The sequence below is a fragment of the Streptomyces sp. NPDC020747 genome (assembly GCF_044334695.1).
Lineage (GTDB): Bacteria > Actinomycetota > Actinomycetes > Streptomycetales > Streptomycetaceae > Streptomyces.
In genome coordinates, this window is record NZ_JBIRTJ010000006.1 from 357606 (window position 1) to 411534 (window position 53929).

Annotated in this window: 59 protein-coding genes and 1 pseudogene (2 of these 60 only partly in view); 24 read left to right on the forward strand and 36 right to left on the reverse strand. The window is 69.4% G+C overall.

The genetic code is table 11. The features are described from left to right. Nucleotides 1–599: the 5' end (the start) of a D-inositol-3-phosphate glycosyltransferase gene (gene mshA / locus ACH4YP_RS18905; RefSeq protein WP_361058391.1), read on the reverse strand. It extends 739 nt beyond the left edge of the window; the window shows 599 of its 1338 coding nt (coding positions 1–599); the start codon lies at nucleotides 597–599; its stop codon lies beyond the left edge, outside the window. Between the two features lie 337 nt (nucleotides 600–936). On the opposite strand from mshA, the gene ACH4YP_RS18910 reads away from it, so the two are divergent. From ACH4YP_RS18910 to ACH4YP_RS18920, 3 genes are all read left to right on the forward strand, one after another. Beyond that, entirely contained in the window at nucleotides 937–1746 is an 810-nt protein-coding gene (locus tag ACH4YP_RS18910; protein WP_361058393.1) for a class I SAM-dependent methyltransferase, read from the forward strand. A gap of 348 nt (nucleotides 1747–2094) precedes the next feature. Continuing rightward, complete coding sequence (locus tag ACH4YP_RS18915; RefSeq protein ID WP_361058395.1) at nucleotides 2095–3180, forward strand: NlpC/P60 family protein; 1086 nt, start codon at nucleotides 2095–2097, stop codon at nucleotides 3178–3180. 385 nt (nucleotides 3181–3565) lie between these two features. Then, entirely contained in the window at nucleotides 3566–5029 is a 1464-nt protein-coding gene (locus ACH4YP_RS18920) for a fused response regulator/phosphatase (protein ID WP_361058397.1), read from the forward strand. Nucleotides 5030–5169: 140 nt separating this feature from the next. On the opposite strand, the gene ACH4YP_RS18925 is transcribed toward ACH4YP_RS18920, so the two are convergent. The 3 genes from ACH4YP_RS18925 to ACH4YP_RS18935 form a co-directional block, all read right to left on the reverse strand. Further along, nucleotides 5170–5508, reverse strand: a complete 339-nt coding sequence (locus tag ACH4YP_RS18925) for a DUF2516 family protein (RefSeq protein WP_361058399.1) — start codon at nucleotides 5506–5508, stop codon at nucleotides 5170–5172. Between the two features lie 137 nt (nucleotides 5509–5645). After that, nucleotides 5646–6236, reverse strand: coding sequence for a hypothetical protein (locus ACH4YP_RS18930; RefSeq protein WP_361058401.1), 591 nt, complete (start codon nucleotides 6234–6236; stop codon nucleotides 5646–5648). Between the two features lie 143 nt (nucleotides 6237–6379). Then, complete coding sequence (locus ACH4YP_RS18935) at nucleotides 6380–7000, reverse strand: helix-turn-helix domain-containing protein (protein ID WP_398491274.1); 621 nt, start codon at nucleotides 6998–7000, stop codon at nucleotides 6380–6382. 218 nt (nucleotides 7001–7218) lie between these two features. Between ACH4YP_RS18935 and ACH4YP_RS18940 the strand changes: the two genes are divergently transcribed. From ACH4YP_RS18940 to ACH4YP_RS18950, 3 genes are all read left to right on the forward strand, one after another. Continuing rightward, on the forward strand, nucleotides 7219–7719 hold the full coding sequence (locus ACH4YP_RS18940; RefSeq protein WP_398491276.1) for an NUDIX domain-containing protein: 501 nt from the start codon (nucleotides 7219–7221) through the stop codon (nucleotides 7717–7719). A 223-nt stretch (nucleotides 7720–7942) separates the two neighbouring features. After that, a complete protein-coding gene (locus ACH4YP_RS18945; RefSeq protein WP_361058455.1) occupies nucleotides 7943–8635 on the forward strand; it encodes a hypothetical protein in 693 nt (230 codons plus the stop codon). A gap of 248 nt (nucleotides 8636–8883) precedes the next feature. Then, the gene (locus ACH4YP_RS18950; protein WP_361058407.1) at nucleotides 8884–9582 is read left to right on the forward strand and encodes a Clp protease N-terminal domain-containing protein; all 699 of its coding nucleotides are present in this window, start codon (nucleotides 8884–8886) and stop codon (nucleotides 9580–9582) included. Between the two features lie 182 nt (nucleotides 9583–9764). Here the strand turns inward: ACH4YP_RS18950 and ACH4YP_RS18955 are convergent, their stop codons facing one another. Further along, the gene (locus ACH4YP_RS18955; RefSeq protein WP_398491278.1) at nucleotides 9765–10526 is read right to left on the reverse strand and encodes a hypothetical protein; all 762 of its coding nucleotides are present in this window, start codon (nucleotides 10524–10526) and stop codon (nucleotides 9765–9767) included. A gap of 181 nt (nucleotides 10527–10707) precedes the next feature. On the opposite strand from ACH4YP_RS18955, the gene ACH4YP_RS18960 reads away from it, so the two are divergent. Beyond that, nucleotides 10708–11319 carry a hypothetical protein gene (locus ACH4YP_RS18960; protein WP_398491280.1) on the forward strand — a complete coding sequence of 204 codons (612 nt, stop codon included), beginning with the start codon at nucleotides 10708–10710 and terminating at the stop codon, nucleotides 11317–11319. A gap of 527 nt (nucleotides 11320–11846) precedes the next feature. Here ACH4YP_RS18960 and ACH4YP_RS18965 read toward each other — a convergent pair. The 4 genes and pseudogenes from ACH4YP_RS18965 to ACH4YP_RS18980 form a co-directional block, all read right to left on the reverse strand. Then, nucleotides 11847–12053 (reverse strand): hypothetical protein, encoded by a 207-nt coding sequence (locus ACH4YP_RS18965; protein ID WP_361058413.1) that lies wholly within the window; start codon nucleotides 12051–12053, stop codon nucleotides 11847–11849. A gap of 62 nt (nucleotides 12054–12115) precedes the next feature. After that, nucleotides 12116–12340 (reverse strand): annotated as a pseudogene (locus tag ACH4YP_RS18970) (hypothetical protein); the annotation flags it as partial. 554 nt (nucleotides 12341–12894) lie between these two features. Beyond that, the gene (gene gap, locus ACH4YP_RS18975; protein ID WP_398491282.1) at nucleotides 12895–13893 is read right to left on the reverse strand and encodes a type I glyceraldehyde-3-phosphate dehydrogenase; all 999 of its coding nucleotides are present in this window, start codon (nucleotides 13891–13893) and stop codon (nucleotides 12895–12897) included. Nucleotides 13894–14048: 155 nt separating this feature from the next. Then, nucleotides 14049–15005: a helix-turn-helix domain-containing protein gene (locus ACH4YP_RS18980; RefSeq protein ID WP_361058417.1), complete on the reverse strand. Its 957-nt coding sequence runs from the start codon at nucleotides 15003–15005 to the stop codon at nucleotides 14049–14051. A 183-nt stretch (nucleotides 15006–15188) separates the two neighbouring features. On the opposite strand from ACH4YP_RS18980, the gene ACH4YP_RS18985 reads away from it, so the two are divergent. The 3 genes from ACH4YP_RS18985 to ACH4YP_RS18995 all read left to right on the forward strand — a co-directional run bounded on the left by ACH4YP_RS18985 (nucleotide 15189) and on the right by ACH4YP_RS18995 (nucleotide 17329). Further along, the gene (locus ACH4YP_RS18985) at nucleotides 15189–15719 is read left to right on the forward strand and encodes an AAA family ATPase (RefSeq protein WP_398491284.1); all 531 of its coding nucleotides are present in this window, start codon (nucleotides 15189–15191) and stop codon (nucleotides 15717–15719) included. Between the two features lie 279 nt (nucleotides 15720–15998). Further along, on the forward strand, nucleotides 15999–16871 hold the full coding sequence (locus ACH4YP_RS18990) for a GNAT family N-acetyltransferase (protein WP_398491285.1): 873 nt from the start codon (nucleotides 15999–16001) through the stop codon (nucleotides 16869–16871). 41 nt (nucleotides 16872–16912) lie between these two features. After that, nucleotides 16913–17329: a VOC family protein gene (locus ACH4YP_RS18995; RefSeq protein ID WP_361058423.1), complete on the forward strand. Its 417-nt coding sequence runs from the start codon at nucleotides 16913–16915 to the stop codon at nucleotides 17327–17329. Nucleotides 17330–17412: 83 nt separating this feature from the next. Here ACH4YP_RS18995 and ACH4YP_RS19000 read toward each other — a convergent pair whose 3' ends face one another. Next, the gene (locus ACH4YP_RS19000) at nucleotides 17413–17808 is read right to left on the reverse strand and encodes a hypothetical protein (RefSeq protein ID WP_361058425.1); all 396 of its coding nucleotides are present in this window, start codon (nucleotides 17806–17808) and stop codon (nucleotides 17413–17415) included. Between the two features lie 634 nt (nucleotides 17809–18442). Between ACH4YP_RS19000 and ACH4YP_RS19005 the strand changes: the two genes are divergently transcribed. Continuing rightward, a complete protein-coding gene (locus ACH4YP_RS19005) occupies nucleotides 18443–19300 on the forward strand; it encodes a nitroreductase/quinone reductase family protein (RefSeq protein ID WP_398491288.1) in 858 nt (285 codons plus the stop codon). Nucleotides 19301–19512: 212 nt separating this feature from the next. Here the strand turns inward: ACH4YP_RS19005 and ACH4YP_RS19010 are convergent, their stop codons facing one another. The 6 genes from ACH4YP_RS19010 to ACH4YP_RS19035 form a co-directional block, all read right to left on the reverse strand. Then, nucleotides 19513–21630 (reverse strand): HelD family protein, encoded by a 2118-nt coding sequence (locus tag ACH4YP_RS19010; protein ID WP_398491290.1) that lies wholly within the window; start codon nucleotides 21628–21630, stop codon nucleotides 19513–19515. Nucleotides 21631–21711: 81 nt separating this feature from the next. Further along, nucleotides 21712–22293, reverse strand: a complete 582-nt coding sequence (locus tag ACH4YP_RS19015; protein ID WP_398491291.1) for a TetR/AcrR family transcriptional regulator — start codon at nucleotides 22291–22293, stop codon at nucleotides 21712–21714. A 177-nt stretch (nucleotides 22294–22470) separates the two neighbouring features. Beyond that, complete coding sequence (locus tag ACH4YP_RS19020) at nucleotides 22471–22989, reverse strand: hypothetical protein (RefSeq protein WP_398491292.1); 519 nt, start codon at nucleotides 22987–22989, stop codon at nucleotides 22471–22473. Between the two features lie 33 nt (nucleotides 22990–23022). Further along, a complete protein-coding gene (locus ACH4YP_RS19025) occupies nucleotides 23023–23748 on the reverse strand; it encodes an HAD family hydrolase (protein ID WP_361058433.1) in 726 nt (241 codons plus the stop codon). Beyond that, entirely contained in the window at nucleotides 23738–24898 is a 1161-nt protein-coding gene (locus ACH4YP_RS19030) for a phosphotransferase (RefSeq protein ID WP_398491294.1), read from the reverse strand. Before ACH4YP_RS19030 ends, ACH4YP_RS19025 begins: the two co-directional genes overlap by 11 nt. A 113-nt stretch (nucleotides 24899–25011) precedes the next feature. Next, nucleotides 25012–25854, reverse strand: coding sequence for a winged helix-turn-helix domain-containing protein (locus ACH4YP_RS19035; protein ID WP_398491296.1), 843 nt, complete (start codon nucleotides 25852–25854; stop codon nucleotides 25012–25014). A 212-nt stretch (nucleotides 25855–26066) separates the two neighbouring features. Here ACH4YP_RS19035 and ACH4YP_RS19040 point away from each other — a divergent pair, with 212 nt between their 5' ends. After that, nucleotides 26067–26249 carry a hypothetical protein gene (locus ACH4YP_RS19040; RefSeq protein ID WP_359933932.1) on the forward strand — a complete coding sequence of 61 codons (183 nt, stop codon included), beginning with the start codon at nucleotides 26067–26069 and terminating at the stop codon, nucleotides 26247–26249. 11 nt (nucleotides 26250–26260) lie between these two features. Here ACH4YP_RS19040 and ACH4YP_RS19045 read toward each other — a convergent pair whose 3' ends face one another. The 4 genes from ACH4YP_RS19045 to ACH4YP_RS19060 form a co-directional block, all read right to left on the reverse strand. Beyond that, nucleotides 26261–26965, reverse strand: coding sequence for an HAD-IA family hydrolase (locus ACH4YP_RS19045; RefSeq protein ID WP_361058459.1), 705 nt, complete (start codon nucleotides 26963–26965; stop codon nucleotides 26261–26263). A gap of 143 nt (nucleotides 26966–27108) precedes the next feature. Continuing rightward, nucleotides 27109–27960, reverse strand: coding sequence for a winged helix-turn-helix domain-containing protein (locus ACH4YP_RS19050; RefSeq protein WP_361058439.1), 852 nt, complete (start codon nucleotides 27958–27960; stop codon nucleotides 27109–27111). 159 nt (nucleotides 27961–28119) lie between these two features. Beyond that, nucleotides 28120–28920: an HAD family hydrolase gene (locus ACH4YP_RS19055; protein ID WP_398491298.1), complete on the reverse strand. Its 801-nt coding sequence runs from the start codon at nucleotides 28918–28920 to the stop codon at nucleotides 28120–28122. Next, on the reverse strand, nucleotides 28869–29750 hold the full coding sequence (locus tag ACH4YP_RS19060) for a GntR family transcriptional regulator (protein WP_398491300.1): 882 nt from the start codon (nucleotides 29748–29750) through the stop codon (nucleotides 28869–28871). Before ACH4YP_RS19060 ends, ACH4YP_RS19055 begins: the two co-directional genes overlap by 52 nt. Nucleotides 29751–29926: 176 nt before the next feature. Between ACH4YP_RS19060 and ACH4YP_RS19065 the strand changes: the two genes are divergently transcribed. After that, nucleotides 29927–30115, forward strand: a complete 189-nt coding sequence (locus tag ACH4YP_RS19065; protein ID WP_361058443.1) for a hypothetical protein — start codon at nucleotides 29927–29929, stop codon at nucleotides 30113–30115. 79 nt (nucleotides 30116–30194) lie between these two features. Here ACH4YP_RS19065 and ACH4YP_RS19070 read toward each other — a convergent pair whose 3' ends face one another. After that, entirely contained in the window at nucleotides 30195–31103 is a 909-nt protein-coding gene (locus ACH4YP_RS19070) for a winged helix-turn-helix domain-containing protein (RefSeq protein ID WP_361058445.1), read from the reverse strand. 204 nt (nucleotides 31104–31307) lie between these two features. Here ACH4YP_RS19070 and ACH4YP_RS19075 point away from each other — a divergent pair, with 204 nt between their 5' ends. Further along, entirely contained in the window at nucleotides 31308–31493 is a 186-nt protein-coding gene (locus ACH4YP_RS19075; protein WP_361058447.1) for a hypothetical protein, read from the forward strand. A 240-nt stretch (nucleotides 31494–31733) separates the two neighbouring features. Here the strand turns inward: ACH4YP_RS19075 and ACH4YP_RS19080 are convergent, their stop codons facing one another. Then, entirely contained in the window at nucleotides 31734–32990 is a 1257-nt protein-coding gene (locus ACH4YP_RS19080; RefSeq protein ID WP_398491303.1) for a GNAT family N-acetyltransferase, read from the reverse strand. A gap of 400 nt (nucleotides 32991–33390) precedes the next feature. After that, entirely contained in the window at nucleotides 33391–34083 is a 693-nt protein-coding gene (locus ACH4YP_RS19085) for an AmfC protein (protein ID WP_398491305.1), read from the reverse strand. Nucleotides 34084–34266: 183 nt separating this feature from the next. Between ACH4YP_RS19085 and dtd the strand changes: the two genes are divergently transcribed. Continuing rightward, nucleotides 34267–34692: a D-aminoacyl-tRNA deacylase gene (gene dtd, locus ACH4YP_RS19090; RefSeq protein ID WP_398491307.1), complete on the forward strand. Its 426-nt coding sequence runs from the start codon at nucleotides 34267–34269 to the stop codon at nucleotides 34690–34692. A 7-nt stretch (nucleotides 34693–34699) separates the two neighbouring features. Here dtd and ACH4YP_RS19095 read toward each other — a convergent pair whose 3' ends face one another. The 3 genes from ACH4YP_RS19095 to ACH4YP_RS19105 all read right to left on the reverse strand — a co-directional run bounded on the left by ACH4YP_RS19095 (nucleotide 34700) and on the right by ACH4YP_RS19105 (nucleotide 36819). After that, nucleotides 34700–35674 (reverse strand): folate-binding protein, encoded by a 975-nt coding sequence (locus ACH4YP_RS19095; RefSeq protein ID WP_361072843.1) that lies wholly within the window; start codon nucleotides 35672–35674, stop codon nucleotides 34700–34702. An 86-nt stretch (nucleotides 35675–35760) separates the two neighbouring features. Continuing rightward, nucleotides 35761–36216: a Fur family transcriptional regulator gene (locus tag ACH4YP_RS19100; protein WP_398491309.1), complete on the reverse strand. Its 456-nt coding sequence runs from the start codon at nucleotides 36214–36216 to the stop codon at nucleotides 35761–35763. 27 nt (nucleotides 36217–36243) lie between these two features. Next, nucleotides 36244–36819 carry an FABP family protein gene (locus tag ACH4YP_RS19105; RefSeq protein WP_361072837.1) on the reverse strand — a complete coding sequence of 192 codons (576 nt, stop codon included), beginning with the start codon at nucleotides 36817–36819 and terminating at the stop codon, nucleotides 36244–36246. A 233-nt stretch (nucleotides 36820–37052) separates the two neighbouring features. On the opposite strand from ACH4YP_RS19105, the gene ACH4YP_RS19110 reads away from it, so the two are divergent. Then, complete coding sequence (locus tag ACH4YP_RS19110) at nucleotides 37053–37415, forward strand: DsrE family protein (RefSeq protein ID WP_361072834.1); 363 nt, start codon at nucleotides 37053–37055, stop codon at nucleotides 37413–37415. A gap of 44 nt (nucleotides 37416–37459) precedes the next feature. On the opposite strand, the gene ACH4YP_RS19115 is transcribed toward ACH4YP_RS19110, so the two are convergent. The 8 genes from ACH4YP_RS19115 to ACH4YP_RS19150 all read right to left on the reverse strand — a co-directional run bounded on the left by ACH4YP_RS19115 (nucleotide 37460) and on the right by ACH4YP_RS19150 (nucleotide 43199). Then, nucleotides 37460–37720 carry a DUF3099 domain-containing protein gene (locus tag ACH4YP_RS19115; RefSeq protein ID WP_361072831.1) on the reverse strand — a complete coding sequence of 87 codons (261 nt, stop codon included), beginning with the start codon at nucleotides 37718–37720 and terminating at the stop codon, nucleotides 37460–37462. Nucleotides 37721–37876: 156 nt separating this feature from the next. After that, a complete protein-coding gene (locus ACH4YP_RS19120; RefSeq protein WP_055617549.1) occupies nucleotides 37877–38164 on the reverse strand; it encodes a DUF1416 domain-containing protein in 288 nt (95 codons plus the stop codon). Between the two features lie 44 nt (nucleotides 38165–38208). Next, the gene (locus ACH4YP_RS19125) at nucleotides 38209–39048 is read right to left on the reverse strand and encodes a sulfurtransferase (RefSeq protein ID WP_361072828.1); all 840 of its coding nucleotides are present in this window, start codon (nucleotides 39046–39048) and stop codon (nucleotides 38209–38211) included. Between the two features lie 157 nt (nucleotides 39049–39205). Further along, a complete protein-coding gene (locus ACH4YP_RS19130; RefSeq protein ID WP_350310325.1) occupies nucleotides 39206–39286 on the reverse strand; it encodes a putative leader peptide in 81 nt (26 codons plus the stop codon). Between the two features lie 236 nt (nucleotides 39287–39522). Beyond that, nucleotides 39523–40290, reverse strand: a complete 768-nt coding sequence (locus tag ACH4YP_RS19135) for a DUF2993 domain-containing protein (RefSeq protein WP_398491313.1) — start codon at nucleotides 40288–40290, stop codon at nucleotides 39523–39525. 332 nt (nucleotides 40291–40622) lie between these two features. Beyond that, nucleotides 40623–41927 (reverse strand): hypothetical protein, encoded by a 1305-nt coding sequence (locus tag ACH4YP_RS19140; RefSeq protein WP_398491315.1) that lies wholly within the window; start codon nucleotides 41925–41927, stop codon nucleotides 40623–40625. 7 nt (nucleotides 41928–41934) lie between these two features. Beyond that, complete coding sequence (locus tag ACH4YP_RS19145) at nucleotides 41935–42189, reverse strand: MoaD/ThiS family protein (protein WP_143639489.1); 255 nt, start codon at nucleotides 42187–42189, stop codon at nucleotides 41935–41937. Nucleotides 42190–42305: 116 nt separating this feature from the next. Next, nucleotides 42306–43199 carry an alpha/beta hydrolase gene (locus ACH4YP_RS19150; RefSeq protein ID WP_398491317.1) on the reverse strand — a complete coding sequence of 298 codons (894 nt, stop codon included), beginning with the start codon at nucleotides 43197–43199 and terminating at the stop codon, nucleotides 42306–42308. 277 nt (nucleotides 43200–43476) lie between these two features. On the opposite strand from ACH4YP_RS19150, the gene ACH4YP_RS19155 reads away from it, so the two are divergent. The 6 genes from ACH4YP_RS19155 to ACH4YP_RS19180 all read left to right on the forward strand — a co-directional run bounded on the left by ACH4YP_RS19155 (nucleotide 43477) and on the right by ACH4YP_RS19180 (nucleotide 49347). Further along, nucleotides 43477–44307 (forward strand): response regulator transcription factor, encoded by an 831-nt coding sequence (locus ACH4YP_RS19155; RefSeq protein ID WP_361064441.1) that lies wholly within the window; start codon nucleotides 43477–43479, stop codon nucleotides 44305–44307. A 23-nt stretch (nucleotides 44308–44330) separates the two neighbouring features. Continuing rightward, nucleotides 44331–45353, forward strand: a complete 1023-nt coding sequence (locus ACH4YP_RS19160) for a LacI family DNA-binding transcriptional regulator (protein WP_361064438.1) — start codon at nucleotides 44331–44333, stop codon at nucleotides 45351–45353. 288 nt (nucleotides 45354–45641) lie between these two features. Then, nucleotides 45642–46775: a S1C family serine protease gene (locus tag ACH4YP_RS19165; protein ID WP_398491320.1), complete on the forward strand. Its 1134-nt coding sequence runs from the start codon at nucleotides 45642–45644 to the stop codon at nucleotides 46773–46775. 69 nt (nucleotides 46776–46844) lie between these two features. Then, on the forward strand, nucleotides 46845–47030 hold the full coding sequence (locus ACH4YP_RS19170; protein WP_361064432.1) for a hypothetical protein: 186 nt from the start codon (nucleotides 46845–46847) through the stop codon (nucleotides 47028–47030). Nucleotides 47031–47161: 131 nt separating this feature from the next. After that, nucleotides 47162–47893 carry a response regulator transcription factor gene (locus tag ACH4YP_RS19175; RefSeq protein ID WP_361064430.1) on the forward strand — a complete coding sequence of 244 codons (732 nt, stop codon included), beginning with the start codon at nucleotides 47162–47164 and terminating at the stop codon, nucleotides 47891–47893. Beyond that, nucleotides 47890–49347, forward strand: a complete 1458-nt coding sequence (locus tag ACH4YP_RS19180) for a HAMP domain-containing sensor histidine kinase (protein ID WP_361064427.1) — start codon at nucleotides 47890–47892, stop codon at nucleotides 49345–49347. The genes ACH4YP_RS19175 and ACH4YP_RS19180 overlap by 4 nt, the downstream gene beginning before the upstream one ends. Before the next feature lie 27 nt (nucleotides 49348–49374). Here ACH4YP_RS19180 and ACH4YP_RS19185 read toward each other — a convergent pair whose 3' ends face one another. After that, the gene (locus tag ACH4YP_RS19185) at nucleotides 49375–50490 is read right to left on the reverse strand and encodes a CU044_5270 family protein (protein WP_398491322.1); all 1116 of its coding nucleotides are present in this window, start codon (nucleotides 50488–50490) and stop codon (nucleotides 49375–49377) included. Beyond that, the gene (locus ACH4YP_RS19190) at nucleotides 50487–51179 is read right to left on the reverse strand and encodes an RNA polymerase sigma factor (protein ID WP_361064421.1); all 693 of its coding nucleotides are present in this window, start codon (nucleotides 51177–51179) and stop codon (nucleotides 50487–50489) included. Before ACH4YP_RS19190 ends, ACH4YP_RS19185 begins: the two co-directional genes overlap by 4 nt. A 380-nt stretch (nucleotides 51180–51559) precedes the next feature. Here ACH4YP_RS19190 and ACH4YP_RS19195 point away from each other — a divergent pair, with 380 nt between their 5' ends. Together ACH4YP_RS19195 and ACH4YP_RS19200 are read left to right on the forward strand one after the other, a co-directional pair. Further along, nucleotides 51560–52717 carry a methyltransferase gene (locus tag ACH4YP_RS19195; protein WP_398491324.1) on the forward strand — a complete coding sequence of 386 codons (1158 nt, stop codon included), beginning with the start codon at nucleotides 51560–51562 and terminating at the stop codon, nucleotides 52715–52717. Between the two features lie 588 nt (nucleotides 52718–53305). Continuing rightward, nucleotides 53306–53929, forward strand: the 5' portion of a protein-coding gene (locus tag ACH4YP_RS19200; RefSeq protein ID WP_361064418.1) for an endo alpha-1,4 polygalactosaminidase. The gene runs 207 nt beyond the window's last position; the window shows 624 of its 831 coding nt (coding positions 1–624); it begins with the start codon at nucleotides 53306–53308; its stop codon lies off the right edge, out of view.

Sequence of the window (53929 nt, forward strand, 5' to 3'; positions counted from 1 at the left end):
TCGGAGGTGTTGGCGATGAGGCGGTCGGCGGCGCGCACGATCTGCGTCTCGCCGATGACCCGGGCGGCGGGTTCGGGGGTGTCGCCGTCGGCCAGGGCGGCGTTCTTGACCTTCGCCATGGTGTGCATCGCGTGCACCAGGGGTGCGCCCCAGCGCTCGGCGGCCAGCCAGCCGACATGGCCGGAGAGCCAGTAGTGCGAGTGCACCAGGTCGTAGTACCCGGGCCGGTGACCCGCCCAGGCCTGCATCACCCCGTGCGTGAAGGCACAGAGCTGCGCGGGCAGATCCTCCTTGGCGAGCCCCTCGTACGGGCCCGCGTCCACATGCCGTACGAGGACTCCGGGCGCGAGTTCCACCTTGGGCGGCAGGGCCCCGGTCGTCGCGCGCGTGAAGATCTCGACCTCGATGTTGATCGCGGCGAGGCGCTGGGCCAGCTCCACGATGTAGACGTTCATGCCGCCCGCGTCGCCGGTGCCCGGCTGGTGCAGCGGTGAGGTGTGCACGGAGAGCATCGCGACGCGGCGGGGCCGGCGGTGCAGCCTGAGCCTCGAAGGGGCTGCCGGGGAGCGGAGCCCGAGCCTGCTCACGTACTGGCTCACGTGGCGTTCCTCCTTGCTGCGGACTTGCTCTGACCGTGCTGCGGGCATGCCTGACGGAGGACGTGAAGCGCCCTCCAGCTCCTTGAACGCCGGGGCACTCTGCTCCATTTCCTCTTTGCCCAATCATTACTGGGGGTCGCTCAACCGTTCGATGGCGTGGTGCGTGGGGGACCCCTCTCGGGGGCTCCGCCCCGAACCCCCGCGCCCCAGGTTTTAGGGGCGCGGGGAACTGCGCAGTCTTCTAGGGGCGCGGGGAACTGCGCGACCGGCCACGACCGACCCGCACACACAACCCGCCCCGCCGCCGGAGGCACCCGCACCGCATACCCTTGCCTCCATGGCAGCCCGCGCAGCGACCCCCGTCGGGACGGTGACGCGCGGCACCACCAACCCCAACCGTCTCCGCCGCATGGACCGCTGGATCGCGACGACCCACGGCGCCGAACTCCGCGGGCCGGACGCCCCCGTGGCCGTGGACCTCGGCTACGGCGCGGCCCCCTGGACCGCGGTGGAGCTCCTCCACCGTCTCCGCACCGCCGCTCCCCGCACCCGTGTGGTCGGCGTGGAGATCGATCCGGCCCGGGTCGCGGCCGCGAAGCCGTACGAACGCGAGGGGCTGGCCTTCCGGCACGGCGGCTTCGAGATCCCCCTGCCGGAGCGGCCGTCACTGATCCGCGCGGCGAACGTGCTGCGGCAGTACGAGGAGGCCGAGGTCGCCGAGGTCTGGGCACGGCTGTGCGCCCGCCTCGCTCCGGCGGGCGCCGGCTCTCGGGGCGGGCTCCTCGTCGAGGGCACGTGCGACGAGATCGGCCGCCGGCACGTGTGGGTCGCGCTCGGCCCCGAGGGCCCGCGGACCGTCACGTTCGCCACCCGCCTCGGATCGTTGGACCGCCCGTCCGACCTGGCCGAACGCCTCCCCAAGGCCCTCATCCACCGCAATGTCCCGGGCGAACCGGTGCACGCCTTCCTCCGCGATTTCGACCGCGCCTGGGCGGCCGCGGCGCCGTACGCCTCGTACGGCGCCCGACAGCGCTGGATCAGGGCCGTACGCGATCTGACGGCGGACTGGCCGGTCACGGACGGGGTGAAGCGCTGGCGGCAGGGCGAAGTGACCGTGCGCTGGGAGGCGTTGGCGCCTCGCTCATAGGCCGGCCGAGCCGGCGGAAATGTGCCGACGGAGCCCGCGGGCATGAGCCGACCGGGCCCACGCACAGGAGGTCGGCGGAGCCCGCGGACACGAGTCGGCCGGGCCCGCGGACATGAGGTCGGCTGAGCCGTGACGCGGTGGGAAACGGCGGGAACGATCTCGGTGAGTCGTTCGTCACAATGGCGGGGAGCGCGCGGGAGATCATCGCCGAGTGGGCAGTGAGTGGTGGGGAACGGGGGGTGCGGAGGAGGGAGTTCCTGCCCGCCTCTGTCACATTGCGCGCCGACATGGCACGATCCCCGAGGCCTTCGTAAGTTACTGACGGTAAATCAACTTGGGGGTTGGTCCATGGGATCCGGCAAGCGGAGCCTGACCACTACGGCCATGGCCCTGGCCTGCGCGGCAACCATCCTGTCCGCGCCGGGAGTTGCCTTCGCGGCTCCGCCCCCGTCCCCCACACCGACCTCGACTCCGCTGCCGAGTTCAACGGCCGTGAGCACCAAGGACCTTGAGGCGATCCGCAAGAAGCTGGACACGCTGTACCACGACGCGGCGGTCGCCACGGACGCGTACAACCTCGCGGAGGAGCGGGCCGAGGAGCAGTCGACGCAGATCGTCGGGCTGGCCCGTTCCATCGTCGAGGGGCAGGCGCGGCTGGACGACCTGAAGGACCGCGCGGGTGCCGCGGCCCGTGCCCAGTACCGCGGCGGCGGCCTGCCGGACGAGGCCCGGCTGATGCTCAGCGACGATCCGGAGCAGTTCCTGGACGGCGCGGGCCGGATCCGCGAGGGCGCACAGGCGACCAAGGGCCTGCTCGCCGAAATGAAGCGCACCCAGGAGGACTTGGAGCAGTACACACGCGACGCGGCGGCCCAGTGGAAGAAGCTGGATGCCAACCGCGAGGCGAAGGAGAAGGCCAAGAAGAAGGTCAAGAAGCAGATCGCCGCCGCCGAGAAGCTCGAGTCGCAGTTGGAGAAGGACGAGAAGAAGCGCCTGGCGAAGCTGGAGCAGCAGGCCGCGTACAAGGCGCAGTCGGCCTGGCTGGGCTCCGGAGTCCTCGACGAGATCAGCGGCAAGGCGTCGACCCAGGGCGAGAAGGCCGTGGAGTACGCGACGAAGCAGCTCGGCAAGCCGTACGAATGGGGCGCCGAGGGCCCCAACACCTTCGACTGCTCGGGCCTGACCTCGCAGGCGTGGGCGGCCGCCGGGCAGGGCATCCCGCGCACGTCCCAGGAGCAGTGGAAGCAGCTCGACCGCATCGCCGTCGAGTCCATGCGCCCCGGCGACCTGATCATCTACAACTCCGACGCCAGCCATGTCGCCCTCTACATAGGCGACGGCGCGATCATCCACGCACCCCGCCCGGGGCGCACGGTGACGATCGCGGGAGCGGGATCGATGCCGATACTCGGAGTCGTACGCCCCGAACAGTGACGCCGCCTGTCCACCGGGACCGGACTTCCGGCCGGACCGGACTTCCAGCTGGGGACGCTCACCCGTCCACCGGGGTTGTACGTCCCGATAAGTGACACTTAGCCGCTTTGGAGCCGTTGGTGGCGCCGGTGGCGTGACGTGTCGCACGTGATGCGCGGCACGTTCCGGGCCGCCCGGCAACCACCGGGGCGTGATGTACGTCATCCCGAACAAGAGCGCATCCTGCCCAATTGCGGTACAGGATGCGGCATATGACGGTGGCCGTTTTGGATATGCCCGGGCCTCCGCCATTCCTTTGTGGCGGCGGCTGACGCTATGGTCCCCGTCGGTGGACCGAGACCCCTCGGTCCGCCATGCCCTCGGGGGGAGGGAAGGAACCCAGACGATGCCCGTACCCGTACCGCGGCAGAGAGCGATCCCCGCCGTGGAAGGTGGTCAGGCTCGCGCCGCGTCATCCACAGGCGGACCGGCTCGGGCCGTGCCCGCACCCGGCGCCCTGCCCAGCCAGGCGCCGCCCTCGACGAGCCGCGACACCGGCGGCGACAACCGCGACGACCCCGGCCACGGGAGCGACGCCCACCACGGCGGCTTCCACAACGGCGGTGCCCACCACGGCACGGCCCCGCTGACGCTGCTCGTGATCGAGGACGACCCGGCCGGCTCGCTGAACGTGCCCACCCTCCTGGACTCGGCCGGCAAGCCGATACGTGTCCGTACCGCCCGCAACCTCACCGAGGCCGAGCGGCTGCTGACCGACGACGTCCAGTGCATCCTGCTCGACCTCGCGCTGACGACCGGCGGCCGGACGGCCGCCGACGTCGGGCCGGAGGACGAGCTGGCCACGCTCAAACACGTACTGCGGCTCGCGCCGCGGCACGCCGTCCTCGCGCTCACCGCGTCCGAGGACGCCGAGCACGGCGCCGAGGCGGTGCGCGTCGGCGCCCAGGACTACCTCTTCCGCGACGAGCTGGACAGCCGGCTGCTGAGCCGCGCGATCCGCTACGCGGTGGAGCGAAAGCGTTCCGACACGGCCGAGCGACGGCTCACCGAGTCCAAGCTGCGCGCGCAGGAGAACGCGCGCCTTGAGCGCGGCCTGCTGCCCACGCCCCTCCTCGAAGGCTCCTCGCTGCGGTTCGCCGCGCGCTACCGGCCCGGCCGCTCGCGCGCGCTGCTCGGCGGCGACTTCTACGACACGGTCCGCACCCCCGACGGCACCGTGCACGCCATGATCGGCGACGTCTGCGGTCACGGCCCCGACGAGGCGGCGCTCGGCGTGGAGCTGCGCATCGCCTGGCGCGCGCTGACGCTGGCGGGCCTGTGCGGCGACGAGCTGCTCTCCACGCTCCAGCAGGTCCTGGAGCACGAGCGCGACAACGACGAGATCTTCGCGACGCTCTGCACGGTGGACATCGCGCCGGACGGCCGCCGCGCGGGCCTGTGCCTGGCCGGTCACCCGGCCCCACTGATCTCGCGCCCCGCCCGTTCGCGGGCCGTCGTCGGCGCGGACGGCGCCGGGGACCCGGCCCCTCCCGTCGCCGAGCTGCTGCCGTACGAGAACGGCGGCCCGGCGCTGGGGCTGCTGCCGAACGCCCGCTGGCCGCGCCGGCAGGTGGAGCTGGGCGGCGAGTGGAGTCTGATGCTCTACACGGACGGCCTGATCGAGGGCCGGACCGGCGAGGGCCGGGAGCGGCTCGGCCAGGACGGGATGGTGGACATGGTCCGCCGCCAGTTGGCGCAGGGGCTGCGGGGCGAGGAGCTGCTGCGGGCCGCCGTGAACGAGGTGCGGGACCTCAATGGCGGGGAGCTGACGGACGACGTGGCGGTGCTGTTGCTGGACCGGGTGGCTTAGCGCTCCGCTGGGGGGCGCCGTCGAGTGTCTGCGGCTGGTCTCGCGTCAGCGTCTGCGGGTCGTCCGTGGCTGGTCACGCGGTTCCCCGCGCCCCGGAGGGGCGCCGGTGCGCGGGCGGCTGGGAAGTGGCAGGGGAGGACTCAGCGTCCGCCGTTGTACGGGCCGTACGGGCCGTCGCTGCTGCTGCCGCCCCGGCGGCCGCCCCCGCCGCCTGAAACCTGCCTGAGCGCGGGCCGGACGTCGACGAAGAAGACGATCGTGGCGATGAGGCCGGCGATCTGCAGAAAGACCATCGGGACCAGCAGATTCACGGCCACCGTGACACCCAGGATGACCAGCCAGAACATCTTGCTCTGCTTGTTCGCGGCGCGGTACGCGTCGTCGCGCGCCAGGCCGGCCATCACCAGCGCCACCACCGCGAGCACCAGCATGCCGAGGAAGATCAGCGACATGAAGCCGCCGAACGCGGTCAACAGCACTTGGCCCACCTACCCGATTCGAGTCCTCGTCCCTACGCGGTCACCGTACCCGCAGAACGGGTCGGGGACTCCGATAGTGCCCGGAGTCCCCGACCTTCTCGTGATGCCCCGCCGCCATCGGCCCGGCGGCGCCGCGACTACTTCGCGGGCGGCGTCGTCTTCTTCGCGGTGGTCTTGCGCGCGGCCGGGGCCTTCTTGGCCACGGGCTTCTTCGCCGGGGCGGGCTCGGCCTTGGCCTCGGCGGGCTTCTCGGCCTTGACCTCGACCGGCTCCGGCTTCGGCTCGACGGCCACGGCCAGTTCCTCGATCTCCTCGGCGGCCTCGCCGCGCCAGGTCTTCACGGTCTGCTCGCCGCGCTCGGCGACCTTCTCGTACGTCTCGCGCGCCTTCACGGCGTACTCGGCGGCCACGCCGACACCGCGGAGGGCGAAGTCCTGAGCCGTCTCACCGATCTTCTTCAGGTCGGTGTCCAGGGTGCCGATGAACTCGTTCACCTTGGTCTGAATGGTCTCCTGCGCCTCCTTGGCACGGGCGGAGGCCTTCTCCTGAACCTCGTTCGGGTCGATGCCGCGTACGGCGTCGATACGGGCCGGCGCCTCGGCACGCAGCTGCTCGACGATGCCGGGCACCTTCTTGGCCTGCTGAATGGCCAGGTCGGCGGTGCCGGCGGCGAAGTAGAGCGGGGTCGGGTCGCTGAAGGTCTTGCGCAGGTCGTCGGTGATGGCCATGGCGATGGTCCTCCCGGAATCGCTAGTGCTTGAAGCGTGAGGGTTTTGTGGTGCGGTACTCCGCCGCCGGCCGGGCCGTTCCATGCCGTGCCGTGCCCGGCCATGCCGTACTGGCCACGCCGTGCTCGTCATGACGTGCCCGGTCAGCTCGCGGAGGACTGCTGGTCGTGAGGGTCGTTCTTGTCCTGCGGGTCGTGCGGGTCGTGCGGGTCCTTCGGATCCTGCTGGTCGTGCGGGTCGTTCGGTCCGGCATCGCTGCCGTCGGCCGTGCGGGCCCTGTCAACGACGGTGTCCGGGCCATCCGTCACGTCCGTTACGCCGGTCGTGACGATCGGGCCGCCGGCGGCATCCGGCGCGTCCGCCGCACCGGTGACGCCCAGAGCCTCCTCGACCGCCTTGATCCCGACCTCGATCTCGAACCCGTTCTCCTTGCGGAAGGACTCGTAGATCTGGAGCAGCACCTGCTTCTGCCGCTCGTTGAGCGTCGGGTCGGCGAGGATGACGGCACGCGTCTCCACCTCGTCCCGGTCCCGCTCGGCGTCGAGGATCCCGGCACGGACGTACAGCGTCTCGGCGGAGATCCGCAGGGCCTTGGCGACCTGCTGCAACACCTCCGCGCTCGGCTTGCGCAGCCCGCGCTCGATCTGGCTCAGATACGGATTGGACACCCCGGCGGCCTCGGCGAGCTGCCGCAGGGACAGCTGCGCGTTACGCCGCTGTTCACGCAGATACTCACCGAGATTGCCGACGTTGAGCGATGCCATGCCTCTACCCTGCACCACCCCCGCTAACTATTGCAAGCACCTGCTTGCAAAAGTGCGCTATGCCACTTGCGGGTGGGTGAGCCTGAGCACGATAGGTGTCGTTGTTGCACGACAACTGTCGTCATCCGCGTCCGGCCTCCTGGAGCAGGTGCTCTTGGGCCGGTTCCGCGGGTTGCCGGGAATCGGCGTTGTCAGTGGGCTCTGCCAGCGTGTGCGTCGTGGACGAACTGGTGGAGTGTGTCGACGATCAAGATCGGGTCCTGGGGGTGGTCAGTCGTCGGCAGGCCATCCGGGAGGGTTGGCTGCACCGGGTCGCCGTGACGGTGTGTCGTGATGAGCGTGGGCGGATCCTCGTTCACCGGCGGTCGGAACAGCTGTCGCGCTTCCCGGGGCTCTACGAGGTCGTGGTCGGTGGCGCCGTGGATGTCGGTGAGTCCTATGAACAGGCCGCCGCGCGGGAGCTGGCCGAAGAGCTGGGCATTCGTGTGCTCCCGCGCTTGCTGTTCACGTTCCTCGACCGCAGCGGTTTGAGCCCTCACTGGCTCGGCGTGCACGAAGCCGTGGTGCCTGACACCGTGGCCGCCGATCCCGATGAGGTCGCCTGGCATGGCCGGCTGACCGAGCCGGAGCTGCGGTCGGCCCTGCTGGAGTGGCGCTTCACCCCCGACAGCCACGAAGCCTTCAGCCGGTATCTCGCGTTCCGGACCTCGCGGTCCTGACCTTGCCCGCCTCGCGGGCTGGGACACCCGCTTGCAGCTAAACCTCCTTGTGAAAGCGGCTGTCCGTAATAGGAAATACGGATGCTTGATCGACTCCCGCTCGTTGAGCAGCTCGATGGCTGGCGGTCCGTGCTCTCCCACAACGAGGTTCTGACCGACGTATCGGCACCTTCGTGCGCCGAGTCACCCGATACTCCGCGCCGCCATGGCTGTCAGACCCCTGATGTTGGATGCAGACGTGACCATTCACGATGTTGCTCGGCAACTGCCCGAGATTTCCGCGCTTCGCGATCACTGCCGCTCGATGGCGATGCTGGAAGCGATACTCAGCCCGGAATGGGCCGATCGGCACTACTCCTTCGACGCGCACTGGTCCGCCGGGGAAGAGGTGGCTTCGATGCGCGACGGATCGGGCGACGAGTTTTCCATCGTCTTCTCGGCCGTCGGTGCCTACATCCGTGGCTTCGCACACGAGTCACACATGAGTCCCTATGCCAACGACGGACCGTGGCCGGGCGTGCTGGACGACGTCCCGGAAGCCTTCCGCTCCTGCGTCGAAGAGCCCGCGTTCGCCGACGAGGACGGAATGCCCGTCGTGACCGCCTGCGCATGGCGGGAGGTGGGCGATGGAGCTTGGAATGCGGGGACGGTCGAGTTTCCTCACGACGGTGCCAGCGATCCGGACGGCTCCGAGCACTTGTTCCGGTTGCTGGCCGACCGGTCTGCGGAAGCGTTCCAGCACTTCGCCGAGGACTACTACGAAATCCCGCTCCCCCTCGCAGCCATTCAGCACGTGTTGGCACTGCGTCCCCTGACGAGCGAGGTGGTTGCCGCTTTGAACCCTGAGGCCGCGATGGGCGCCCCGGCAAAGGACGTTGCCGAGATCGGCTACCCACTGGGCAACGAAACCACCTGACGCCAGAGAGCGACTGCCTACGGTTGAGTGGGACGCAAGCCGTCGACTCGTCCCGAACAACCGTAGGCACCGCAGGTCAGGACATCGTCCCGCCCACACTTGTCTGGGACAGGACACGCCCTGCCCCTGTGACGTCCGGGCAGTCTCGGAGATCTCCGGGCATCTGCGTTGACGCCTCAGTCACCTGGGTATTTCGGCCGAGGCAAGTACGCCTTGACAATTCTGAATTGTCAAGGCGTACTTGCCTCATGTCTCTTCCAGACCTGGACGATCTCATCGCGGAAGTCGACCGGAGATGCGACACCGCACACCGCCCCGGCGGTCAGGAACAGCCCGACTGGCTCGCCCTGCTCACGGTCGCCGCCCAACTCGCAGGCCAACTGCAAGCCCTGGCGGACGACTTGGTCGAGGACTACGTAGAGCACTGCCGGATGCACGGCAACTCATGGACGGACATCGGCGCGTCCCTGGGCGTGACGCGGCAGGCGGTCCAGCAGCGCTTCCACGCTCCTCACAAGCGCTACAGCCCCGAGGGAATGACCGACGACCTCCGCCAGGCGATGGTCCACGTCAAACGAGCGGCAGTGCACCACCGCAACAACTACATCGGCACCGAGCACCTGCTCTGGGGACTGACCGCGCAGGACAACAGCGCCACCCGGCTGCTGCAGACCGCCGGCGTCTCACCGGAAACGGTCCACCAGTCCGTCGGAACCCGGCTGAGCATGGGCGCATCCCAAGCAGCCGAACGGATCGCCTGGACTCCCTACTCCCGCAAGGCCATCGACATCGCGGAGGCACGGTCCGAGCAGCACGGATCCGACCGCATCGACTGCGAGGACCTGCTCATCGGTCTTGCCCGGGTCGGCCGCGGAGTGGCCGCCGCCGTCCTGACCGACGCCGGCTTCGACCCGGCAACCCTCGACGCCACGCTTGCCGACTCCTGAGCTCACCACGACCCGGACGACTGACAGAGCGCGGCCCACCTGTCCGGATCTGGGTGAGCCACTCCGCCGAGTTCCGTCCCGCTCAAGTCCGGGCACCACAGGTCAGCGCAGCGTGATACCCAGACTCACCTGGGACAGGACAGCAAGCTCGGCGTCTCAGGTGATCTGGTCCGCCGGGGCTGTCAGCGGGTGTCGGATCCGGGCGGTTCCATGAGGTGCGCGTCGTGGGAGTAACCCCGCATCGAGCGTGCCAAATCGGAGGTGTGTCGTGCCTGGGCAGCGGATAGACGCCGCGCCTCCCACAGCAGTGCTGCGGCATCCACCGCCTCCGGGGCCGGAGGCGGTGGCACCTCAGTCAAAATGACGCCTGTCAGCACGGCCAGCTCGCGGGCATCGATCCCCAGCAGGGCAGCGAAGTCCGTCACCAGGCGCGGGGTCAACTCCTTGCGACCAGAGCCGATCACACCGTAAGTGGCCGCCGACAGGTACGTGGGCGTCACGAACGCAAGCGTCTTCGCCATGCCCGTCCAGTTCAGATTGCGGTACTGGAGCATGCGGATGACCCAAGCGCCCGGACCGCCGGCGAGGGGCATGAGCGGCTTCGGGGCGAAGCTGGAACGCCGTTCCTCCTGCGGCAGTGAGCGGATCAGCTGCAGGAGTTCACGGCGTCCTGCTGCGGGGAGACGCACCGCATCCGTCACCGTATTCTTCACCCACATCGCGGCCGTGGCATCCAGTGGCGCCATGTCGTCCGGGACCGCCAGCCTCGCGAGAATGAACAGATCGACGGCGTGGAAGCCCAGTGCGGGCCCGAGCCGTCGGAGGAGTTCCTCGCCGGGGCTGTCCCCCGCGAGCACTGCGCGGACCTCGTCTGCGTTCAGCCCGGCGCGGTCGGCGAGTTCCTGCGCGCGGAGCCCTCTGTGGTCCAGCAGCCACGCCAGCATCGTGCCGAATCCTGGGCACTCCGTCATGCCCGCAGACTAGCCAGAAGCACGAGTGGGACACGGCGGCATCGACGAGAGTACGGGCCGCTGGGAGTTCGCGGGTGGAGCCGCAACTGGTGACTGCGATGATCGCCTCGGCCGGTGTGAGCACGCTGGCATCGCGAATCTGGGGTGGCCTCGAATGGATACGTGGCGGAAGCTTTCCGCGCTGGTGGAGGAGCGGCTGAAGGCAGTGTCGTCCGGCGAGCGTGGTGTGTTCGCCGCCGGTGTCGCGGAGCGCCTGATGAGTTGGCACGAGGCACTGCCCGAGGACGAGCAGGCGCCGTTCACCGTGAGCCTGCGACCTCTGCTGAATTCCGTATGGGAGGGCGTCCTCGGCGACTCGACGGCCTTCTCGGCCGTCAAGCGCGGTGTCGGCGAGTACATGCTCAGCGAGTACTGCCACAACGACGGCCAGGACGGGCCGGATGACGCGGACGAGTCGGCTGCGGCGGCAGCGTTGTATGCCGCACATGCCTACCTGTTCGGCTGCCAGGAATTCGCCGCTTGGACCAGCAGCCGGGCGGTTGAGGCGATCGAACAGCACCTTGAGTGCCTGGCCGATCAGGAAGAAGACGAACTCCCCGTCGACACGGACGAGGCACTCGCCTCCGAGCTCCAGCGGCAACTACGGGATCTGGACCTCATCGCACGCTACTCAAAGGATCTTCGCCACGCGTGCTTGGGACTGCCCATCGACACGTCCATCCGACTGCGCGTCGAACTACGCGCTCCTCTCTCCAACCGGGAGTGAACTCCCCGACGGCCACGGCCACGGCCTCGGCCCGGCACGGAGTCAAGTCCCTGCCGGCCTGCGTCGACCAGATGGTCTGAGACGGGACACCGTCCCACACGACGAAGTCGCCTCCGTCGAGAGTGCCGCCTTGGCGGGTTCGCAGCCCGTGGTCTGGTCGCGCAGCATCCCGGCGAGTTCCGTTCGGTCCATCTGCCGCCCTCTCGCACGGTGTTCCGCTGTTCCGCTCGGATGCGGCCGTACGGAGTGACGGACTGGCGGAGTGACGGGAGCGTCCCCGGCACTCGGCCGCGCATCCCGGCCTGCCCGCTCGCGGACTGCCCGCGCAGCTGGTCGTGGAACTCCTGGATCAGCTCGTTCTCGCGCCCACAGCGGAAGAAGGCACAGCCCCGGTCCCACGGCGGGAAGTCGGCCGGCATCGACCGCCACTTGCTGCCGTTGTCCGTTGTCCGCCAGGCAGCGGATCGCGTCCGAGATCGGTCCAGTATCTGCCGGTGACGGTATCCCTTCGGCCGGCCGCCGCGGCTTTACAGCCTGCCCGGCACCGGGAGCAGCGGCCGGGTCTGGGCCCACTCGGCCTCCGCCGTGTCCGACGGATACCGCCGCTCACGCTCCGCGGGGTCACCGGCGGTGCCGTACTGGTGGGCGAGGCATCCGCACGTCGAGCCGGTCGAGTCGGACTTCATCCGCAAGGACGCGTAACCCGCAAGGACGCACGCGTACAACTGCGGCAACCGGCCTCCCTGGACTCGGATGGATCGGGCGGCGATCTCTTCGGAGAGGTGGCGGAGAGTTAGAAGACGCGCAGGAGTCGGTGGTGATGGCGGCGGCGGTGTGGCCGACGCATGTTGCCACTGATGCGTTCAGAGTCCCGTGGGACCGGAGCGAGGTCGGCGACCCCGGTAAGTCGGCCCGAACGGCCGAAGGCGTCCATGTCACCGCCGGTGCGGGCGATGAACTCCGCCCCCGACAACAGGCCCGGCCCATGCCCGGCATCCATGCCCGGCATGCTGAGGATCACGCCGACGTGTCCTTACGAAGCGATTTCTGTTCGCTCATCCCATGCGCGCCCGGGGCCCGGCCATGTGCAGGCGAGTTCTGGAGTGTTTGCCGCCAGTTGACCCTCACCTTGGGTCAGCCCACAGCATCGGTGAGGCCGGGTGACGTGCTTGGCGTGAGGAGGAGTGATCGGCATGCGCTTCGAGTCGCACCGGTTCCGCTTTCAGGAGCTCATCCGTGAAGCCGACGAATACCGACTCGCCCAGCAAGTCAGGAGAACCAGGTCGGCTCCCCGAGGCGTGACGACCCCCACGTCGCGACCGATTCCACAGCGCCTGCCGGCTCGGCTCCGCGGATGAACGTCCCGGTGCCTACGGCTGGGACAGCTGGGACACGACATGAGCGCTCCGGTTGCCCGACTGCTCGACCAGAGCGCCCGATGCCCAAAACCCGAAGCCCTAAGTCCAGAGCCCAGAGCCCAGAGGGTGTGCCGACCTGCCGACCGGCGCACCCTCTGGGTGAGTCGGCCGGCACAGTCACCGGGGACGGGGGACCACACCGCACCCGGTCACCGGGTCACCCGGTGGCAAGGAGTTCGAGTGTGTCGATCACGCGGTTCGAGAAGCCCCACTCGTTGTCGTACCAGGCGACCACCTTGACGTGGCGGCCCTCGACGCGGGTGAGGGCCGAGTCGAAGATCGACGAGGCCGGGTTGCCCACGATGTCCGACGACACCAGCGGGTCCTCCGAGTACTCCAATACACCGGCGAGCGGGCCCTCCGCCGCCGCGCGGTACGCGGCCAGCACGTCGTCGCGCGTCACGTCGCGGGCGACGGTCGTGTTGAGTTCGACGATCGAGCCCACCGGCACCGGTACGCGGATCGAGTCGCCCGACAGCTTGCCGTCGAGGTTCGGCAGCACCAGGCCGATCGCCTTGGCGGCGCCGGTCGTGGTCGGCACGATGTTGACGCCGGCGGCCCGGGCGCGACGGGCATCGCGGTGCGGACCGTCCTGGAGGTTCTGCTCCTGCGTGTAGGCGTGCACCGTCGTCATGAAGGCGTGCTCGATACCGGCGAGGTCGTCGAGCACCTTGGCCAGCGGGGCGAGCGCGTTGGTGGTGCAGGAGGCGTTCGAGACGATCGTGTGCGCGGCCGGGTCGTACGCGTCGGTGTTGACGCCGTACGCGAGCGTGATGTCGGCGCCGTCCGACGGCGCGCTGACGAGCACCTTGCGCGCACCCGCGTCGAGGTGGGCGCCGGCGGCCTTGGCCGAGGTGAAGCGGCCGGTGGCCTCCAGGACGATGTCGACGCCGAGTTCGGCCCACGGCAGCTGCGCCGGTTCGCGCTCGGCCAGCACCTTGATCCGACGGCCGTCGACGACGAGGGTGTCCCCGTCGACGGTCACCGGGCGCCCGAGCCGGCCGGCCGTGCTGTCGAAGGCGAGCAGCCGGGCGAGAGTGGCGGGCTCCGTCAGGTCGTTGACGGCGACGACCTCCAGGGCGCTGTCGCGCTCCAGCAGTGCGCGCAGCACATTGCGTCCGATGCGGCCGAATCCGTTGATGGCGATGCGAGTCATGAGTGAGGTCCCTTCCCTTCCACACCAGGCTCGCCCGCAGGCCGCGCCGCTGACAGTGGCGGGATCGCCATGGTTCAAAAGGATCCCGCCACACCCGTACACACGCGGCCGCACCCGTACATGCGGCCGCACCCGCCCACGCGGCGTCCGGCGGGTCACTCGCCCCGGGTGAACGTACGCCGGTACTCGCTCGGTGTGGTGCCGAGGATGCGCTGGAAGTGCAGGCGCAGGTTCGCGCCGGTGCCCAGCCCGATGTCGGCGGCGATCTGTTCGACGCCGCGCTGCGAGCGCTCCAGCAGTTCGCGGGCCAGGTCGATACGGGCGCGCATCACCCACTGCATCGGCGTGTAGCCGGTCTCGTCGACGAAGCGCCGGGAGAACGTGCGCGGCGACACCCCTGCCTGCCGCGCCAGTACGTCGAGGGTGAGGGGCTCGCCGAGCCGGTGCAGCGCCCACTCGCGGGTGGCGGCGAACCGCTCGCCGAGCGGCTCGGGGACGCTGCGCGGCACGTACTGGGCCTGGCCGCCGCTGCGGTAGGGGGCCGCGACCAGCCGCCGGGCCGCATGGTTGGACGCGGCCACTCCGAGGTCGCCGCGCAGGATGTGCAGGCACAGGTCGATGCCGGAGGCGGCGCCGGCCGAGGTGAGCACGCTGCCCTCGTCGACGAACAGCACGTTCTCGTCGACCTGGACGAGCGGATGCCTGGCCATCAGTGCCCGCGTGTAGTGCCAGTGCGTCGTCGCGCGCCTGCCGTCGAGCAGGCCCGTGGCGGCGAGCGCGAAGGCACCCGTCGAGATGGCGGCGAGCCGCGCGCCCCGGTCGTGGGCGGCGATCAGAGCGTCGACGACGGCCCGCGGCGGATCGTCGCGGTCCGGGAACCGGTAGCCGGGGACGAAGACGATCTCGGCCCAGGCGAGCGCGTCGAGGCCGTGGGCGACGGAGTACGCGAGGCCGTCGCCGCCGGTCACGAGACCGGGTGCCGCCCCGCACACCCGCACCTCGTACGGCATGCTCGCGCGGGTCGTGAAGACCTGCGCCGGAATTCCGACATCGAGCGGCTTCGCACCCTCCAACACGAGGACGGCGACGCGATGCAGGCGGGGTGCGGGCACAGGAAGAGGTTACGTGGGGAGGTGGGGCATGACTTCGACGCGCCCTCGCCAGGCCGGTTCGGGCACGATCCGCCACGCTGTTCCCGCAGTGGCCGCCGAAACCCGGCCGAGGTCGCCGAAGCCGTACCGGAATTCCGCCGTGCGGTTTCCGTGGCCCGCCGCACAGCGCTAGCGTCGGATCCCATGATCGTATGGCTCAACGGCACCCATGGCGCGGGCAAGACGACGACCAGTGCACTCGTGCAGCGGCTGATCCCGGACTCACGGGTGTTCGACGCCGAGAAGGTCGGCGAGACACTCATGAACATCGCGCCGGCGCTGCCCGGGCCCGGGACGGACAACTTCCAGCACTGGCCGCCGTGGCGGCCGCTCGTCGTCGAGACCGCCCGCCGCGTACTCGACTACGCGGGCGGCACCCTGGTGATGCCCATGACCGTCCTGGTCGAGCAGTACTGGCGCGAGATCAGCTCGGGCCTCGCCCAACACTCCATTCCGGTACGCCACTTCGTCCTCCACGCCGACCAGGACACCCTCCGCGGGCGCATCGCGGGCGACACCGTCATCGGCCCCGACTCCCCGTTCCGTCTCCAGTACCTCGAGCCCTACGCCGAAGCCGCCCGCACCTGGCTGCACGCCGAGGCCGAGGTCGTCGACACCACGCACCTCACACCCGCCGAGGCCGCCCAGCAGATCGCGGAGGCCGTCGAGAGCTGAGGCCCCCCAATTGCCGCCCCTCCCCATTGCCGCCCCTTCATCGCCGCCCCGAACCCGCAGGTCGTCCGGTGCACGAGCGCCGGCCCCGACGCGGACCCGTGCACCGGCTTCGACGCAGGCCCGTGCCCCGGACGACCTCGCTGGCGATTTCAGGACAACGATCCCGGCGGCGATCGCCGCGTCCCCGGCGGGGAGGCCCGAGCAACTGTGCGGAAGTTCCGCTGCCCCGCCCTGGCGGAAAAGCACGGGGCACAGCGGCAGCCTGGGGAACCATGAGGCATGCGCCCAGATGACTGGCACCTCACCGAAGACGTCGACGAATTCCTCGCCCGGGCCGGAGACTTCCTGCGCTCGCGGCCCGGCCCGCATGTCATGCAGCTGACGTGGGCCGAGAGGGTGCGAAAGCGCGGGGCGCACTCGTTCGGCACCGAAGCCCCCGTCTTCGGTGTGCTGGAGCGGGCGGGCGAGGTCGGTGCCACCTTCTACCGCCTCCCGCCCCGCGCCCTGGGCCTCTCCCCGCTCACGCCCGAGCAGGCCGACTCCCTCGCCGTCCGCCTGGCCGCCCTCGGGCACTCCCCCTCCCGCGTCAGCGCGGACCACAGCACCGCCACCGCTTTCGCCGAGGCCTGGCAGCGGCACACCGGCGCGACGCCGAGACTCCACGACACACAGGTCCGTCTGTACGGCCTCGGCACGCTCACCCCGCCGGAGCCGCTGCCGGCCGGCCGGGGTCGCGTCCTGGGCGAGCAGGACCTCGAGGAGACCATCTTCTGGTGCGGCGAGTTCGCCAAGGCCGTCGGCGAGGACGTCTCCGTCAACGCCGGCACCTGGGCCACGACCCGCTACGCCGACAAGCGCTACACACTCTGGGAGACCCCGGACGGCACCCCCGTCTCCATCGCGGGCCTGAACCCGCTGATCGGCGGCCAGATCCAGGTGGACGTCGTCTACACCCCGGCCCACCTGCGCGGTCACGGCTACGCGGCTGCCGTGTCGGCGGAGGTGAGCCGGGCCGCGCTGGCCGCGGGCGCCAAGGACGTCGTCCTGTTCGCGGACCGGTCCAACCCCACCAGCAACGCCCTGTACCAGCGCCTCGGCTATCGCAAGCTCGCCGACTGGGCCGCGTACGACTTCTCGGGTGCCGGTCAGTAACGGAGAAGCGAAACCCGCCACCGGTCACTAGCGTGATGAGCATGGATCTCAAGCTTGCACAGTGCTTCATCGCCGTCGACGACCACGACAAGGCACTCGCCTTCTACCGCGACGTGCTCGGTCTCGAAGTGCGCAACGACGTCGGATTCGAGGGGATGCGCTGGGTGACCGTCGGCTCGCCCTCGCAGCCGGACGTGGAGATCGTCCTGGAGCCGCCGCTCGCGGACCCGAACGCCACGCCCGCCGACCGGCAGGCGGTCGCCGAGCTGATGGCCAAGGGCCTGCTGCGCGGCGTCATCTTCCGGACCGACGACTGCGACGCCCTGTTCGAGCGGATCCGCGCCGCGGGCGGCGACGTACTGCAGGAACCGATGGACCAGCCGTACGGAGTACGCGACTGCGCCTTCCGCGACCCGGCCGGAAACCTCCTGCGGTTCAACCAGCCGCGCGGCAAGTAGCGCGGCTGGTGGCAGGGGGCGCGGCGGCGGGTGGCTCGGCGACCACGGGTGAAGCGGTCGCCGAGCCACTCGGCGCGGACCAGTCACCAGATGATGACCCCGCCACGGACACCCAACGCCCGTCGAGCCGCGTTCACGATGTTGTCCAGGCGGCGGCGGACGTCTTCGGCGTGCTCGGCGTGGGACTTGCGCGAGGCCGTCCCCGCCTCCGCCGTCATGTGATCGGCGATCCGCGCCAGATGGGTACGGAGCAGATCGCACTCGGCGAGGAAGTCGGACACCTCGTCCGGCGCCACCGTCAGGTCCTCGGTGGCCAGCCGCGGGAAGAACCGCGCACCCAGCGAACGGACCGGCTCCGACCCCCACACCTCCGTACGCCACCGCTCCCAGCCGGCCACGTCGGAGGACTCGGGCGGAACGTCCAGCACCTCGATGCCGCCCTCCGCTCTGGGCACGTACACATCGACCGACAGACTCATGGCAGGGAGTCGACCACGGACGGGCCCCGCCGGTCCACCACACCCGCGCCACACGCCCGCCTCTCCACGGACCGGTGAACAACCGTGGAACAGACCGGTGAGGCGTCAACGGCCTCCGGAGTCAGCTGCCTTGTTATTCGGACGAGCCCTGGCAAGGGCCGGACAAGGGCCGGACAAGGCCTGAAAACACGCATTGCCTTGTCGCACCCATTCCATTAGCCTTTCCTCCGTGACTGCCGGGTCGGCCTTGGGCCATCAGCGAGTAGGGTTCCCGGCCTCCGAGTGAGGCCCGGGCGGGCCAGAGGGCCGCCCTTTCCGATTCAAGCGCGCCGAGCGCTCGTACGGAGTTTCCTGTACGAGTGCCGCACGGCGCCCCGCACGCCGCATCGCAACCATGCGTGCCGTTCCGCGTAAGGCGTGCCGCGTACCCGCACGTTTCCCCACCAGTGCCGTCGCAGGCGCATGCCCGGCAGACGTTCACCCTGCCGGCGTTCGCCCTGCCGTCGTTCGCCCTGCGGGGAATTCGTGCGCCTCCATCTCACCATCTCCGCATTGCCACCACGGGCGTACCCGAATTCGCCCCGCGGCGATTCCCCATGCCCCGATCCAGTAACAGTCAAGAAGAAAGAAGAGAATGCCCAACGATTTCAACCAGCAGGTCATCGAAGAGTTCCGCGCCAACGCGGGCCAGGTCGGCGGCTATTTCGAAGGAGCCAGGCTGATCCTGCTGACCACCACGGGAGCACGCTCGGGCAAGCGGCACACGGCCCCGGTCGCCTACTACCCCGACGGCGGCGCGAGCGTGCTGGTCATCGCCTCGGCCGGCGGCGCCCCGCAGCACCCCGACTGGTTCCACAACCTCCTCGCGCACCCCCAAGTCACCGTGGAGACCGGGGTGTTCACGTACGAGGCGAGGGCGGAGGCGCTGGCGGGCGCCGAACGGGACAAGACCTTCGCCCGGCTGGTCGAGGCCGAACCGGGCTGGGCGGACTACCAGGCGAAGACCACGCGGGTGATCCCGGTCGTCGCCCTCCACGAGCTCCCCGTCGACGGCCCGCCGAACGTGAACGCCACCTCGATGGGCCAGGGACTCAAGGTCATCCATGACGCGTTCCGCCGCGAACTCGCCCTGATACGAAAGGAGTTCAGCGCAGCCGGGCCCACCCTCGGCGCCCAGCTCCGAGTCAACTGTCTGACACTCTGCGCGGGCCTGCACAACCACCACACCGGCGAGGAACTCGGCATCTTCCCGTTCCTCGCCGACAGCCGCCCCGAACTCGCCCCGGCCCTGGCCCGCCTGCGCGAGGAACACGAGCACACCGCCGCCCTGACCGCGGAGTTGAAGCGGATCATCGGCGACGACTCCGCGGATCCCCAGCACGCCCGCCGGGAGGTCGACCGCCTCACCACCGAGCTGGAGAACCATCTGGCGTACGAGGAGGAGCAGTTGATCCCCGCCCTCGACCCACCACCGACCGAGCCGACCCGCTAGTTCGACCTGCGGGGGCTTGAAAGGGGGAGGGCGGCCCGGCCCGGGCAGTTCCTGGTCCGTGGCAGTGGGTTCCCGCAGGACACCCGGGTCTGTACCGGGGACGGCTGAGCGCGTACCGGGCACGGCCGGCATCGGCATCGGCATCGGCATCGGCGGGTGCCGACGGACGGCGTGCCATCCACACTTGTGGGCGAAACTTGTGGGCGAAGCCCTCACTCGAACGGCAACGGACGCGCATGCACCACGTCCAGCCGTGACACGGCCCGCGTGAGTACGACGTACAACCGGTGCAGCCCCCGGGTCTCCGCCTCCACGATCGCCGCCGGCTCCACGGCGACGACGTGGTCGTACTCCAGGCCCTTCGCGAGCCCGGCACCCAACACAGTGACGCGCGCGCCCAGTTGGTCGACGCCGGCCGTTTCGACGCCGGCGCCGTCGAGCGCCTCCCGCACCCGTACGAGGTCCGAGTCGGCCGTGATGACGCCCACCGATCCCTCGTACGAGAGGGCGCGTCGGACGGCCTCGACGGTCTCGCCGAGTACGTCGTCAGTGTGGCGCAGCGTCAACTGGCCGTCCCTGCGCAGGGATCGGCCCGCCAGAACTCCGACGTCCAGCCTCGCCAGTACCCGGTTCGCCAGCTCGACGACCGCCTGGGGCACGCGGAAGCCGGTGGTCAGCGGCACGACCACCGCCTCCGGTCTGCCCAGGTGGCCGAGCAGTTCGCCCCACTCCCGCGCGGCCCACGGTGTGGTCCCCTGGGCGAGATCGCCGAGTACGGTGAGGGACCCGTAGGCCGCACGCCGGCCGATCGCCCGGCACTCCATCGGGGACAGGTCCTGTGCCTCGTCGATCACCAAGTGGCCGTAGCCTTCCGGGTGTTCGACGAGTCCCGCGACCTCGTCGAGGAGGACGAGGTCGGCCGCCGACCATCGCGCGGACTTCCACGACCGGGGCGGCCGCGCCCACAGCAGCGACTTCTGTTCGTCCGCGCCCAGCACCCCGTCCGCCGCCGCGGCCAACACGTCCGGATCGGCGAGCAGTTCGGCGACCACCTCCTCCGGCCGCGCCTTGGGCCACACGGCGTCGACGTACGCGCCGACGGGCCGTGCCCGCGAGATCTTCTGGACCCAGGCGCTCGACTGGGGCCCGGCACGCCGTTCGGCCCGCTCCCGCACGTACCGCACGATCCGCGTCCGGACCCGCTCGCGCCCGACGGCGTACGGCAGTTCCTCGGCCCGTACACCCGCCACGATCCGCGCGAGAGTCTCACCGGGCACCCGCCATCGGTACGAACCGTCGGGCACCGCAAGGCCGTTGACCCCCTCAGCCCCATCCGCCCGCACCCGGGCGTAGAGGGCTCGCCGCAGCACCTCCGCCATACGGGCGTCGTGCTTGACGACCGCGGTGGCCTCGTCGTCCTCGCCCGTGACCGGGTGCCGCCCGATCTCCTCCCCGACGGTGGACTGCCGTACGCCGGTCTCGCCGAGGGCGGGCAGCACCTCCGAGATGTAGGAGAGGAAGGTGCGGTTCGGTCCCAGGATCAGCAGCCCGCCGCGCTGGACGCGCTGCGGGAACGTGTACAGCAGATACGCGGCCCGGTGCAGCCCGACGGCCGTCTTCCCGGTGCCGGGCGCACCCTGCACACAGACGGAGACGGTGAGGTCCGCCCGTACGAGTTCGTCCTGGTCGGGCTGGATGGTGGCGGCGATGTCGCGCATCGGGCCGACGCGGGGGCGCTCGATCTCACTCGCGAGGATGCGGCTACTGCGGCTGCGGCTTCTGCGGCTGTCGCCCGGCGTCCCGGTGCGGCGCCGCTCCGGTTGACGCCCGTCCTCCAAGTACTCCCCCTCCAGCCGCTCGTCCTCCAGACCGGTGAGGTCGGCGGAGTCGCCGCGGCTGCCCGGTGCCCAGCCGAACCGCCGCCGCACCCGCACACCCTGTGGATCGCGGGCGCTCGCCTGGTAGAAGGCGCGCGAAACGGGAGCCCGCCAGTCCACGACGAGGGGTGGGGCGGAAGGGTGCTCGGTGATCCTCCGCCGTCCGACGTGGTAGCTCTGCCCGGCGTGATCACCGGCGTCGCCACGCTCTCCCCCGAAGTCCAACCGCCCGAAGAACAAAGGCCCTTCGGGCAGTTCCCGCATCTCCTTGGCCCGGCTACGGAGCCGGTACCCGAGCACTTCGGCGTCGGCACCGGACGCGGACACGTCCACTCCGGTGACGACGTGTTCCTGAGCACCGTCGACCATCGCGGCAAGGGCGGCACGGCAGGCGTCGTGGTAGGCGCGTTCCTGGGTGAGGGAGGTGACGAGAACGGGGTCGGGTGACGTCATTCGAGCAAGAGTACCGGAATAACGTAACTGAGTTACATTTTTTACCTGACTATGGAACGAGTGCCGCCCGGCACCAGAGCGTCACGCGCACCGAGCCAGCCCGGCCTCAAGCCGCGCGAACGCACCCTCCGCCGCGACGACGGCATCCCGTCGTACGTCCACGACCGGCTCGCCCTCCGCGATCCGCCGCCAGTTCTCCTGCGCGAGGATCCGCTGCACGGCGACGATCTGCCCGGCGGCGAGCCTGGCCTCCAGGCCGCCACCGAGCGCCTCGGTGAGGGCGTCCTCGGACCGCTCCAGATACTCGTACAGCCGCGCGACCAGCGAAGGAGTCCCGTAGAGCAGCCGAAGGAACGCCAGGATGTGCGGGTCCGCGTTGACCCCGGTGATGGGGTCGCTCCGCTCGATCCCCGCCAGGAACTGTCGCCGCAGTGCGTCGACAGCGGACTCCCCCGGCGTCCGTGCCGCGACCACCCGCGCGGCCTCGTCCTCGTGATCGGCGAACCGATGCAGAACCAGGTCCTCCTTCGACGAAAAGTACCGAAAGAGGGTCGGCTTCGAGATCTGAGCGGCGGCGGCCACCTCGGCGACGGAAACCTGCTCGAACCCCTTCTGCAGGAAGAGCGTGATGGCAACGTCCGAGACATCCTGGTACATCCGCATTTTCTTACGCTCACGCAGCCCCATGGCACCCGCCGAACGCGGGGCACCCACGGCACTCGCCCCACTCACCGCCCGCGTGACCCCGGTCGCGCCCGCAGCACCCCTCGCACCCGTCTCGCCCATGCCCCGAGCCTACGCACTTTCCGGACTCCCGCCCTCCCCTTGAACGCGACTACGTCATCGCATGCCCTGCTCCCGATGCCACAGAAGGGGCGAGTTCGAGATCCGCGCCACGCTCGGTACGGTCTTCAGGCCGAGGGGCTGCGCAGCAAAGGTGAGGAGCTTACGCACCTTCCTGGCCCCACGCAGGACGGACCGCGCTTCCACCGGCCGACCGACGTCCGGTGACAGGCACAACCGGATGATGTCGGTGAAGACGGACTGCGCTCTCCCGCAGTCGAGAACGAGAGGCAGTTCCCTCTCCCATCCGGAGGCGCTCCCGGGCCTGGCCTCTTCGACGGTCGCGCACCACTGCTGGATCACGCGGCGCTCCTGGTCCACCGGGTAACGCATCCGATGCAGGTGGGTGGCAAGTTCGTAGAGCGGATCTCCGATCATTGCCGGCTCCCAGTCGATGGTCCAGAGGACCAGCTCGGGAACACGTGTGACCCTGCCGGCGAGCGCCCTCAGCAACTGCTCCTCGCCGGCGAAGCATCTGCGGTCGAACCAGAGGAGTCCCGGCCGCGGCTCACGCACCTTGCACCGCGTCGGCGGACATCTGAAGTCACCTCAAGTCCCACCCTCGCGCGCCTCCTTGACCAACGGACCATAGGAACGAACGACCACCGCGGCCTCGGCGTCGCGCAACGCTTTCACCTTGAGGTCATTGCGCCCGTATCCGATGAACTGAACCCCGGCCCGGTTCGCAGCTTCCAGGTCCGACGGCGAGTCTCCGATCATCACCGCGCCCTCCGGTCGAAGGCGCAGACTCCGCAGGGCCCGCGTGATGACGTCGGGGTGCGGCTTCATCAGGCCGGGATCGCTGGTGCGGCCTTCGATACTGCCGAAGAACCCGCTCAGTTTCTTGGTCTCAAGGAACGACTCGGCCGCCAGGTGCGAGTTGTTGGTGACCACACCGAGGCGCAGGTCCCGTTCGGCGAGCAAGCCGATGACAGCATCGGCGTCCTTTGTGAGTTCCGCGGACCGCGCGGCTCCCAGCTCCCCCTTGGTCAGCGTTTCCTCCAGGGCCTCCAGCAGTCCCCGCAGGTCCCTGTCCTCGCACTCACGGTGCACCGCCCGCAGCACCACATGCGGATCCTTGTCCTCGCGCTCGTGCTCCGTCAGTACGTCGCCGGCGCCGAAGGCGTCGATCTCCCGGCGGAGTTCATCGGCGACATCCACCGAGGAGCCGTTCGGGAAGAGGCGGCAGATCGGACCGTCGAAGTCGAAGAGGACACAGCGCGCGCCCCACAGCAGCTTCTCTGCTTCCCTCATGTCCTCGAGCTCAACAGCCATGCCGCTCCAGGCCCTCCATCCGTTCCAGCTCTTCGGTGCTCCCCATCCACTCTGCCCTGTCCGCGCGGTGCCACTGCCGCAGCGCCTCGACCGCCGCCTCTTCGCCCAGGGGCCCGTCCACCAGGGCCAGCGGCTCCCTGGCCCGGTGTATCGCCCGGCACACCTGTCCGGCGGCAAGGCGCAAGTCCTGCTCCCCAGGGTCGTCGGGCAGGGCGAGAGCCGCCCGCATCACGTCGGGGAACACCGACTGTACGTACTCGAATCCGAGATACCACCCCAGGTCAGGGTCCATGTCGACGGTCATGTCCGCGTGGCCCGCGCTTCGCATCGCGTCGGCCCACATCCGGATCATCAGTTCCTGCTCCGTCTTGTCATACCCCATACGGACGACATGGGTCGCCAGGTCGTGCAACGGATCCCCGTACAACGCGAGTTCCCAGTCGATGATCGACAGCCGCTCGCCGTCCCCGTCCGGTATCACCACCACATTGGCCCGGTGGACGTCGGTGTGCAGCAGGGCAAACGGGCGCGGGCTGAGTTCGGGCACGGAACGCAGGAATCGGTCCACGGCGTCGCGTGGGACACCGACCGAGTCGAAGAGTTCCCCGAAGCGGGGCCGGTTGTACTGATGCACCCGCTGCTCGGCAAACCGGCCCAGCCAACGCAGAAACCCTGAACTGTCGTGGTTCTGCGGCCAGTCGGCCGGACGCTGCGGCAGATCATGTTCCGGCACCGAGGCCACGCGTGCGAAGAAGTCGGCGAGCGCAGCCAGGCGCCAGCTGCCGATCGGCCCCTCGGGGACCATGTCGGACAACACGCGTCCCGGCAGATAGGCGTGCAGTGACCAGTCTCCGAAGTCCACCAGACAGCGAGGCACTTCACTCAGCTGTCTGCTCACCGCCCGCAGCACTTCCGACTCGCGCCGCCAGATTCGCGGCACAACTTCCATCGTGGTGAAGGGTGTACGGAACTTGGCAAGAACCCGTCCGGACCCCATCCCCAGCAGAAAGGCCAGCGGCTGTCCCAGGGACACGATGTGGTTGCTGTTGTGATGGCCGGTAACGATCGCCCCGTCCGGGCTGCGGCGCCGCACCTCCGCGAGACGGCGTACCAGTGCCTGGTGCGCTCTGTGATGCGGAGGGGACGACATGGGCGCACACAGTACTGCCTCCCCGGGCCTGCATTCCTCCTCATCTCACGACGTGTCACTTTCTGGACCGCCTCCACTCGATACTCGTGTCCGGCGTTACCGACAATGCCCTTTCAGTCGCCCTCCGCTACCACGCCCAGCAGGTTCCAGCACGACTCGAACCAGCCTTGGTGGCTGGCGAAGAACGTGGAGTCGTGCGACTCCTCGTCCGCCTCCCGCCGGTGGTGCGAGAGGGTCGAGCCCAGACCGAGTACGTCCAGGGACTCGATGTCGGTGCCGTCATCGAGAGTGACCGTGCGCTCGACCACGTCATAGGTCCCGTACAGCATGTCGGTGTCGTTGAGCACGTACAGCTTGCAGTGCGGGGTCAGTGGCACCCTGCGGACCTCCAGCCGGGCGTCGACCCCTCCCTCGTTCAACGCCTTGAAGTACACCTCCATGTCCTTGAGGTGCTTGCGGGTCATCGTCCGCCAGCGCTGCCAGACCCGTGCGTCGCCCGGGTCCTTGGCGCGCGGATAGGCCAGCGGCTCGTCCTCCCAGGGCACCATCATGCGGACGTGCAGCCGTTCCGGAGAGATCTCCTTGGTGACCAGGACGCGCTCCGTCTGCTGCCTGAGGTGACCCACCAGCGTCTCGGACGTCAGCGTGAAGACGTCCAGGGACACCGTGGACTGCTCGAAGGCCGCGTGGATCAGCGGGAGGAGCAGCGCCCTCCCCTGCCGCTCGGCACCCAGCCCCGCACGCTGTCCGGCCGGGCCGACACGTGGCACCCGCAGCACCCGGCTGCCACTGCCCTGTTTCGACTGGATCCAGTCCTCCGCGGCCAGTTGGCGCAGGACCCTCTGGACCGTGTCGCGGGAGACCCCGTACTCGGAGGCCAGGTCCCGCTGCGCGGGCAGCATGTCGCCCGGCCTGTACGTTCCGTTCGCCAACTGCTCCCGCAGGGCGTTGTCCACACGTCGGAACTCCCTGCCTCCACGGTCGGCACCTTCCAAGTTAGCCACACGCCGAACCTACCTCTCACACCCCCGACGGCAAACCACTTCCAGCCAAATAGCCGCACCCATTGGACTGTTGATTAGGGATCAACCAGTCCGGGAACCTTCAACTCAAGTCAACCAGTCCAATTGGACGACAGATTGACGCCAGGGGAGGCGGGTGGAAGATCATGATCATGGTCGAGATCGCGCTGGCCGTGTTGCGGATCGCTCTGCAGCAGGCGGTACATGGGGAGTTCGGTCCGCTCGGGGTCGCGGGGTTCTGTCTGCTGGGAATTGGACTGAAGGCGCGCAACAGTACCTGCATATTGGTTGCCACCATACTGCTGGTGCTGCTGATGACCCCGAGCTGATGCCCAGCGAGTCAGGCGCGGCCCCGCACGATCCGCAGCACGGGTTCCAGCGAGCCCACGATGTGTCCCGGAGCCGCGCCGGCCTTCAACAGCTCCTTTGCCACGGCGGGGTCACCCGCGTAGCCGAGAAAGGACACACCCGCGCTGCGGGCGGCCTCGCAGTCCGACGGCGCGTCACCGATCATCAGCGTGGCGTCCGGTGCCGCTCCGAGTACGTTCAGAGCCCGGTTCAGCGTGTGTGGGTGCGGCTTGAGCAATTCGAGATTCTTGCTACGGCCGTAGATGTAGGGGGCGAAGCACTCCAGCAGGCCCCGGCTCTCCAGATAGGACGTCACCGTGCGGGCCGAGTTGTTGGTCACTATGGCCATCCGCGCACCGACGGCCACCCAGGTCCGGATCAACGGATCCGCGAACTCGGTGGGCCAGGCGGTGGGCACCGCCTCCAACTCCTTCTGGGTGAGCCGCTCTTCGAGCTCGGCAACGAGATCGCTCTTGGGGTGACGGCGGGCGACCGCGCTCAGCACACCGTGCGGGTCCGGGTGGTTCCGCTCCCTGTCGGTCAGCAGCCCGAACAGCCCACGGTCCTTCAGCCACTTCACCTGGGCTCTCGCGATGTCCTCGGCCGAGTGACCCGCGAACAGCCGACAGATCGGTCCGTCGAAGTCGAAGAAGACGTAACGTGTCTCCGCGATCAGCCTCTGGAGGCTTTCGGTCATATCCGACGCCGACTCGGTCTGTCCCGTTTCAAATGTCACTCAGAGAGTGTCAACTCCCCGGCGATCGTTTCCCAGAGGGCATCGAACCATTTCTGGGCTGCTCAGCGCCTGATCGCTGCCGGTCGCAGGGCCGTACGCGGCTCTCAGGAGAGGTTCAGGTCCGTGGTGATGGTTTCCCAGAGGGCGTTGAACCATTTCTGGGACTGGTCCACGAACGCGGCGTCGCGCTGACCGGACCGCGTCTCGAAGGAGAAGAGGAGAGACTTGGACCCGAGCGCGTCGTACATGTCCAGAGTCCGGCCATCGTGCTCCTCCTCCCGGCGCGTGAGCATGTAGTACCCCATCAGCGCTTCTTCCCCGTTGAGCAGGTACAGCTTCACCGGTGGGGTGAAGGGGAGGGCCCGGAAGGTCACGTTGACGTCGATGCCGTGGGAGGAGCGCAGCGCCTTGAGGTTGTGACGCAGGACGTGGCCCTGGGCGTTGCGCATCTCAAGCCAGCGCTGGTGGACCGGATCCTCGGCGCCCTGCGCATCGACGGAGACGGGGAAGGCGAGGTTGATGTCACGGGAGGGCAGCAGGATGCGGACGTCGATCGACTCGGGGCGGAGCTTGCTCTCGTGGATCAGGCGGACCGGTTCACCCAGGGCCAGCATCAGGGTCTCGGCGGTGTGACACACGGCGTCCACCCGGACATGCGGAACGGCGAACGCGCCCGTGAGCCGAGGCGCCAAGCCAACCATCGTCGGCTGGGGCTCGCCCCGCGTAGGCGCCGCCTCGGCCACCCTCGGCGGGCTGCCCTTGCTGACGTTGCTGAGCCGGCCCTCGTCCTGGAGCGCCCGCAGAGCCTGGCGGACCGTGCCGCGCTCCACGCCGAACTCCTCCGCCAGCTCGGCCTGGGTCGGCAGGCGCTCACCCGTCTTCAGGTCGCCGGTGCGGATGCGATCCCGCAACGTGTCGGCGATCTCCTGCGGCGAGAGCCTTCTGCTGCCGTTCACTACCACGCTCTCCTGGGTCAGGACCAAACGCTACAACTCCACCCCATCTACGGGGATTGCGGGCAAGCTGTTTTGAGATAGCCACCAACTAGGCGCAACTTGAGCCGACTTGGTTACCAACTTAGCAGAACTCGTGAAGAGTCCACCTCCACTTGCACTTCACCCGCGGAAGCCCACCTCACCTCGGACTATGTGCAGAACCGGCTCCAGCGAGCTCACCACGACTTCCGCTCCCGTCGATCTCAGCTCCCTCTCCCTTTCGGCGTCGCGCGCGTAGCCAAGAAGAGGGACACCGGCCTGTCGGGCGGCATGAAAGTCCGTGGGAGTGTCGCCGATCATGAGGGCGTCATGCGGGGCGGCGCCCATGGCTTTCAGGGCTCGGACGAGGCAGTAGGGGTCGGGCTTGAGCCGGTGGAGTTCCTTGGTGCGGCCGTAGATGTTGGGCGCGAAGCAACCGATGAGGCCTCGGCTCTCCAGGTAACTGGCCACCGTACGGGCCGAGTTGTTGGTCGCTATCGCCAGCCGGGCGCCCACCGCGCTCCAGGTCCGGATCAGTGGGTCCGCGAACTCGGTGGGCCAGGCGGAGGGGGCCGCCTTGAGTTCCAGCTGCGTGAGGCGTTCCTCCAGTTCGACCACCAGGTCGCTGTGCGGATGGCGGCGGTTGACCGCGTACAGGACCGCCATCGGGTCGGGATGAACGCGCTCCTCCTCGGTGAGCAGTCCGCGGAGGCCCTGGCGTTCGAGCCACTCCACCAGGTCCTTGGCCATGGTCTCCGCCGAGTGCCCCGCGAACAGCCGACAGATCGGCCCGTCGAAGTCGAAGAGGACGAAGCGGGCACGCCTGATCACTTCCTGGAGGTTCGCTGTCTCTGCTGCCACCGGACCAGTCCCCATCGCATCAGGAGTCACTAGGAGAGTGTCAGGTCCGTCGTGATGGTTTCCCAGAGGGTGTCGAACCACTTTTGGGACTGCTCGACGAAGGCGGCGTCGCGTTGGCCTGCTCTTTGCTCGAAGGAGAACAAGAGGGAGGTGGAGCCCAGGACGTCGTACATGTCGAGTGCGCAGCTGTCGCCGGCCTCCTCCTCCCGCCTGGTGATCATGTAGTACGCGATCAGCGCTTCCACGCCGTTGAGCAGGTACAGCTTCACCGGTGGGGTGAAGGGGAGGGCCCGGAAGGTCACGTTGACGTCGATGCCGTGGGAGGAGCGCAGCGCCTTGAGGTTGTGACGCAGGACGTGGCCCTGCGCGTTGCGCATCTCAAGCCAGCGCTGGTGGACCGGATCCTCGGCGCCCTGCGCATCGACGGAGACGGGGAAGGCGAGGTTGATGTCACGGGAGGGCAGCAGGATGCGGACGTCGATCGACTCGGGGCGGAGCTTGCTCTCGTGGATCAGGCGGACCGGTTCAGCCAGGGCCAGCATCAGGGTCTCGGCGGTGAGGCACGCGGCGTCCACCCGGACATGCGGAACGGCGAAGGCCTCGACCAACTGCGGTGCCAACCCGACCATCGTCGGCTGAGGTTCGTCCCGCGCAGGGGTCACGTCCGCGATACGCGGGGGACTGCCCTTGCTGACGCTGCCGAGCAGGCCCTCGTCCTGGAGTGCCCGAAGGGCCAAGCGGATCGTGCCGCGATCCACGCCGAACTCCTCGGCGAGCTGGGCCTGGGTGGGCAGGCGGTCGCCGGAGCGCAGGTCACCCGCGCGGATGCGGTCCCGCAGGATGTCGGCGATCTCCTGCGGCGAGAGCTTTCTGCTGCCGCTCACTGCCACGTTCTCCTGGGTCACGAGCAAACGCTACAACTGCGCTCCAGCTCAGGGGAGTTGTTTGAAAGTTGTTTTGAAGTAGGGACCAACTGGGGATAACTTAGTCAGAGTTGGCAACCAACTCCGAGAAGATGGCGGAAGGTTTGCCTCCACTCGCAAGTAGTTGGCAGCACCACCCCGAAAGACCCGAAGGAGGATCCACCATGCCCGTCCTAGCCTTCCTCTCCGCCGTCTTCGTCGTCACCTTCGAGCAGCTCGTCCAGTGGCGTTACGGTCCCAGCGGCGTCGTCGGGCTGCTGCTGCTCACCATCGGCATCAAGGCGAAGAGCCCGACCTGCAGCTCGATCGGCGCCGTCGTCCTCGCCCTCATGGTCTCCGGGCCAGCCCTGTGACCCGTACGAACCGCGCGACCCGCACGACCCGCGAGGACGAAGAACCACCCGAAGATCAGGTACCCGTCCGTGGGAGACCTCAGCCCGTGAGCACAAGCTCCGAGCTGATGGTCTCCCACAGTGCGTTGAACCACAGATGGGACTGCTCGACGAACGTCGTGTCCCGCAGGCCGTCGCCCTGCTCGAAGGGGAACAGCATGGACTGGGTCCCCTCCGCGTCGTACATCTCCAGGTACTCGTGGTCGATCTCCTCGCCGCGCCGCGTCAGCGTGTAGTACGCGAAGAGCGACTCCGCGCCGTTGAGCAGGTAGAGCTTCACGGGCGGGGTGAACGGCAGGGCGCGGAAGGTGATGTGTACGTCGATGCCGTGCGTGGCCCGTAACGCCAGCAGGTTGTGCTTGAGGACCTGGCCCTGCGCGTTGCGGTGGGCCAGCCAGCGGCGCTGCAGCCGGTCGTCGACCGTGTCGTCCACCGGCGCCGGGAAGGCGAGGTCGATGTCGCTCGACGGCAGGAGCACCCGGACGTCGACCCTGGCCGGTTTTAGTCGGCCCTCGTGGATGAGGCGCAGCGGCTCACCCATCGCGAGAGTGAGGGAGACCGCCGTCAGACACAGGGCGTCGATCTCCACGTGAGGCTCCGAGAAGGCGGCCGTGATCCGCGACGCGAGCGCCACCATGGTGGGCTGCGGCGGGGCTCCGGGCCCGGTCAGAGCCGGTCCCACGTCCTGCGCGACGGTCGCCGGGCTCCCTTTGGACACGTTGGACAGCAGGTGTTCCGACTGGAGGACGCGCAGCGCCTGGCGCACGGCACCCCGCTCGACGCCGAACTCGTCGGCCAGCTGAGCCTGTGTGGGCATGCGCTGTCCAGGCCGCAGCTCACCGGACCTGATCCGGGTGCGCAGCTCGTCGGCCACCTCGCGGTGTGACCGCTGTGGCTGTTGTGACCTCTTCCGCCCATTGACGGCGACGTGTTCCGGGTCCACAACCAAACACTACAACTTCGCGCCATCTTTGGGCAGTTGTTGAGAAGGTGGTTATGAGACGTGTCCAAGCGGAGATAACTTCAGTGAAGTTGGTAACCAACTTACGGAACATGGTCAAACTTCCGAGGGGTTGGCTGCCAGAGTCGCAAATGTCGACCAGGTGGACGGTCCCAGCGGGGGTCCGCCTCCCCGTCCCGAAGGAGGGACCGCATGCCGCTCGTCGCCATCATCGTCGCCGCCCTCGCCATCGGTTTCGAGCAGTTGATCCAGGTGAAGTTCGGGGCGATGGGCGTCATCGCCTTCGTCGCCCTCGCCGTCGGAATCAAGGCCAAGAACTCCATGATCGGCGGCCTCGGGGCCGTCATCCTCGTGATGCTGCTCGCCCAGTCCGGCTGATCGGGCGCCACCCGTCCGGCAGTCCGGCCGACCGGGCTCCCTTCCGGAGGGGAGCCGGGAGCCCGGTCGGTCCGCACCATCGCGGTTCGATCGTTGATCTCCGGATCGACGACCGAACCGCCGCACAACAACTGAACAGCTACGGATCACAACTGAATAGCCACGAACAAACGGAGGAGAAGCCGCAGACGCGGACCACCGACACGGAACGGAGCACCAGGAACAGCCGATTCAGAAGAATCAGAAGATGTCCGGGCACCACGGTCGCCTGGACGTGCGCAGCAGGGCGTCGGCCAAGGAGGCGGCGCCCGCTCGTTCTTCCCGCACCCGCCCCAGCGCCGCGAGCCGCACCGCCGACTCGTCCCCCAGCCACAGCGACCCCAACTCACCCACATCCAGCGTGAGTTCGACGTCCTCCGTGCTCCGCGCACAACTCGCGCCCGCCTCCGAGGCGTCCAGCCGGTACCGGCCCCCGCACAGCCCTCCCCGGTCGACGACCTCCAGGACGAGCGTCCCCGTCGCCCCGTACGTACGCGCTTCCAGCGCCGCCACGACATCCAGGATCCGCACCCACAGCAGGTCGGCCTGCGTGAGGATGCGCGCCGCGCGCGGATCCGGCAGCAGCTGCGGCAGCAGGTCGTCCGGCGCCCGCCACCCCGTCCTGACCTTCGTGACCCAGTCGATCGAGCACACGTACCGCCACAGGGCGCGCTCCGCCGCCGGCGTGACCGCGATCATGTCCTTGACCTTCGCGGTCTCCAGCGGCTGCTTCACGTCCCCCCAGTGGTCGTCCACGGTGTACGTGAGCAGCCCCTCGACCTCCCCTTCCGCGTTGCGGTACACGGCGTGGAACGGCTCGGTCCACGATGCCGGGTCGAGCACCAGCGCGCCCGTACGGACCTGCCACCACCGCTCGTCGCGGTCGACCACGCCCGGCTGCGCCCGCCGGAGCCGCTCGTGGAGCTCCGGTCCGGTCTTGCGTACGTCGTCGCCGTCCACGAGGTCGATACGGCCGCCGTCGTCCGGGCCCGACCAGCGGGCGTCGAGCCCCGCCCTCGGCACCTCGATCGTCCACTCGGCGGTCGTCGTGGCCACACCGAATCCGTACCGGCCGTAGATCGGGTACTCCGCGGCGATCAGCGTCGCCACGGTGTCGCCCCGCTCCTTCGCGGCCGCCAGGTCCTTGGCCATCATCCGGGTGAGGATGCCTCGGCGGCGGTGGGTCGAGGTGACGGTCACGTTCGAGATCGCGTCGGCCGGTACGGGGGCGCCGCCTACGGCCGTGATCTCCTGCGCGAACGAGCGGAACGTGCCCACGCATCTGGTGCCGTCGAACGCGCCCAGTGTTCGCTCGGGGACGATGTATGTACCGCGATCCCTCACGTCTGCGTCCGACACGGTCGGGGGGAGCTGGAATCCCGTGTTCAGCGCGCGGATCCACTCTCGGGTCTCGTCCTCGCGGATGGGGCGTATGTCGATGTCCTGACGCGGGCTCATGCCGTCACGCTAGGCATACGTGGCGAGGGGTGTCGCGTCGTTTTCCCCCCGGGGGTGGGTGGGCAACCGGGGCAGATTGGTAAGTGCGGGCCCACCGTGGTTGCCCGCGCAGTTCCCCGCGCCCCCAAAGGGGCGCAACCCCCCTGACGGGGCACGGGTGGTCCAGCGGGCCGGCGGGGACGTGGCGGGATGTGTGTCCGCAGCGTACGAGGACACGAGCGAGCGGTCACCGTGCGGCAACCGCGCCTTACGTCACCGGCTGCGGACACACGTCCCGACACGGCCCCGCACCCCCGCAGAACAGCCGCACCCCCAACCACCCAGGGGCGCGGGGAACTGCGCAATCCTTCACCCAACCCAGCCACCACGCAGCCGCACCCACAAACGCACCCCGCAGACGTCACATCAGCAAGTCGTCCACCTGCGCCTCGCCCTCGCGATAGCGACGAGCGATCTCCGCACTGCAGTCGTCCGCAGTCCGCTGCAACTCCTGCCTCCGCCGAGAAACCTGCTGCTCGTACCGCACGAGCCGCCCCATCGCCGCGTTGAGCTCCAGATCCGTACGCGCATCGAGGTCGGACAGCTCGACCTCGGCGAGCATGTCCGAGGCGAGCCGCCGGAACTCCTCGCTGTGGGGCGTACCCACGGTCACGTGCCGCGCGGAGGACCGCTGCCGCGCCGGCGCGTCCGTGAGGATCTCCGACAGCCGCTCGACGACGGACGCCGAAGCCGCGATCCGCGCCTCGCGCCCCCGCCGCGGAGCCCCCCGCCGCCCCAACTCGGCGCGCAGGATGTCGATCCGCCCCTGCAGCAGCCGCCTCACATAGCTCAGATCGGCCTCGTCCCGCTGCGCGTCCCTCCGCAGGGTGCGCAGTTCGGGCAGCCGCAGGACGCCCAGCTCGGGCTCGGGGGCCGACTCAGGCATGGGGCTGTCCGTACGCTGGGTGGGCGGACGCGCCGCGACCGGGCGCGCTGACGACAACGGCGAAGACTGCGGCAGGGCCGCTGTCCGCGACGGCGGTGGCGATGACGGCGGCTCCCCCCGAATCAGCGATACGACCCCGGGTGACTGCCCCGTACTCGGTGTGCTCATGTGCCTCAACCGTCCCCTCGACCGGCGCGTGTGAGCATCGTGCCACCCCAAGTGGCCGCTATGTGACCGAGTGCCCCCGATCGGCCCCAGATGGGGGGTTAAGGATCAATAAGAAAGCCCCGTACGGACGTCGGCGCGGAGGCCGGCACCGACGTCAATCCGCCGCACGGCATGATGGTCCGTATGCGTGCGGTGGTGCAGAGAGTGGACGGCGCGAGCGTCGTCGTCGAGGGTGAGACCGTCGGGGAGATCGAGGGCGAGGGCCTGTGCGTCCTGGTCGGGGTGACCCACGAGGACACCAAGGAGAAGGCGGCCCAACTGGCCCGCAAACTCTGGTCGGTCCGCATGCTGGCCGACGAGAGGTCGTGCTCGGACATCGACGCCCCGCTGCTCGTCATCAGCCAGTTCACGCTCTACGGAGACGCCCGCAAGGGCCGCCGCCCCACCTGGAACGCGGCCGCCCCCGGCGACGTCGCTGAGCCCCTCGTGGACGAGGTCGTCGCCCAGCTCCGTTCGCTGGGCGCGACGGTGGCGACGGGCCGCTTCGGCGCACAGATGCGCGTCTCCCTGACGAACGACGGCCCGTTCACGGTCCTGCTGGAGATGTAGGCGGGCCCTACGGCTCGACCACGACCTCCTGCGCCGCGGCCGTCGTGTCGGCCAGCAGCCGCGCGTCCAGCGGTACGTTCCGCTTCACGAGCCCCAGGGCGATCGGCCCGAGCTCGTGATGGCGTACGGCCGTCGTCACGAAACCGATCTTGCGCCCGTCGGGCCCCTCGTCCGCGAGCCGGAGCTCCGCGCCGTGCGGCGGCAGATGGACCTCGCTGCCGTCCAGGTGCAGGAAGACGAGCCGGCGCGGGGGCTTGCCCAGGTTCTGGACGCGGGCGACGGTCTCCTGCCCGCGGTAGCAGCCCTTCTGCAGATGCACCGCGCTGCCGATCCAGCCCAGCTCGTGCGGGATGGTCCGGTGGTCGGTCTCGAAACCGATCCGCGGCTGGTGGTGCTCGACACGCAGCGCCTCGTACGCGAGCAGCCCGACCGGCGGACCGTGCTTGTCGACGTCGGCCGCGTACGACTCCAGGTCCGTACGCGGCAGGAACAGATCACGCCCGTACGGCGTCTCGCGGACGACGACGCCGTCGGGGACCTCGGCGATGGAGCCGGCGGGCAGGTGGACGACCGCGAACTCGGCCGTGCTGTCGGCGACTTCGACGCGGTAGAAGAACTTCATCGACTCCAGGTACGCGATCAGCGCGTCCTGGCTGTCGGGCTCCACGTGGGCCCAGGTGGTCGTCCCGTCGTCGACGAGATACAGCGCGTGCTCGATGTGGCCGTGCGCGGAGAGGATCAGCGCCTCGGTGGCGCGGCCCGCCGGGAGGTCGCTGACGTGCTGGGTGAGCAGCAGGTGCAGCCAGGTGAGCCGGTCGTCGCCGGTGACGGTGACCACGCCGCGGTGCGAGAGGTCCACGAAACCGGTGCCGTCGGCGAAGGCACGCTGTTCTCGGAACAGGTCCCCGTAGTGGGCGGCGACACCTTCGTCCACACCCTCGGCGGGCACGGCACCGGGCAGGGACAGCAGAGGGCTCTTCATATCCACACAGCCTACGACCGAGTGGACGCGCTTTTTATTTCCGCGGGGAGCGGCCTCCCACTTGCCGCCGAGAGCCACGCCGCCGCCTACTCCGCCTTCGCGGCCTTCTTCGCCGCGCAGTCCTCGCAACGGCCGAAGATCGCGAAGTGCTTCAAGTCGGTGGAGAAGCCGAACGTCTCGCGGAGCTTGGCGGTGAAGTCGGCGGCGATCTCGACGTCCGCCTCGATGACGTTCGTGCAGTCGCGGCAGACCAGGTGGAGATGGTGGTGCCGGTCCGCGAGGTGGTACGTGGGCGCCCCGTGCCCGAGATGCGCGTGCGAGACGAGCCCCAGCTCCTCCAGGAGCTCCAGGGTCCGGTACACCGTGGAGATGTTGACTCCCGACGCCGTCCTCCTCACCTCGATGAGGATGTCGTCGGGGGTCGCGTGCTCCAGGGTGTCCACGGCTTCGAGGACAAGCTGGCGCTGGGGCGTCAGCCGGTAACCGCGCTGCCGCAGATCGCTCTTCCAGTCAGTGCCTTCGGTGCTTCCAGTGCTCACCACACCGAAAGTCTAGAACTACTTGTAGAACTACTTGAAGAAAGCGATCCCGTCGTCCGGCATGTCGTCCGGCAGGGCCTTGGCCCAGCGCTCCACGTCGTCCGGGCTGACGACCTTCTTGAGCTGGGCCGACATGTACGGGCGGAGCGGAACCTCGGGGGTCTGCTTCTCGCCGACCCACATGAGATCGCTCTTCACATAGCCGTACAGACGCTTGCCGCCGTTGTACGGGCCCGAGGCGGCCGTACGGGCGACCGCGTCCGTGACCAGGTCGATCTGGGGCTTCTTGTCGGCCAGCTCGCCGTACCAGATCTCGACGACGCCGTCGTCGCGGACCATCACGACCTCGACCTTGCGGTTCTGGTCGATCCGCCAGAAGCCGGACTCGGACTCCAGCGCGCGCACCTTGTTGCCCTCGGAGTCGAGGACCCAGGTGTGCGAGTGGTACTCCAGGAAGTCCCGCCCGTCGTGGGTGAAGCTGACTTCCTGGCCGAAGTTGCACTTCTCGTCGCCAGGGAAGTCATGGACGCCCGCGCCGGTCCAGTCGCCGAGCAGGAAGACGAGGGGGACGAGGTCCTTGTGCAGGTCGGACGGGATCTCGATCATGAGGTCGGCAGTTCCTTGATGGGGGTCAGCGCTGGCCCTGGTACAGCTTCTTCACGGCCAGCCCGGTGAAGGCGAGAACGCCGACGCAGACCAGGACCAGCAGGGCTTCGAAGAAGTACTCAAGCACGGGGTGCTCCTCGGGGGTGACGCGGTGGTTGGGCGTTGCAGAGCCGCTCCCACTGTAGTCGGGCGTGGACCGGAGCTCTCTCCGAGGTAGGCCCTACGATTCGGCCATGGCGAAGAAGCTCGTGATCAAGGTGACGGCGGGGGCCGATGCTCCCGAACGCTGTTCGCAGGCGTTCACGGTGGCGGCGGTCGCCGTGGCCAGCGGGGTGGACGTGTCGCTGTGGCTGACGGGCGAGTCCGCGTGGTTCGCGCTGCCGGGCCGGGCCGCCGAGTTCGAGCTGCCGCACGCGGCCCCGCTCCCCGACCTGCTCGACTCGATCCTGGCCGGCGGCCGCCTCACCCTCTGCACACAGTGCGCCGCCCGCCGCGACATCACGGAGAAGGACGTCATCAAGGGCGTACGGATCGCGGGCGCGCAGGTCTTCGTCCAGGAGGCACTGGCGGACGAGACCCAGGCGCTCGTCTACTGACCCGGGACCCAGGACCGGGGACCGGGGACCGGCACCGGAACGGGTCACTGGCGGCGCTTCTTGCCGTCCAGTTCGTCCCACCAGTCGTCGGACTTGGGGTCGCCGGACGGGTCGTCCCACCAGCGGTCGTCGGGGCCTCGCCGGTTGGCCGCCATCGCCGCGAGCGGGGGAATCACCATGGCCACGACGCACATGCCGACGGCCACGGGCACCGACCAGAGCCGCACGACCGCCCAGGCCAGCACGAACAGCCCGATGCACGTCCCCATCATGGCGAAATACACGTGACGTCGTCGTGCGTACATACGTCCAGCGTAGGTCCGCGGTGACTCGAACGTTCGGTCCGCGGGCAAGCCGAAGGGCCGCACCCCTTTACCGGAAAGCGTCCAACCCCCGGGGGTGCGGCCCTTCGGCCGTTTATACGGTGTCCGCCGTCAGGTGGTTCAGACGGTCGAGACGATTCAGACGGTGATGGCCACCTCGGCCAGGCCGCCGGTCTGGGCGACGACCGTGCGGTCGGCCGTGCCGCCGGGAACGAGGGCGCGGACGGTCCAGGTGCCCTCGGCCGCGTAGAAGCGGAACTGTCCGGTCGCCGAGGTCGGGACCTCGGCGGTGAACTCGCCGGTCGAGTCCAGGAGGCGGACATAGCCCACCACCGGCTCGCCGTCCTTGGTCACCTGCCCCTGGATGGTGGTCTCACCGGGCTTGATCGTCGAGGCGTCCGGGCCGCCGGCCTTCGCTCCACACATGTTTCGTTTCCGTCCTTCAGTCCTTCAGGCCTTGGGTTCTTTGGTTACTTGTTGGCGCCGAGCTCGATCGGCACACCGACGAGGGAGCCGTACTCGGTCCACGAGCCGTCGTAGTTCTTGACGTTCTCGACGCCGAGCAGCTCGTGCAGCACGAACCAGGTGAGCGCGGAACGCTCACCGATACGGCAGTACGCGATGGTGTCCTTGGCGAGGTCGACCTGCTCCTCGGCGTAGAGCTCCTTGAGCTCGTCGTCCGACTTGAAGGTGCCGTCGTCGTTGGCGTTCTTCGACCACGGGATGTTGCGCGCGGACGGGACGTGGCCCGGACGCTGCGACTGCTCCTGCGGCAGGTGGGCCGGCGCGAGCAGCTTGCCGCTGAACTCGTCGGGCGAACGGACGTCGACCAGGTTCTGCGAGCCGATGGCCGACACGACGTCGTCGCGGAAGGCGCGGATCGCGGTGTTCTGGGCCTTCGCCTTGTAGTCGGTCGTGGCGCGGGTGGGCACCTCGGCGACCAGGTCGCGGGAGTCGAGCTCCCACTTCTTACGGCCGCCGTCGAGGAGCTTCACGTTCTCGTGGCCGTACAGCTTGAAGTACCAGTAGGCGTAGGACGCGAACCAGTTGTTGTTGCCGCCGTAGAGGACAACCAGGGTGTCGTTGCCGATGCCCTTCTCCGACAGGAGCTTCTCGAAGCCGGCCTGGTCGACGAAGTCACGGCGGACCGGGTCCTGGAGGTCCTTGGTCCAGTCGATCCGGATCGCGTTGCGGATGTGGTTCTTCTCGTACGCGGACGTGTCCTCGTCGACCTCGACGATGGCCACGCTGGGGTCGTCCAGGTGGTCCTGGACCCAGTCGGCGTCTACCAGGACGTCGCTGCGGCTCATGCTCGTTCTCCTCCGGGGCAGTTGCGGCGGGGCGTTGCGTCAGAAAGGGGGTGCGACACGCGCTCGACGATCACGGCTGCGATGGCGTACGCGGCGCAGGGGTGGCCCCGACGAGAGAGGTCGAAGGGCCCGGCTCGCGGAAGTACGGCGCTTCCGCTCAGAAAGTGCGACAGAGCATGGCGGCGACGCGGCACAGGTCTACTGCCCGCCGCTTCGTGAGATCCGCCTGTCGCTTCATGACGTCGATCGTAGGGACGGACAGGCGGGCATGTCACCGGTGTGTCGTATTCTGAGACGCGATCGTCCGCAATGTGGGATGCGAGGGTCGTCCGGCCCGTTTTCCCCCCGCCCCGGAGGGGCTGCGGCCCTCGTCACATCTCTCGCACGGCTGCTGTGCGGACGGGGGTGTCTCGCCTTTCGGACGCTTACTCGTTCGAGTACCCGACCGGTTACTCGCTTGAGTGCCCCCACTCCCTACCCGACCAGGCTGACGTCCGAACCCTTCACCGTGATGTCGACGCCCTTCGGGGCCGCCTCGACCTTGTCGAGCTTGATGCCGCCGGGCAGGCCGTCGATCTGCTGCCGGAAGTCGGTGATCAGGCGGGCCTTGTCCTCGGCGAGCTGGATGCCCAGGTTGGGGAGGGAGTCGGCGTGCACCTCGACGGTGTCGCCCTTGACGCTGACCGAGCTGAGCACGGAGACCGGGCGCGGGAGCTTGGTGCCGAGCACCGTGGCCTCCACCTCGACCTTGATCTTGCCGTTGCCGCCGTCGGAGAGGCCGACGACCTCGGCGGTGACTCCGTTCGTGACGTTCACGGGCTCGGCCTTCGCCGCCTTGAGGAGTTCGTCGTACGAGATCGTCGCCGTGCCGGTCGCCGAGGCGGCCTTCGCGGAGCTGTAGTCGCCGGAGAACGCGACGCCTCGCATCTGGGCGGTGAGGTCGTCGATACGGATCTTGTCCGGGGTGGTGCCCTTGGCGGCGCCCGTGCCGCCGGTGGCGCCGCTCGTGTCGGCCTCGTAGTTCTTGATGCCGACCTCGACCTCGTCCAGTTCGCCGCCGACGACCTGGGTGAGGAAGGGGAAGCCCTTGATCGAGACGCTGGGGGTGGTGGCCAGGCCCTCGTTGGTCTTCAGCCTGTCCGCCGCCTCGTCCTCGGCGAAGCCGACGGCCACTCGGTCGGCGATGATGAAGAGGCCGCCGAGGATGACGGTCACGATCAGAAGTATTCGCAGTGCTCGCATGGTTTTCGTGTTCCCCCACCTTGGCGGTCTCCTGGCGCGAGGGTAACCCTGCCGGTGCCTCCGGCCGGTTGGGCGGGGGGAGTTGTTGATCAGCTGTGACAGGGGTGGCGGCTGGGACCAGGCCTTTTCCTCGCCCCCGCCGCCCCTACCCATTCCCTTCCCTTACTCAGGGGCTTCGCCCCCGAACCCCCAAAAGACTGCGCAGTTCCCCGCGCCCCTTGAAGGGGCGCGGGGAACTGCGCGATCAGGCACATCCGCACCCCACGGGGCCTGGGGCGGAGCCCCAGAGGGACGGGAATGGGTAGGGGCGGCGGGGGCGAGAAACAGCCTCGTCAGGCCAGCGCTCGGCCCAATACGTAGATCGCCGGGGCCGCCGCCGCCAAAGGCAGCGCAACCCCCGCGGTGAAGTGGACGAAGCGGGACGGGTAGTCGTAGCTGGCGACGCGGTGGCCGATCAGGGCGCAGGCGGCGGCGCCCGCGCCGAGGAGCGCACCGGACGGCGTACCGAAGTCGGTCAGCCCGCCCGTCGCGGCCCCCGCCGCCGCCCCCGCACCCAACGCCACAACCACCGAGACCACCGTCGGCAGAGACACCGCACGGGCCAGCACCGCCAACCCGACCGCCACCGCCCCCACAGTCACCGCATCCGGCTCCGCCGCCAAGTACCCCGTCGCGACGATCGCCAGCGCCGCCGAGACGACCGTGGCCATCAGCCCGGACATCCGCTCGTCCGCCGACGCACGGCTGCGCAGCTGGAGGACCAGGGTCAGCAGGACCCAGACGCCGAGCGTGCCGAGGATCGCGGCGGGAGCGTTCTCCCGCCCGGCCGCGAGCAGCGCGACGTCCGAGGTGAGCGCGCCCGCGAAGGCGAGCGCGATGCCCTGCCGGGCGGGCCACATCCCGTTCAGCCGGAACCAGCCCGCCGCGGTCACCGCCTGGAGGATGACGAGCGGTACGACCAGTGCGTACTCCCCGACGGCCGCCGCCCCGGCCATCAGCAGCCCGAGGACCGCCGTCAGCGCGGCCGGCTGCAGGCCGGGCTCGATGATCGGCGAACGCCCCTCCGCACGGGCCCGCTGGGCGGCGGTGAGGCGGGAGTCCCCGGTGACGGTGGCCGGCCCGTACTCAGGCGCGGAGCCGGACGCGGAGGCAGGAGACGGAGCCGGTGCGCCGGGCACACCCGCAGGCGCGGGCGTCTGGCCTCCGTAGCTCTGGTGGCCCTGCGGCCCCTGCGAGCCCGGGTAGCCCTGCGGCTGTCCCCCCTGGCCCTGCTGGTTCCAACCCGCCTCCGCCGGCATCGGCTGCCCCACTACCCCGTACTGACCGCCCTGGGCGCCCTGAGCGCCGTACTGAGCCGCGTACTGCTGCGCCCCCGGCCCGTGCGGCGCCTGCTGCGGGAGGTACGCCGTGTCCGCGGCCGGTGCCGGTGCGGTCGGCGTGATCGGGGGCTGGACCTGGGTCTCCCAGGTCTGGCCCTCCCACTGCTGGGTGTACTGCTGCTGGTCGGGCTCGGCGTCGGCCTCGTACTGCTGCTGGCCGGGCCACCCCGACGGCGGCTGCTGCGGCGGTTGCTGCTGGTAGGGGTCGTAGCCCTCGTACGGCCCGTCCCCGTTCCCCTCGTACGGCTGGTTGCTCATGGTCCCGTCACCCTCCTGCGAACGGCGGGAGCACTTCGACCGTGCCGCCCTCGGCCAGCCGTACCGTCTCATGTCCGCGGGTGCCCACGGGGTCACCGTCGATGAGGAACGAGCATCGCCGCAGGACGCGGACGAGTTCGCCGGGGTGTCGCTCGCGTGCCGCGTCGAGCGCGTCCGCGAGGGTCTCCGCCTCGTACGGCTCCTCGGCGACGCCCGCTGCGGCCTTGGCGGCGGCCCAGTAACGCACCGTGCCCTTTGCCATCTGATTCCTGATTCCTGATTGCTCGATCAACATTCCGGATTCCGGATTGCTCGATCAACCGTCGGTCGGTGAAGTCGGTCGGTGAATGGGTGACAAGCAGACAAGCACCGCCAAGGCTAGCCCTCGGCTGTCGCCGCCCCGGCCGTCCACTGCCCGATGCGGGCCAGCAGCTCGTCGTCCGCCGCGTTCTCCGCGTGGCCCATTCCCGGCTCCAGCCACAGCTCGGCGTGGCCGTCGGAGGCGTCGGCCAGCATCCGGGGGTGGTCCAGCGGGAAGTAGCCGTCCTGCCGGCCGTGGACGATCAGCAACGGCGTGGGCGCGATCAGCGGGACCGACTCCACCGGGGAGGCGGGGACCGGGTCCCACTCGCGGTGGTGGATGCGGGTGCGCAGGCCGTAGCGGCCGACGGCCCGGCCCATCGGGCGGGTTACCAGCCAGTGCAGGCGGCGCATAGAGGCTGTGCCCCGGTAATACCAGCGAGCGGGTGCGCTGACCGAAACCACCGCGTCCGTATGCGCTCCCGTGCGCCCCTCGTGCTCCTCGCCGCCGGCCGAATTGATCGCCGCGTGCCGCAGGACGACCGATCCGCCCATCGAGAAACCGACCGTGGCCACCCGGGTGTGACCGAGTTCTCGTGCCCACTCCACCGCCGCCGCGAGATCGAGCACCTCGCGGTCGCCGACCGTCGAACGCCCGCCGGAGTCGCCGTGGCCCCGGAAGGAGAACGTGACGACCGCCCCGTACTGCGTGAAGGCGGTCGCCGCACGACGTACGTGCAGCCGCTCCAGGTCGCCCGTGAAGCCGTGTGCGACCACGATGGCGAGGTCGCCCGGGACGTCACCGAGGGCGTCGTCCGCGGTGTCGGACGCACCCCTTCCGGGGTCGCACGCGGCATCGATCGTGACCCCGTCGACCGTGCGCAGAAATCTCCGCAGAGGTGGCCGCAGGGTTGTCTCAAGGCGTGGACGAATCAAAGATCGCGTCACATGACCTGCCGGACCTGGGTTCATGTGGGCTATTCTGCTGGGCAGAGGACTCGGGCAGCGAAGCCCCCGGGTCCTTTTGCGCTTTCTGGAGCGTTGTATACGAACGCTGTATACGACTCCCCGGGGAAATATCGCGACACGAAGTGCGATGTCAGAGCGCAATTGCGGCGCCCAGGGGCGCGGGAGCCGCGAGCAGTACGAAGCAGTGCCGCAAACGTCCTCGCAGGGACCGAGGAGGAACCGACGTTATGGGCAAGCAAACCGTGCAAGACCGTGTGACGACCCAGGCAGGTGGGGCGCGATGAGTTCTCTGCTGCTCCTTACCAATGCTCTCCAGCCGTCGACGGAGGTGCTTCCCGCTCTCGGCCTGCTGCTGCACAACGTGCGCGTGGCTCCGGCGGAGGGCCCCGCTCTCGTCGACACCCCTGGTGCCGACGTCATCCTGATCGACGGGCGGCGAGACCTGCCTCAGGTCCGCAGCCTCTGCCAGCTGCTGCGGTCCACCGGGCCCGGCTGTCCGCTCATCCTCGTCGTCACGGAGGGCGGTCTCGCGGCCGTCACCGCCGACTGGGGCATCGACGACGTGCTGCTCGACACCGCCGGTCCGGCGGAGGTCGAGGCACGGCTGCGGCTGGCCATGGGCCGGCAGCAGATCGTCAACGACGACTCCCCCATGGAGATCCGCAACGGCGACCTGTCGGTCGACGAGGCGACCTACTCCGCCAAGCTGAAGGGCCGGGTCCTCGACCTCACCTTCAAGGAGTTCGAGCTCCTGAAGTACCTCGCCCAGCACCCGGGCCGCGTCTTCACGCGCGCCCAGCTCCTCCAGGAGGTCTGGGGCTACGACTACTTCGGTGGCACGCGGACCGTCGACGTCCACGTACGACGGCTGCGGGCGAAGCTCGGGCCCGAGCACGAGTCGCTGATCGGGACCGTCCGCAACGTCGGCTACCGCTTCGTCACGCCGGAGAAGGCGGACCGTGGCGCGGCTGCGGACGAGGCGAAGGCCAAGGCGGCGCGGCCGAAGCCGGAGGACACCGACAATACGGATGAGTCGGCACACCTCGACGCCACCGAGACCGCCGAGGTCACGGTGGAGGCACAGGAGCCCGTACGACCTGCACAGAGGTAGGTCCATCCGCGTAGACTCCGCGCGTGGCCAAGGTGACTCGGGATGACGTAGCACGGCTGGCGGGTACGTCCACCGCCGTCGTCAGCTATGTCATCAACAACGGACCCCGGCCGGTTGCCCCGGCCACGCGCGAGCGTGTCCTCGCCGCGATCAAGGAGCTGTCGTACCGGCCCGACCGGGTCGCCCAGGCCATGGCCTCGCGGCGGACCGACCTCATAGGCCTGATCGTGCCGGACGCGCGCCAGGCCTTCTTCGGGGAGATGGCGCACGCGGTCGAACAGGCCGCGTCCGAGCGCGGAAAAATGGTGCTCGTCGGCAATTCCGACTACGTCGGCGAGCGCGAGGTCCACTATCTGCGGGCCTTCCTCGGTATGCGGGTCTCGGGGCTCATCCTCGTCAGCAATGCGCTGAACGACAACGCGGCCGCCGAGATCGAGGCGTGGGACGCCCGGGTGGTGCTGATGCACGCGCGGCCCGAGGCCATCGACGACGTCGCGGTCGTGACGGACGACATAGGCGGCGCGCAGCTCGCCACACGTCATCTTCTGGAGCACGGTTACGAGTACGTCGCCTGTGTGGGCGGCGTCGCGGAGACCCCCACCGTCGGTGACCCCGTCTCCGACCACATCGAGGGCTGGCGACGTGCGATGCACGAGGCCGGACGGTCGACGGAGGGTCGCGTCTTCGAGGCGCCCTACAACCGGTACGACGCGTACAAGGTGGGGCTTGAGCTGCTGGCCGGGCCGGACCGGCCGCCGGCGATCTTCTGCTCCACGGACGACCAGGCGGTCGGGCTGTTGCGGGCCGCGCGCGAGCTTCGGATAGACGTGCCGGGGGAGTTGGCTGTCGCCGGGTTCGACGACATCAAGGAAGCGGCGTTGACCGATCCGCCGCTGACCACGATCGCGAGCGATCGGTCCGCGATGGCTCGCGCGGCTGTCGATCTCGTTCTCGATGACGGGTTGCGGGTCGCCGGCGCTCGGCGGGAGCGGTTGAAGTTGTTCCCGTCGCAGTTGGTCGTGCGGCGGTCCTGCGGCTGCGGGTAGCTCCGCCGGGCGGGTCGTCGGTTGGCTGCGGGTGTGTGGGGGCTGGTCGCACAGTTCCCCGCGCCCCTGAAAAGACTGCGCCGTTCCCCGCGCCCCTAACAGCAGGCAGTTCTCAGCGCCCCTGAAAGACTGCGCCGCTTGGCCGGGCCGGAGTAGCCGAGCTGCCTCAACCCCTGTTTCGGCGATTTCAGCGGGCTCCGGCGGCTTTATATCGGGCATACGCGGTTCTGTCGGGCTTCTCAGGGAGCACTCAGGGAGCTCTCATGGTCGGGCGTCAGAGTCAGAGTCATGACCGAGAGCTTCCGCCGCAGCGGCGAGTACCCCGAGGGCAACCAGCACCAGTCCGCGTACACGCAGGGCGACGCGCAGCAGTCCGCGTACCCCCAGCAGCCGTACGCCCCCGCGCACTCCGCGAGCTCCTCCTCCGTGAATCCGGAGTGGCCGCCCCCGCCGGCGTACGAGCCGACGCAGCAGGGCGCCGCTCCCACGGCTCTTCTCACCGAGCCCGTCTCCCCCGCTCCCGCCGCTCCCCGTAAGCGCGCCAAGGGTCCGCTGGCGCTGCTGGCCGCCGTGGCGATAGCCGCCGCGGCCGTGGGCGGCGGTACCGCGTACGCCTTCCAGGAACTGACCGGCAGCGACACGGTGGCGACCAGCAGCACGAGCACCAGCGTCGTGCCCACCAGCCAGAAGGGCACCGTCGCCGGGGTCGCCAAGGCGGTCAGCCCGAGCATCGTCGAGATCAGCGCCACCTCGAACGCCGGCCAGTCCACCGGTTCCGGCGTGGTCATCACCAGCGGCGGCGAGATCATCACCAACAACCACGTCGTCTCGGGCGCCTCCGAGATCAAGGTGCAGCTGAGCAACGGCAAGTCGTACGCCGCGAAGGTCGTCGGCACCGACAGCAAGAAGGACCTCGCGCTGATCAAGCTGGAGAACGCGCCGTCCGGTCTGACGGTCGCGACGCTCGGCGACTCCGCGGGCGTCAAGGTCGGTGACCAGGTCGTGGCGATCGGCTCCCCCGAGGGCCTGACCGGCACGGTCACCAGCGGCATCGTCTCCGCCCTCAACCGTGACGTCACCGTCTCCACGGACGAGAGCCAGGGCCAGCAGCAGCAACAGCAGGGCGGCGACGGCAGCGGTCAGTGGCCGTTCCAGTTCGGCGGCCAGGAGTTCAACGGCGACACCGGCTCGTCCACGACCACGTACAAGGCCCTGCAGACCGACGCGTCCCTCAACCCGGGCAACTCCGGCGGCGCGCTGATCGACATGAACGGCAACATCATCGGCATCAACTCCGCGATGTACTCCGCCGCGGACGCCACCTCGTCGAGCGCCGGCAGCGTGGGCCTCGGCTTCGCCATCCCGATCAACACCGTCAAGGCCGACCTGAACACCCTGCGGGCCGGCGGCTCCGACAGCTGACCGTCCGCCCGCCTCCTCCGCCCATCCCCTTCGAGCCACCCCCGCGCACCGACCGACCCGGAGTTCGTCATGAAGATCAGGAACGTCTCCCACACCCTCACCGACGCCGACCCGGCCACGTTCGCCCTGGCCCTCGAAGTGGCGTACGAGCTCCACGCGCCGGCGCCCCGCGCACCCGAGGTGGCCCCCGCCGCCGCTCCGCGCGGCGCCCGCCGGGGTGCCGGGGCCCGAACCGGCCGTACCGTACGAGGCTGATCACCGTACGAGGCTGATCCCGCCGGGCCCACGGGCCCGCAGGCGTTACGAGAACAGCCCTGAGCAGCTCTGAACGTGCGAGGCTGAACGCGCCCCGACCACGTCCCACCACACCCGAGGAACTGACCGCGATGAGCCCCGCCGAAGGCGACCGTGAACCCCAGCGCATCCTGATCGTCGACGACGAGCCGGCCGTGCGCGAAGCACTCCAGCGCAGCCTCGCCTTCGAGGGGTACGACACCGAGGTGGCCGTCGACGGCGCGGACGCCCTGGAGAAGTCCACGGCGTACCAGCCGGACCTGGTCGTCCTCGACATCCAGATGCCGCGGATGGACGGCCTGACCGCCGCCCGCCGGATGCGCGGCGCGGGCACCACGACGCCGATCCTGATGCTGACCGCCCGCGACACGGTCGGCGACCGCGTCACCGGCCTCGACGCCGGCGCCGACGACTACCTGGTCAAGCCCTTCGAACTCGACGAACTCTTCGCCCGCGTACGGGCGTTGCTGCGCCGCAGCTCCTACGCCGCCGCGGCGGTCGGCGCCCCCGCCGACGACGCGCTCACCTTCGGCGACCTGCGCATGGACCTCGCGACGCGCGAGGTCACGCGGAGCGGCCGGGCGGTCGAGCTGACCCGCACGGAGTTCACCCTGCTGGAGATGTTCCTCGCCCACCCGCGCCAGGTCCTCACCCGCGAGCAGATCCTCAAGGCGGTCTGGGGCTTCGACTTCGAGCCGAGCTCCAATTCGCTGGACGTGTACGTGATGTACCTCCGCAGGAAGACCGAGGCGGGCGGCGAACCGCGGCTCGTGCACACGGTGCGGGGTGTGGGGTATGTGCTGCGGTCGGGTGGGGCGGAGTGAAGCGCGTAGTACGCCGGTTCACCTCACTCCCGATCCGGACCCGGCTGTCGCTTCTGGTCGCGGCGGCGGTGGCGTTCGCGGTGGCTGCCGTCTCGGTGACGTGCTGGTTCATCGTGCAGGGGAAGCTGTACGAGCAGGTGGACGCCGATCTGCAGAAGTCGGTCGGCATGCGGGGAATCGAGGCCCAGGTCACGGCCGCGGTCACCAACTGCACGCAGACCGCGGCCCCGCAGGACACCGACAGCGGCCCCCGGAACACCTATTTCGAGGTGGTCATGGAGGACGGCACGCCCTGTGTCCTGCACTTCTCCGCGGGCTCGGTCGATGTCACCCAGGCCGACAGGGACCTGATCAAGAAGGCGGACAACACTCAGGGCACCTCGCGCAACGGCACCGACTCGGACGGCAACGAAGTACGCGTCCTGGTCCTGCCGGGGCTGACCGTCAACGACCCGAACACGCAGACCACCTCCAAGGCAGCCCTCCTCATCGCCCTCCCCCTCAAGAACACCCAGGCCACCCTCAACGACCTCGCCCTGATCCTTCTCCTCGTCTCCGGCATCGGCGTCCTCGGCGCAGGCGCCGCCGGTCTCGCGGTCGCCCGCGCGGGCCTGCGGCCGGTCGACAAGCTCACCGAGGCCGTGGAACACGTGGCCCGCACCGAGGACTTGGGCATCCGCATCCCGGTGGACGAGGACAGCGAGGACGAGATCGCCCGGCTCTCCCGTTCCTTCAACTCGATGACGGCGTCGCTGGCGAACTCCCGCGAGCTGCAGCAGCAGCTCATCGCCGACGCCGGTCACGAACTGCGTACCCCCCTCACCTCCCTCCGTACGAACATCGAGCTGCTCACCCGCAGTGAGGAGACGGGGCGGCCCATCCCCGAGGCGGACCGCAAGGCGCTGCTCGCCTCCGTGAAGGCGCAGATGACCGAACTGGCCGCGCTGATCGGGGACTTGCAGACGCTGTCGCGGTCGGACGCGGGGACTCCGGCGGACCGCGTACAGGTGGTGTCGTTGCAGGACACCGTGGAGGCGGCCCTGCGCCGGGCCCGGCTGCGCGGCCCGGAGCTGACGATCACGGCGAACGTGGACCCCTGGTTCGTACGGGCGGAGCCCTCCGCGCTGGAGCGGGCCATCGTGAACATCCTCGACAACGCGGTGAAGTTCAGCCCCGAGGGCGGCACGGTCGACGTCACCCTCAAGGACGGCGAACTGACCGTGCGGGACCACGGCCCGGGCATCCCCGCCGACGAACTCCCGCACGTCTTCGACCGCTTCTGGCGCTCACCGAGTGCAAGGGCACTCCCCGGCTCGGGCCTGGGCCTGTCCATCGTGGCCCGTACGGTCCAACAGGCGGGCGGCGACGTGGCGTTGAGCCCGGCCGAGGGCGGCGGCACGGTGGCGACGATCCGGTTGCCCGGCGCCCCGACACCGCCGCCCGCGCTGGACTGAGGCGGGCCCTTCCCCCGAGGGCCGGTCTCAGCCCGCCTGGGACGGGGTCTGCTTCATTCCGTCGACCACGGCACGGTTCTTGATGGCCATGGTGAAGTTGACCGTGCCGGGCTTGATCACGACGCCCTCTTCCTTGAGCTCCTTCACCTGGACGTTGCGCGCACCGAGGTAGACATGGGTCTTCTTGTCGAAGATCCACTCCTCGCGCTGCCCGCTGGTCTCGTCCTGCCGGGCCACCGCCACCCCGTGGCGACCGGCGGCGTCCACCGCGTCGTCCACGACCACGACGCCCGGGATCTTGGCGGCGGCCTTGAACAGCGCCGGGTAGAGCTCGGCCGGCGGGTAGCTCTCGACGAGCAGGTCACCGATGGTGGCGAAGGCCTGCTGGTCGGGGGTGTTTCCCTGGCCCTTGGTCTCCTTGTAGATCTTGGCCAGCAGCTTGTCGGGGTCGGTGGTCAGCTTGGTCAGGTAGTCGTACGACGGGCCGCCCAGATGCGCCTTCGGGGTGTTGCCCTGCTCGTCGGGCAGGCTCAGGGTCTCGCCCTCGGGGCTGTCGTTCACGGCGGGGTCGATCAGCCAGCCCTTGACGCCGTCCGGGGACTCCCACATCTGCCGACGGTGCAGTTCGTGGCTGGCGAGGCTGGACTTGTCGTCGACGGTCTTCACGAAGGTGTCGGCCAACACGGACTCGATGTAGATGTACTGGCCGGGCTTGACGGTCGGGTGGTCGCCCTCGGCCGCCGCCAGGGAGATCTGGTCGATCAGCTGGGGCACGCCCTTCGTGGACACGGTACCGAGGTCTGAGGTCAGGGCCGGTCCGGTGGCGACGGCGCTGTCCCGCACGCCGGTACCGCCGTCGCCGAGTGTCACCATTCCGGCGACGACCACCGCGGACAGGGCTGCCGCCATCGCGGGCAGCGTGATCGCGGGGCGCGGCAGCCGGAACCGCCGGGCCTTCTGAGGGGCAGTCGCCGCCGTGCGCTCTTCCCGCTGGACTTGCTGGGCCTGCTCGTGGATCTGGGCCATCAGACGCTCCTTGTGGAACTGGTGGCGGCCCGTCGGCAGGTCACGCGCCGTCTGGGACAGGAGCTGAGCGTCCTGGTCCCACTCGGCAGGGTGCTGCCGGGGCGTGTTCGCGTTCATCGGTTTCCTTCCTGTGCGGGCCGGATCGCATTTACGTGATCGCCTCTTGTCTGTCGTGCGGGGCGGGTGCCTTCCCGTTTTTCGCGAACTTTCTTGAACGCGATGTCGACGGCGGGACGGCCCAACTCCCCTCGGGCCACGGCACGTTGAGGCACAGCAAGCTGAGCCTCGGCGATCGAGCGCAGTTTCTTGCGGGCGCGCGAGAGGCGGGAGGCGACGGTCCCGACGGGAATGCCGAGCGCCTCGGCGGCGGCCTCGTAGTCCAGGCCCTCGCCCAGACAGAGCGTGATGACCTCGCGCTCCGGTCTGCGCAGGGTCGCGAGCGCGGTGAGGGCCGTGGCGAGACGGTGCCGGTCGTCGACGCGGTCGGCGACCTCCTCGGCGTGGTCGGGCACGGCGAGCTCGGCCGCGGCGGCGGCGTTCGCGGCACGGCGGTAACGCCGGTTGCTGCGGTACTGGTTGCGTGCCGTGTTCGTGGCGATCCCCAGCAGCCAGGGCCGCAGCGAGCCGCCCTCCGGGTCGACCCTGTCGCGCAGCCGCCACGCCTCCATGAAGGTCGCGGCCATGACGTCCTCGGCCGTCGACCAGTCCGCGGTCAGCCGGAAGGCGTGGTTGTAGACCGCACGGGCGTACGCGTCGAAGAGTTCGGCGAAAGCGCTCGAATCCCCGGCCCGTATCCGGGTTCGCATATGAGTGGTCACCTCTAATAGCTGTACGGCGGAAGGGGTCGCCTTCCCGTGAGCTGCGTCACAGGGGAGGGACAGGTGGGGGTGGGTCAGGGTTTGCCCGCGAGGAGAGGCCCGTGCGAGTCTCGTGCATCACGCATCATCTCTCCGAAAGGCTGACAGTGATGCTCGGCATGGTTCCAGGCATGGTCCTCGGCGACTCCTCCTCCCGCGCTTCGACGCGGGAGCGGTAGCCCCTTCCGGCCCGACCTACGAGCCCGTCGTCGCGCGATACCGCGAGACGGGCCGTCCGCCACGCACGGCTGCTGCCCCACTCCCCGCTCCTCGCTCCTCGTCGAAGTGCTCTTCGTGCCCACCGCACGTTCGAACACGAGGAGTACGTCGTGTCCACGACGCCCACGACAGCACCCACGATCCACTGGTCCGAGGACCGATCCGCCCAGCCTGCCCGATCCGCCCGCTGGCACTCGGAGAGCTGCGCGCCGCCTCCCCGCCGGGTCGTAGTCGCCGACGACCGCACGAAAACCGCCACCGCATACCAACTGGCCTGCGAGGGAACGGCGTTGCTGTGGCAGGGCGACTTCCACAACGCACGCCAACTGCTCCGGGCGATGGGGCGCCGCATCGACCGGAGTTCGACCCCCACCCGGCCCGATGCCACACCGGCCGAGTCCTTCCGCCTCCACCGCCGGGCCCGCGGCCACCGCGCCCGCGTACTGGGCAGACTCCTGGTCCTGCTGGAGGACGACCACTCCCTCTCGCTGCGCCGGGCGCCCGACGTACGCCGGGCGTGTGCGGAGGCGTACGGGCCACCGCGAGGCGGTCGAGCGGTCTCCCTCACGGAGCTGCTGGGTGCCATCGGGGCACATCAGTGGCGCGAGAAGGGTGTGGAGGTACCGGCTCTGGGGGACGGCATCCGCGTCCATCCCCACTACGGCGTGTTCTCCCCGGTCAGAGGTGAGTACGTCGACCTGGTCGCACGGGCACCGCTGGCCGCGAACCCGCGTACGGCATTCGACCTCGGTACGGGAACGGGGGTGCTCGCGGCCGTACTGGCCCGCCGGGGCCTCGCCCAGGTCGCCGCCACGGACATCAACCCGCGTGCCCTGACCTGCGCCCGCGAGAACGCCGCCCGGCTGGGCCTCGCCGACCGCATCGAGGTCACCGGCCCGGACCTCTACCCCGAGGGCCGCGCCGACCTGGTGGTCTGCAACCCGCCCTGGCTCCCCGCCCGTCCGACCTCCGCCGTCGAGCAGGGCGTGTACGACCCGGCCGGCACGATGCTCCACGGTTTCCTGCACGGCCTCACCGCCCACCTCCACCCAGGAGGTGAGGGCTGGCTCATCCTGTCCGACCTGGCGGAACACCTGGGCCTCAGAACCCGCGCGGACCTGCTGACCGCGATCGACTCGGCGGGCCTACGCGTGACGGACCGCCTCGACACGAGCCCCCGCCACCCCCGGACCCGGGACACCACGGACCCACTCCACCGCGCCCGAGCCGCCGAGGTCACCTCGCTGTGGCGGCTGATGCCCGGCTGACGTTCGTCGCTGTAGCTCGACTTGCGCCAGGCAGCGGTGCTGAGGTCGGGGGCGTACTTCATGACCTGTGTTCCTCCAGAACGCCCCTGATGAACGCCAGTAAGTCCGACGGGGCCGATGCCCGGGGCGGATGCGTTCTCAGTCGGCGAGATGAGCTGATCGCCTGCTACGCGCCGCCGCGGGCGCTCTTCCCGTCCACGGCCAGCGTGTCCGCCCCGCAAGGGTCGGCGCCGAGCAGATCGGCCAGGCCGCCGGACCAGGACTTTGCAACCGCCCTGGCGTGACGGACCCGGCACGAGATCCATGGGCGTTGCTCAAATTTACACGAAACGACTCGCTTCGCACGGATTTGATCCCTTGATACGACGCATTGACACGGCGAATACCGATCGATTTACTTTCCCCAACACCGGGGCCGAGCATCCGGCGTCAGAAGTACGCCCAGCCGGTAGGCAGTTCGTATTCAAGAGAAATCCTGTTTAAGCGCAGGTGTATTCGCTAGGAACTGCACGCAAAGCCCGGACAGAGTCGCCCGGATCGCTGTCAGCGTCCGAGGCGGCGACGTACCCCCACTAACTGGAGCTTTTCTTGTTACAGAGCATCAAACGCGTCCGCTTTCATCGCAGCCTCGCCGCGCTCGCGACGGTCGTCGGCGTCGCGGCGGCCACCTCGCTACTCGCATCGCCCTTCGCGAGCGCGGCTACCGCCGCGGTGACCCTGCCCCCGACCCACGCCAACTTCGACTACCAGATCGGCGGCGCCTACACCCCGCCCGCCGGAGTGACCGTGGTCAGCCGCGATCGCGAGGCTTCCCCGGCAGCCGGGCTGTACAACATCTGCTACATCAACGCCTTCCAGGTCCAGCCCGGAGCCGAGGAGGACTGGGACTCCGACCTGCTCCTGCGCGACGCCGACGGGAACGTGGTCTACGACGAGGACTGGGGCGAGGCGATGCTCGACGTGAGCACCACCGCCAAGCAGCGGCGCATCGCGAACAAGGTGAACGTCTGGATCGACGAGTGCGCGGCCAAGGGCTTCAAGGCCGTCGAGCCCGACAACTTCGACAGTTACACCCGGTCCGGGGGCCTGCTGGAGTCCTCCGAGGCCGAGGCGTACATCAAGCTGCTCTCCGCCCACGCCCACTCCCGTGGCCTGGCGATCGCGCAGAAGAACACCGCCGAGCTTGCCGAGAACCGCGTGGCCAACGGGCTC

Coding starts and splice junctions, on each gene's coding strand:
- ACH4YP_RS18910 (WP_361058393.1), top strand. CDS start 937: ATGGCAGCCCGCGCAGCGACCCCCGTCGGGACGGTGACGCGCGGCACC.
- ACH4YP_RS18915 (WP_361058395.1), top strand. CDS start 2,095: ATGGGATCCGGCAAGCGGAGCCTGACCACTACGGCCATGGCCCTGGCC.
- ACH4YP_RS18920 (WP_361058397.1), top strand. CDS start 3,566: ATGCCCGTACCCGTACCGCGGCAGAGAGCGATCCCCGCCGTGGAAGGT.
- ACH4YP_RS18930 (WP_361058401.1), bottom strand. CDS start 6,236: ATGGCCATCACCGACGACCTGCGCAAGACCTTCAGCGACCCGACCCCG.
- ACH4YP_RS18935 (WP_398491274.1), bottom strand. CDS start 7,000: ATGGCATCGCTCAACGTCGGCAATCTCGGTGAGTATCTGCGTGAACAG.
- ACH4YP_RS18945 (WP_361058455.1), top strand. CDS start 7,943: ATGTTGGATGCAGACGTGACCATTCACGATGTTGCTCGGCAACTGCCC.
- ACH4YP_RS18950 (WP_361058407.1), top strand. CDS start 8,884: ATGTCTCTTCCAGACCTGGACGATCTCATCGCGGAAGTCGACCGGAGA.
- ACH4YP_RS18955 (WP_398491278.1), bottom strand. CDS start 10,526: ATGCTGGCGTGGCTGCTGGACCACAGAGGGCTCCGCGCGCAGGAACTC.
- ACH4YP_RS18960 (WP_398491280.1), top strand. CDS start 10,708: ATGGATACGTGGCGGAAGCTTTCCGCGCTGGTGGAGGAGCGGCTGAAG.
- gap (WP_398491282.1), bottom strand. CDS start 13,893: ATGACTCGCATCGCCATCAACGGATTCGGCCGCATCGGACGCAATGTG.
- ACH4YP_RS18985 (WP_398491284.1), top strand. CDS start 15,189: ATGATCGTATGGCTCAACGGCACCCATGGCGCGGGCAAGACGACGACC.
- ACH4YP_RS18990 (WP_398491285.1), top strand. CDS start 15,999: ATGCGCCCAGATGACTGGCACCTCACCGAAGACGTCGACGAATTCCTC.
- ACH4YP_RS18995 (WP_361058423.1), top strand. CDS start 16,913: ATGGATCTCAAGCTTGCACAGTGCTTCATCGCCGTCGACGACCACGAC.
- ACH4YP_RS19000 (WP_361058425.1), bottom strand. CDS start 17,808: ATGAGTCTGTCGGTCGATGTGTACGTGCCCAGAGCGGAGGGCGGCATC.
- ACH4YP_RS19005 (WP_398491288.1), top strand. CDS start 18,443: ATGCCCAACGATTTCAACCAGCAGGTCATCGAAGAGTTCCGCGCCAAC.
- ACH4YP_RS19010 (WP_398491290.1), bottom strand. CDS start 21,630: ATGACGTCACCCGACCCCGTTCTCGTCACCTCCCTCACCCAGGAACGC.
- ACH4YP_RS19015 (WP_398491291.1), bottom strand. CDS start 22,293: ATGCGGATGTACCAGGATGTCTCGGACGTTGCCATCACGCTCTTCCTG.
- ACH4YP_RS19025 (WP_361058433.1), bottom strand. CDS start 23,748: ATGGCTGTTGAGCTCGAGGACATGAGGGAAGCAGAGAAGCTGCTGTGG.
- ACH4YP_RS19030 (WP_398491294.1), bottom strand. CDS start 24,898: ATGTCGTCCCCTCCGCATCACAGAGCGCACCAGGCACTGGTACGCCGT.
- ACH4YP_RS19040 (WP_359933932.1), top strand. CDS start 26,067: ATGATCATGGTCGAGATCGCGCTGGCCGTGTTGCGGATCGCTCTGCAG.
- ACH4YP_RS19045 (WP_361058459.1), bottom strand. CDS start 26,965: ATGACCGAAAGCCTCCAGAGGCTGATCGCGGAGACACGTTACGTCTTC.
- ACH4YP_RS19065 (WP_361058443.1), top strand. CDS start 29,927: ATGCCCGTCCTAGCCTTCCTCTCCGCCGTCTTCGTCGTCACCTTCGAG.
- ACH4YP_RS19075 (WP_361058447.1), top strand. CDS start 31,308: ATGCCGCTCGTCGCCATCATCGTCGCCGCCCTCGCCATCGGTTTCGAG.
- ACH4YP_RS19080 (WP_398491303.1), bottom strand. CDS start 32,990: ATGAGCCCGCGTCAGGACATCGACATACGCCCCATCCGCGAGGACGAG.
- ACH4YP_RS19085 (WP_398491305.1), bottom strand. CDS start 34,083: ATGAGCACACCGAGTACGGGGCAGTCACCCGGGGTCGTATCGCTGATT.
- dtd (WP_398491307.1), top strand. CDS start 34,267: ATGCGTGCGGTGGTGCAGAGAGTGGACGGCGCGAGCGTCGTCGTCGAG.
- ACH4YP_RS19095 (WP_361072843.1), bottom strand. CDS start 35,674: ATGAAGAGCCCTCTGCTGTCCCTGCCCGGTGCCGTGCCCGCCGAGGGT.
- ACH4YP_RS19105 (WP_361072837.1), bottom strand. CDS start 36,819: ATGATCGAGATCCCGTCCGACCTGCACAAGGACCTCGTCCCCCTCGTC.
- ACH4YP_RS19110 (WP_361072834.1), top strand. CDS start 37,053: ATGGCGAAGAAGCTCGTGATCAAGGTGACGGCGGGGGCCGATGCTCCC.
- ACH4YP_RS19115 (WP_361072831.1), bottom strand. CDS start 37,720: ATGTACGCACGACGACGTCACGTGTATTTCGCCATGATGGGGACGTGC.
- ACH4YP_RS19120 (WP_055617549.1), bottom strand. CDS start 38,164: ATGTGTGGAGCGAAGGCCGGCGGCCCGGACGCCTCGACGATCAAGCCC.
- ACH4YP_RS19125 (WP_361072828.1), bottom strand. CDS start 39,048: ATGAGCCGCAGCGACGTCCTGGTAGACGCCGACTGGGTCCAGGACCAC.
- ACH4YP_RS19130 (WP_350310325.1), bottom strand. CDS start 39,286: ATGAAGCGACAGGCGGATCTCACGAAGCGGCGGGCAGTAGACCTGTGC.
- ACH4YP_RS19135 (WP_398491313.1), bottom strand. CDS start 40,290: ATGCGAGCACTGCGAATACTTCTGATCGTGACCGTCATCCTCGGCGGC.
- ACH4YP_RS19140 (WP_398491315.1), bottom strand. CDS start 41,927: ATGAGCAACCAGCCGTACGAGGGGAACGGGGACGGGCCGTACGAGGGC.
- ACH4YP_RS19145 (WP_143639489.1), bottom strand. CDS start 42,189: ATGGCAAAGGGCACGGTGCGTTACTGGGCCGCCGCCAAGGCCGCAGCG.
- ACH4YP_RS19150 (WP_398491317.1), bottom strand. CDS start 43,199: ATGAACCCAGGTCCGGCAGGTCATGTGACGCGATCTTTGATTCGTCCA.
- ACH4YP_RS19155 (WP_361064441.1), top strand. CDS start 43,477: ATGAGTTCTCTGCTGCTCCTTACCAATGCTCTCCAGCCGTCGACGGAG.
- ACH4YP_RS19165 (WP_398491320.1), top strand. CDS start 45,642: ATGACCGAGAGCTTCCGCCGCAGCGGCGAGTACCCCGAGGGCAACCAG.
- ACH4YP_RS19170 (WP_361064432.1), top strand. CDS start 46,845: ATGAAGATCAGGAACGTCTCCCACACCCTCACCGACGCCGACCCGGCC.
- ACH4YP_RS19175 (WP_361064430.1), top strand. CDS start 47,162: ATGAGCCCCGCCGAAGGCGACCGTGAACCCCAGCGCATCCTGATCGTC.
- ACH4YP_RS19185 (WP_398491322.1), bottom strand. CDS start 50,490: ATGAACGCGAACACGCCCCGGCAGCACCCTGCCGAGTGGGACCAGGAC.
- ACH4YP_RS19190 (WP_361064421.1), bottom strand. CDS start 51,179: ATGCGAACCCGGATACGGGCCGGGGATTCGAGCGCTTTCGCCGAACTC.